The sequence below is a fragment of the Mesorhizobium sp. C277A genome (assembly GCF_040324395.1).
Classification (GTDB): Bacteria; Pseudomonadota; Alphaproteobacteria; order Rhizobiales; family Rhizobiaceae; genus Mesorhizobium.
Genome location: NZ_JAMYVW010000002.1, coordinates 626,753 through 684,423 on the forward strand (window position 1 = coordinate 626,753; position 57,671 = coordinate 684,423).

At 63.6% G+C, this 57,671-nt stretch carries 41 protein-coding genes, 1 tRNA gene and 2 pseudogenes (2 of these 44 running past the window's edge); 21 read left to right on the plus strand and 23 right to left on the minus strand.

Annotated elements, in window-relative coordinates; genetic code table 11:
* From NKK52_RS03050 to NKK52_RS03065, 4 genes are all read right to left on the minus strand, one after another.
* Positions 1–413, minus strand: partial view of a DegT/DnrJ/EryC1/StrS family aminotransferase gene (locus tag NKK52_RS03050; protein ID WP_023684583.1) — the 5' end (the start) only. 730 nt of this gene lie to the left of the window's left edge; only the first 413 of its 1,143 coding nucleotides appear in the window; it begins with the start codon at positions 411–413; the stop codon falls past the left edge of the window.
* A gap of 296 nt (positions 414–709) precedes the next feature.
* On the minus strand, positions 710–1,633 hold the full coding sequence (locus NKK52_RS03055) for a carbohydrate kinase family protein (RefSeq protein ID WP_023684582.1): 924 nt from the start codon (positions 1,631–1,633) through the stop codon (positions 710–712).
* Positions 1,630–2,076 carry an RbsD/FucU family protein gene (locus NKK52_RS03060; RefSeq protein ID WP_023684581.1) on the minus strand — a complete coding sequence of 149 codons (447 nt, stop codon included), beginning with the start codon at positions 2,074–2,076 and terminating at the stop codon, positions 1,630–1,632. The genes NKK52_RS03055 and NKK52_RS03060 overlap by 4 nt, the downstream gene beginning before the upstream one ends.
* Complete coding sequence (locus tag NKK52_RS03065; RefSeq protein WP_023684580.1) at positions 2,077–3,303, minus strand: ROK family transcriptional regulator; 1,227 nt, start codon at positions 3,301–3,303, stop codon at positions 2,077–2,079.
* 263 nt (positions 3,304–3,566) lie between these two features.
* Between NKK52_RS03065 and NKK52_RS03070 the strand changes: the two genes are divergently transcribed.
* From NKK52_RS03070 to NKK52_RS03135, 14 genes and pseudogenes are all read left to right on the plus strand, one after another.
* A complete protein-coding gene (locus NKK52_RS03070) occupies positions 3,567–4,544 on the plus strand; it encodes a sugar ABC transporter substrate-binding protein (protein WP_081725578.1) in 978 nt (325 codons plus the stop codon).
* Between the two features lie 150 nt (positions 4,545–4,694).
* The gene (locus tag NKK52_RS03075) at positions 4,695–5,756 is read left to right on the plus strand and encodes an ABC transporter permease (RefSeq protein WP_023670725.1); all 1,062 of its coding nucleotides are present in this window, start codon (positions 4,695–4,697) and stop codon (positions 5,754–5,756) included.
* On the plus strand, positions 5,753–6,535 hold the full coding sequence (locus NKK52_RS03080; protein ID WP_023670726.1) for an ATP-binding cassette domain-containing protein: 783 nt from the start codon (positions 5,753–5,755) through the stop codon (positions 6,533–6,535). Before NKK52_RS03075 ends, NKK52_RS03080 begins: the two co-directional genes overlap by 4 nt.
* Positions 6,536–6,675: 140 nt before the next feature.
* Positions 6,676–9,138 (plus strand): glycogen/starch/alpha-glucan phosphorylase, encoded by a 2,463-nt coding sequence (locus NKK52_RS03085; protein ID WP_023670727.1) that lies wholly within the window; start codon positions 6,676–6,678, stop codon positions 9,136–9,138.
* 70 nt (positions 9,139–9,208) lie between these two features.
* Positions 9,209–11,422 (plus strand): 1,4-alpha-glucan branching protein GlgB, encoded by a 2,214-nt coding sequence (glgB, locus tag NKK52_RS03090; RefSeq protein ID WP_023684579.1) that lies wholly within the window; start codon positions 9,209–9,211, stop codon positions 11,420–11,422.
* 83 nt (positions 11,423–11,505) lie between these two features.
* Positions 11,506–12,771 carry a glucose-1-phosphate adenylyltransferase gene (gene glgC / locus NKK52_RS03095; RefSeq protein WP_023684578.1) on the plus strand — a complete coding sequence of 422 codons (1,266 nt, stop codon included), beginning with the start codon at positions 11,506–11,508 and terminating at the stop codon, positions 12,769–12,771.
* A gap of 19 nt (positions 12,772–12,790) precedes the next feature.
* Positions 12,791–14,236, plus strand: a complete 1,446-nt coding sequence (gene glgA / locus NKK52_RS03100; protein WP_023684577.1) for a glycogen synthase GlgA — start codon at positions 12,791–12,793, stop codon at positions 14,234–14,236.
* A gap of 3 nt (positions 14,237–14,239) precedes the next feature.
* Positions 14,240–15,868 (plus strand): alpha-D-glucose phosphate-specific phosphoglucomutase, encoded by a 1,629-nt coding sequence (locus NKK52_RS03105; RefSeq protein WP_023684576.1) that lies wholly within the window; start codon positions 14,240–14,242, stop codon positions 15,866–15,868.
* Positions 15,869–16,025: 157 nt separating this feature from the next.
* On the plus strand, positions 16,026–18,026 hold the full coding sequence (gene glgX, locus NKK52_RS03110) for a glycogen debranching protein GlgX (RefSeq protein WP_286487645.1): 2,001 nt from the start codon (positions 16,026–16,028) through the stop codon (positions 18,024–18,026).
* Positions 18,026–19,675 carry a beta-galactosidase BglA gene (gene bglA, locus NKK52_RS03115; protein WP_023684575.1) on the plus strand — a complete coding sequence of 550 codons (1,650 nt, stop codon included), beginning with the start codon at positions 18,026–18,028 and terminating at the stop codon, positions 19,673–19,675. The genes glgX and bglA overlap by 1 nt, the downstream gene beginning before the upstream one ends.
* Positions 19,676–20,317: 642 nt before the next feature.
* Positions 20,318–21,463: pseudogene (locus tag NKK52_RS03120) on the plus strand (peptide ABC transporter substrate-binding protein); the annotation flags it as partial.
* 426 nt (positions 21,464–21,889) lie between these two features.
* Positions 21,890–22,813: an ABC transporter permease subunit gene (locus NKK52_RS03125; RefSeq protein ID WP_023684574.1), complete on the plus strand. Its 924-nt coding sequence runs from the start codon at positions 21,890–21,892 to the stop codon at positions 22,811–22,813.
* A gap of 9 nt (positions 22,814–22,822) precedes the next feature.
* The gene (locus NKK52_RS03130) at positions 22,823–23,950 is read left to right on the plus strand and encodes an ABC transporter permease (RefSeq protein ID WP_023670736.1); all 1,128 of its coding nucleotides are present in this window, start codon (positions 22,823–22,825) and stop codon (positions 23,948–23,950) included.
* Positions 23,951–23,982: 32 nt separating this feature from the next.
* Entirely contained in the window at positions 23,983–25,602 is a 1,620-nt protein-coding gene (locus NKK52_RS03135) for an ABC transporter ATP-binding protein (protein WP_023684573.1), read from the plus strand.
* Between the two features lie 41 nt (positions 25,603–25,643).
* On the opposite strand, the gene NKK52_RS03140 is transcribed toward NKK52_RS03135, so the two are convergent.
* Both NKK52_RS03140 and NKK52_RS03145 read right to left on the minus strand, forming a co-directional pair.
* On the minus strand, positions 25,644–25,982 hold the full coding sequence (locus NKK52_RS03140; RefSeq protein WP_023684572.1) for a hypothetical protein: 339 nt from the start codon (positions 25,980–25,982) through the stop codon (positions 25,644–25,646).
* A 168-nt stretch (positions 25,983–26,150) separates the two neighbouring features.
* Positions 26,151–26,227, minus strand: a tRNA-Pro gene (locus NKK52_RS03145).
* Positions 26,228–26,427: 200 nt separating this feature from the next.
* Between NKK52_RS03145 and NKK52_RS03150 the strand changes: the two genes are divergently transcribed.
* A complete protein-coding gene (locus tag NKK52_RS03150) occupies positions 26,428–27,948 on the plus strand; it encodes a phosphomannomutase/phosphoglucomutase (protein WP_023684571.1) in 1,521 nt (506 codons plus the stop codon).
* An 11-nt stretch (positions 27,949–27,959) separates the two neighbouring features.
* Positions 27,960–30,197: a mannose-1-phosphate guanylyltransferase/mannose-6-phosphate isomerase gene (locus NKK52_RS03155; RefSeq protein ID WP_023670740.1), complete on the plus strand. Its 2,238-nt coding sequence runs from the start codon at positions 27,960–27,962 to the stop codon at positions 30,195–30,197.
* Positions 30,198–30,384: 187 nt separating this feature from the next.
* Here the strand turns inward: NKK52_RS03155 and betB are convergent, their stop codons facing one another.
* The 5 genes from betB to betI are packed head-to-tail and all read right to left on the minus strand — an operon-like array spanning position 30,385 to position 36,668.
* Positions 30,385–31,848, minus strand: coding sequence for a betaine-aldehyde dehydrogenase (gene betB / locus NKK52_RS03160; protein WP_023670741.1), 1,464 nt, complete (start codon positions 31,846–31,848; stop codon positions 30,385–30,387).
* Between the two features lie 34 nt (positions 31,849–31,882).
* Entirely contained in the window at positions 31,883–33,535 is a 1,653-nt protein-coding gene (gene betA, locus NKK52_RS03165; RefSeq protein ID WP_023684570.1) for a choline dehydrogenase, read from the minus strand.
* 3 nt (positions 33,536–33,538) lie between these two features.
* Positions 33,539–34,543 carry a threonine/serine dehydratase family protein gene (locus NKK52_RS03170; RefSeq protein ID WP_023684569.1) on the minus strand — a complete coding sequence of 335 codons (1,005 nt, stop codon included), beginning with the start codon at positions 34,541–34,543 and terminating at the stop codon, positions 33,539–33,541.
* Positions 34,540–36,069, minus strand: a complete 1,530-nt coding sequence (gene betC, locus NKK52_RS03175; protein ID WP_023684568.1) for a choline-sulfatase — start codon at positions 36,067–36,069, stop codon at positions 34,540–34,542. The genes NKK52_RS03170 and betC overlap by 4 nt, the downstream gene beginning before the upstream one ends.
* A gap of 8 nt (positions 36,070–36,077) precedes the next feature.
* Positions 36,078–36,668 (minus strand): choline-binding transcriptional repressor BetI, encoded by a 591-nt coding sequence (gene betI, locus NKK52_RS03180; RefSeq protein WP_023670745.1) that lies wholly within the window; start codon positions 36,666–36,668, stop codon positions 36,078–36,080.
* Positions 36,669–36,858: 190 nt separating this feature from the next.
* Between betI and NKK52_RS03185 the strand changes: the two genes are divergently transcribed.
* Complete coding sequence (locus NKK52_RS03185; protein ID WP_023684567.1) at positions 36,859–38,025, plus strand: acetyl-CoA acetyltransferase; 1,167 nt, start codon at positions 36,859–36,861, stop codon at positions 38,023–38,025.
* Positions 38,026–38,053: 28 nt separating this feature from the next.
* Positions 38,054–39,058 (plus strand): asparaginase, encoded by a 1,005-nt coding sequence (locus NKK52_RS03190; RefSeq protein ID WP_023684566.1) that lies wholly within the window; start codon positions 38,054–38,056, stop codon positions 39,056–39,058.
* Here NKK52_RS03190 and NKK52_RS03195 read toward each other — a convergent pair.
* Positions 39,051–40,406 carry a TIGR03808 family TAT-translocated repetitive protein gene (locus tag NKK52_RS03195; RefSeq protein ID WP_352628234.1) on the minus strand — a complete coding sequence of 452 codons (1,356 nt, stop codon included), beginning with the start codon at positions 40,404–40,406 and terminating at the stop codon, positions 39,051–39,053. The two genes, NKK52_RS03190 and NKK52_RS03195, sit on opposite strands and share 8 nt — an antisense overlap.
* 139 nt (positions 40,407–40,545) lie before the next feature.
* Here NKK52_RS03195 and greA point away from each other — a divergent pair, with 139 nt between their 5' ends.
* Entirely contained in the window at positions 40,546–41,019 is a 474-nt protein-coding gene (gene greA / locus NKK52_RS03200; RefSeq protein ID WP_023670749.1) for a transcription elongation factor GreA, read from the plus strand.
* Between the two features lie 7 nt (positions 41,020–41,026).
* On the opposite strand, the gene NKK52_RS03205 is transcribed toward greA, so the two are convergent.
* The 3 genes from NKK52_RS03205 to NKK52_RS03215 all read right to left on the minus strand — a co-directional run bounded on the left by NKK52_RS03205 (position 41,027) and on the right by NKK52_RS03215 (position 44,887).
* The gene (locus NKK52_RS03205) at positions 41,027–41,263 is read right to left on the minus strand and encodes an AbrB/MazE/SpoVT family DNA-binding domain-containing protein (RefSeq protein ID WP_023670750.1); all 237 of its coding nucleotides are present in this window, start codon (positions 41,261–41,263) and stop codon (positions 41,027–41,029) included.
* 64 nt (positions 41,264–41,327) lie between these two features.
* Positions 41,328–43,448: a methylmalonyl-CoA mutase gene (scpA, locus tag NKK52_RS03210; protein ID WP_023684565.1), complete on the minus strand. Its 2,121-nt coding sequence runs from the start codon at positions 43,446–43,448 to the stop codon at positions 41,328–41,330.
* Complete coding sequence (locus NKK52_RS03215; protein WP_023684564.1) at positions 43,445–44,887, minus strand: methylmalonyl-CoA mutase subunit beta; 1,443 nt, start codon at positions 44,885–44,887, stop codon at positions 43,445–43,447. The genes scpA and NKK52_RS03215 overlap by 4 nt, the downstream gene beginning before the upstream one ends.
* A 349-nt stretch (positions 44,888–45,236) precedes the next feature.
* Between NKK52_RS03215 and NKK52_RS03220 the strand changes: the two genes are divergently transcribed.
* Positions 45,237–46,781 carry a helicase HerA-like C-terminal domain-containing protein gene (locus NKK52_RS03220; protein ID WP_023684563.1) on the plus strand — a complete coding sequence of 515 codons (1,545 nt, stop codon included), beginning with the start codon at positions 45,237–45,239 and terminating at the stop codon, positions 46,779–46,781.
* A 70-nt stretch (positions 46,782–46,851) separates the two neighbouring features.
* Positions 46,852–47,721 (plus strand): aldose 1-epimerase, encoded by an 870-nt coding sequence (locus NKK52_RS03225; RefSeq protein WP_023684562.1) that lies wholly within the window; start codon positions 46,852–46,854, stop codon positions 47,719–47,721.
* A 4-nt stretch (positions 47,722–47,725) separates the two neighbouring features.
* Here NKK52_RS03225 and NKK52_RS03230 read toward each other — a convergent pair whose 3' ends face one another.
* The 8 genes and pseudogenes from NKK52_RS03230 to NKK52_RS03265 form a co-directional block, all read right to left on the minus strand.
* Positions 47,726–48,202 carry a DUF4189 domain-containing protein gene (locus NKK52_RS03230; RefSeq protein ID WP_023684561.1) on the minus strand — a complete coding sequence of 159 codons (477 nt, stop codon included), beginning with the start codon at positions 48,200–48,202 and terminating at the stop codon, positions 47,726–47,728.
* The gene (locus NKK52_RS03235; RefSeq protein ID WP_033000437.1) at positions 48,199–48,771 is read right to left on the minus strand and encodes a hypothetical protein; all 573 of its coding nucleotides are present in this window, start codon (positions 48,769–48,771) and stop codon (positions 48,199–48,201) included. Before NKK52_RS03235 ends, NKK52_RS03230 begins: the two co-directional genes overlap by 4 nt.
* Positions 48,772–48,909: 138 nt before the next feature.
* Positions 48,910–49,485 carry an invasion associated locus B family protein gene (locus NKK52_RS03240; RefSeq protein WP_023684559.1) on the minus strand — a complete coding sequence of 192 codons (576 nt, stop codon included), beginning with the start codon at positions 49,483–49,485 and terminating at the stop codon, positions 48,910–48,912.
* 9 nt (positions 49,486–49,494) lie between these two features.
* Positions 49,495–54,064, minus strand: a pseudogene (locus NKK52_RS03245) (YadA-like family protein).
* 1 nt (position 54,065) lies between these two features.
* Entirely contained in the window at positions 54,066–54,485 is a 420-nt protein-coding gene (locus NKK52_RS03250) for a hypothetical protein (protein WP_023684558.1), read from the minus strand.
* A gap of 233 nt (positions 54,486–54,718) precedes the next feature.
* A complete protein-coding gene (locus NKK52_RS03255) occupies positions 54,719–55,654 on the minus strand; it encodes a helix-turn-helix domain-containing protein (RefSeq protein WP_348625726.1) in 936 nt (311 codons plus the stop codon).
* Positions 55,655–56,461: 807 nt separating this feature from the next.
* Positions 56,462–56,662 carry a hypothetical protein gene (locus NKK52_RS03260; RefSeq protein WP_023684556.1) on the minus strand — a complete coding sequence of 67 codons (201 nt, stop codon included), beginning with the start codon at positions 56,660–56,662 and terminating at the stop codon, positions 56,462–56,464.
* Positions 56,663–56,947: 285 nt separating this feature from the next.
* Positions 56,948–57,671, minus strand: the 3' portion of a protein-coding gene (locus NKK52_RS03265; protein ID WP_023684555.1) for a L,D-transpeptidase. Its footprint extends 86 nt past the window's final position; the window shows 724 of its 810 coding nt (coding positions 87–810); the start codon falls outside the window, past its right edge; its stop codon occupies positions 56,948–56,950.

The following is a 57,671-nucleotide window of genomic DNA, read 5'->3' on the forward strand; positions in this document are numbered from 1 at the left end:
AAGTCGACGGGAATGATCGCCTTCGGCTTCAGCCGGCCTTCCTTCTTGATCATGGCGATCGCCGCCTCGAGGCTGGCGATGTCGATGTTGTAGGTCTCGGCCTCGACATCGACGAACACTGGTTCGGCCTTGGCAAGCGCCACCACTTCCGCCGTCGCGGCAAAGGTGAAGCTCGGCACGAACACCGCGTCGCCGGGGCCGATACCGGCGGCAAACAGCGGCAACAGCAGCGCGTCGGTGCCGTTGGCGCAGGCCACGACATGCTTGGTGCCGATATAGGCTGCGAGCTTGTTTTCGAATTCGGTGACTTGCGGTCCGAGGATATAGCGGCCTTCCTCGACGACATTGTCGATCGCGGCCTTCAGCCGGTCGCGGATACGTTCGCGCTGCGCGCCAAGATCGATGAACTGCATGTCGGCCTCAAAACGGTGTGGTGCGGGCTGCCCCGGGGACAATGACACGCACAGAAACAACAACTTAACCGGGCCGCTGGTACCAGAGTTGGGCCGGTCTAGAAAGCCGGACCGGCCGCGGGACGGGTTGTCTAGGTGTCGCAGCCTGTTACTTCAGGCTTTCCCTGCATTGCCGCAAGATGCCGGAAATCCGGGCTTCGCCGCCTATTAATCCGGCTGATCAGTCCGTCTTTCCGGCTCGCGGAAACATAAAGTGATCGGCTGCTTGCAGCGGCTGGCGGCGGACTAAGCGTGGATCAGGCGATTTCGTGCCGCCAGGGCGGGTTGGCGCCGGCCCGCGACACGGTCACCGCCGCCGCTTTGGCGCCGAGCGCCAGCGCCTGACGGATGGCGTCCTCCGAAAGGCCGCCGATCCCGGCCTTGGTGAGCAGGCCTTGCTCGTGCAGCGAGGCCAGAATGCCGGCATTGAAAGTGTCGCCGGCGCCGACCGTGTCGACCACCTCCACCTTATGCGGCATCACCGTGACCTTGTGTTCCCTGCTGTAGCCGACGGCACCTTCGCTGCCGTGGGTAACGACGATCAGCTTCGGGCCGCGATCCAGCCAGTTGCGGATGACGTCCTCATGCGAGCCGGCCTCGCCGAACCAGTGCAGATCCTCATCCGATAGCTTCACGATGTCGGCCATCGCCATCATCGAGCGGATGCGCCGGAGGTGCTTGGCTTTGTCGGGGATGAAGTTCGGCCGGATGTTGGGGTCGAGCATCATGACGCGGCGTTCGTGCTCGCGTTTCATGAATTCTTCGTAGGCAGCACCCGCCGGGTCCGAAATCAGGCTGATGGCGCCAAACAGCATGGCTTCGATCTCGGCGCCCAGTTTCGGCAGATCCTCTGTCGTCAGCATGCGCCCGGCGGTGTTTTCGTCGTAGAAAGTGTAGGTCGCCTGGCCGTTGGTGAGCCGCACGAAGGCGAGCGTGGTCGGGCGAGGGGAGGTGTGCGCATAGGTGGAGCTGACCTTGCTTGCGCCGAGCGCCTCGCGGAACTGGCCGCCGAACAGATCCGACGACAGGCCGGAAAAGAAGCCGGCGGGCGCGCCGAGGCGGCCAAGCGCGATCGCCGTGTTGAACACCGCGCCGCCGACATAGGGCGCAAAGGCCGGCTCGCCCTGTGTCGTGGTGCGCGGCAGCATGTCGATCAGGGCTTCGCCGCAGCAGAGGATCATGATTTCTTGTTCTCCGGCGGATAGATCACGCCCTTGCGGATGATGATGTTGGCGTAGAGCCGGGGTTCGCTGGTCCCGACGATCGCATATGCCGACCGGACGCGTGCATAGAAGTCGGCGCCCGCCAGCGCAACCACCTTGCGGCCCGGCGCGCGCCTGGTGCAGATCGTTTCGATTTCATGGTGGACCGGATCGGCGACCGAGGGATCGCCTTTTACCGAGGCACGAAACAGCGCTTCCGGCACGAAGTCGTCCACCGGCAGCACGCTCAAAATGGCGTCAAGCACCGGTATGAGGTGAAGACCGTCGGCGCGGATCAGCCGGTTTGCCTGTTCTTCCGCCGGATAGTTGCCGTCGACGAGCGCGATCTCGTCGCCATGGCCCATGGCGCGCAATGTCGCCAGAAGCTCCGGACCGAGCAGCGACGGAATACCGATCAGCATTCAGATGCTCCTGGAAATCGTGGTCGAACCGATGAGGAAGCGTTCGGACAGCGGCAGGCTGGCGCCGCCCAGCGCGCGGGCATGGATGCCGACGGTGCCTTCGCGCACCACCGGAAGCTTCAGCCCTTCGCCATCGATCGTACCGATCGCCTGCCTGATCGCATCGACGAGCCGGCGCCGGACAGCGAGCGGTATCCAGCCGTCGATCACCGCGGCCTCGAAATCGATCACCGAGGACGCCGCGACAATGGCGTAGGCAAGCGCCTGCGAGGCGCTGGCGATCCAGTCGTCCAGATCGGCGCCGATCTCGCCCCATTCCTGCGGCGAGGTCCAGAGATAGGAGCCGTCAATGCCGCGTGCGTTAAGCGCCTTTTCCAGCATTGCGATCGAGGCGACGTCGATGAGCTGCGTCGGCTTGCCGTCTGGTCCCGGCACCGGCATCGAACCCAGCGCCCCGGCATTTCCGGTTGGCCCGCCGAACAGCCGGCCGTTGAGCACGATGCCGCCGCCGGCAAAGGCGCCGATATAGAAATAGACGAAGTCGCGCGCCCCGCCGGTCTGGCCGAACACCAGTTCGGCGCCGCAGGCGGAGGTGGCGTCATTCTGCAGATAGACCGGGAATTCGCACTGCGCCTGGATGTCGGCAGGGATGTCGCGATGGCGCCATTCGTCCATGATGTCGCGCGGCGCGCCGGCGGTGTCGGCCCAGTTCCACAGTTCGAACGGCATGGCGATGCCGAGCCCGGCAATGCGCTTGTCCTGCGCAGGTGTCAGTTCGGCGCGCATCGTCTTCATGCCTTCGGTGACGAACTCAACCGTCTCGCGCGGCGCCGGATAGCGGTAGGAGTGCTGCAGCATGGAACGCACAGTTCCGAGGAAATCGATCAGCACCAGTTCGGCGCTGCGGCGGCCGATCTTGAGGCCGATGAAGAAGGCGCCTTCGGGGTTCAGCGCCATCGGGATGGAGGGCTGGCCGATCTTGCCGCGCAACGGCGCCTGGCGCAGCAGCAGGCTGTCCTCCTCCAGTTCGCGCATGATGACCGAGACGGTCTGCGCTGAAAGCCCGGTCATGCGCGCAATGTCTGATTTGGCCAAGCTGCCATGCTGGCGAACCAACGACAGCACCAGCCGCTCATTGTGGTCGCGCATGCCGCTCTGGTTGGTGCCACGGTGGAGACGGCTGGCGGCCGCCTCGGGCGAACCGTGCCTCGCAATGCCGGTCTCCACCCTTGTTCCTCCCTTGGTTTATTCTTACTGCTTTTGCGGCAGAATGAGTGAACCACGCAAAGCTGTCAATAATAAATAAGAGTGATTTAATTATTGACAGGCGGCTCCCGCTGGTGTCATTTGAGGGCGCGTCCACACTGGGAGAACTTCAGTGGATGCGCTCGAGATGCCGGTTGGCGGCATCCGCATAGTTCCATGGGAGGAAGATCGTGACCAAAGCATTATTGAAGTCCACCGTGTTCGCCGCGGCGGGCCTCGGCCTGATGGCGTTTGCTTCGACAGCATCGGCCGCCGGCGTCGGCGCCTGCCTGATCACCAAGACCGACACCAACCCCTTCTTCGTCAAGATGAAGGAGGGCGCGACCGCCAAGGCCAAGGAACTTGGCGTCGACCTCAAGACCTATGCCGGCAAGATCGACGGCGACAGCGAGAGCCAGGTGGCGGCGATCGAAAGCTGCATCGCCGACGGCGCCAAGGGCATCCTGATCACCGCGTCCGACACCAAGGGCATCGTGCCGACGGTGAAGAAGGCGCGTGACGCCGGCCTGCTGGTGATCGCGCTCGATACCCCGCTGGACCCGATCGATGCCGCCGACGCGACCTTCGCGACGGACAATCTGGAAGCCGGCAAGCTGATCGGCGCCTGGGCAGCCGCGACCCTCGGCGACAAGGCCAAGGACGCCAAGATCGGTTTCCTCGACCTGACCCCCTCACAGCCGACCGTGGATGTGCTGCGCGACCAGGGCTTCATGATGGGCTTCGGCATCGACGTGAAGGATCCCAACAAGATCGGCGATGAGGACGATGCCCGCATCGTCGGCCACGACGTCACCAACGGCAATGAAGAAGGCGGCCGCAAGGCGATGGAAAACCTTCTGCAGAAGGACAACTCCATCACCGTCATCCACACCATCAACGAGCCCGCCGCTGTCGGCGCCTACCAGGCGCTCAAGGCGGTCGGTCTCGAAAGCCAGGTGCTGATCGTCTCGGTCGATGGCGGCTGCCCCGGCGTGAAGTCGGTGACCGAAGGCGTCATTGGCGCCACCTCGCAGCAATACCCGCTGCAGATGGCGGCACTCGGCATCGAGGCGATCGCCGCCTTCGCCAAGGACGGCGCCAAGCCGAAGCCGACCGAAGGCAAGAACTTCTTCGACACCGGCGTCAACCTCGTCACCGACAAGCCGGCCAATGGCGTGAAGTCGATCGACACCAAGGAAGGCCTCGCCAAGTGCTGGGGCTGATGGCTGCCTGACAGCCAGCGGCAAACTGACGGCCGGGGGCTTGATCCCCGGCCGCTTCGGGTGGACGATGCGTCACGCGAATAATCCCGGCAGCAGACCGGACAGGCGCGAGCGGGTATCGGCATGGAGCTGAAGCCCAGGGGAGGAAACATGGCTCAAGCACAGGAATTCGAGAAGGTTCTCTCGAGCAGCGACACAAGCGTTGCCGCCTTTGACGAGCACAAATCGGCCGTCAAGCGCATCCAGCATTTCCTGCACTCCACGCCGGCGGCGGTGCCGCTGATTGTGCTGGTCCTGTCGATCGTAATTTTCGGCATCGCCATTGGCGGGCGTTTCTTCTCATCCTATACGCTGACGCTGATCCTGCAGCAGATCGCCATCGTCGGCATCCTCGGTGCCGCGCAGACACTGGTCATCCTGACCGCCGGCATCGACCTGTCGATCGGCGTGATCATGGTGATTTCGGCCGTGATCATGGGCAATTGCGCGGTCAGCTACGGCATGCCGGCCGTGCTCGCAGTGCCCATCGGGCTTGCCGCCGGCGCAGCCTGCGGCCTGCTTAACGGTTTGCTGGTCGCCTACATGAAGCTGCCGCCGTTCATCGTCACGCTCGGCACCTGGAACATCGTCATGGCGACCAACTTCATCTATTCGGCCAACGAGACGATCCGCGATACCGACGTCGACGCCCAGGCGCCGCTGCTGCATCTCTTTGCCCTGAGTTTCAAGATCGGCACGGCGGTGCTGACACTGGGCGTCATCGCCACGGTCGTGCTCGTTTTGATCCTCTGGTACGTGCTCAATCACACCGCCTGGGGCCGCCACGTCTACGCCGTTGGTGATGATCAGGAGGCGGCGAAGCTGTCTGGCATCCAGACCAAGAAGGTGTTGATGACGGTCTACACCCTTGCCGGGTTGATCGCAGCTTTCGCTGCCTGGGTTTCCATCGGCCGCAACGGCTCGATCTCACCGTCAGCCGCCGTCACCGACTACAACCTGCAGGCGATAACTGCGACGGTGATCGGCGGCATTTCACTGTTCGGCGGGCGCGGCTCAATTCTGGGCACGCTTTTCGGCGCGATGATCGTCGGTGTCGTCTCGATGGGCCTCAACATGCTGGGCGCCGATCCGCAATGGAAGGTGCTGCTCACCGGTGTGCTGATCATCGGCGCCGTGGCGATCGACCAATGGATCAGAAAGGTTTCGGCATGACCGTGGAACCCATCCTCACCGCGCGCGGCTTGATCAAGCGCTATGGCCGTGTCACCGCCCTCGACAATGCCGACTTCGACCTCTACCCCGGCGAAATCCTGGCCGTCATCGGAGACAATGGCGCCGGCAAATCATCGCTGATCAAGGCGATTTCCGGCGCCGCCGTGCCCGACGAAGGCGAGATCCGTCTTGAAGGCAAGGCTGTCGCTTTTAAATCGCCCATGGAGGCGCGCGAGGCGGGCATCGAGACGGTCTACCAAAACCTGGCTTTGTCGCCGGCCCTGTCGATCGCCGACAACATGTTCCTCGGCCGCGAGATCCGCAAACCCGGCTTCCTCGGCGACTGGCTTCGCATGCTGGACCGGCCGGCAATGGAAAAGCGCGCCCGCGACAAGCTGACCGAGCTTGGCCTGATGACCATCCAGAACATCAGCCAGGCGGTGGAAACGCTGTCGGGCGGCCAGCGTCAGGGCGTGGCGGTGGCGCGCGCCGCCGCTTTCGGCAGCCGCGTGGTGATCATGGACGAGCCGACCGCGGCACTCGGCGTCAAGGAGAGCCGCCGCGTGCTGGAACTGATCCTCGACGTCAAGAAACGAGGCCTGCCGATCGTGCTGATCTCGCACAACATGCCGCATGTCTTCGAGGTCGCCGACCGTATCCATATTCATCGGCTGGGACGTCGCCTCTGCGTCATCGATCCCAAGCAATATACCATGTCCGACGCCGTCGCCTTCATGACGGGAGCGAAGGTTCCGCCGGAGGCTGCACTCGCTGCCTGATCCGCTCGACGGATAAATTGCCGCAGGGGGACTGGCGGCATGCTGGTCTAAATCGATTGAACGTATGTTGCGATGCACTAGGATAGGCTGGGACTGAGAGCGAAAGCCGGTATGATCGCAGCACGATCACGAGAGGCAGTATGACGCGAACAATGACAGCCAAAGCCCCCGATCTCGAAATACCCGATCCCAAGACGCTGGCCGACGAAGTCTTGCTGGCTCTCAAATACCGGGTCGGCAAAGGCACCTCCGTTGCCACGCAATATGATTGGCTGACAGCCTCGATCAAGGTCGTGCGCGACCGCATCGTCGATCACTGGATGCAGGCGACGCAGGAGGCCTACGCCCAGCAGGAAAAGCGCGTCTATTACCTGTCGCTCGAATTCCTCATCGGCCGGCTGATGCGCGATGCCTTCTCCAATCTCGGCCTGATGGACAATATGCGAGAAGCGCTCAAGTCGCTGGGCGTCGACCTCGACCTCATCGCCGGGCTCGAACCGGATGCAGCGCTCGGCAATGGCGGTCTTGGCCGGCTCGCCGCCTGCTTCATGGAAAGCATGGCGACCGTCGACATTCCCGCGCATGGCTACGGCATTCGCTACGCCAACGGCATGTTCCGCCAGGAGATCCATGACGGCTGGCAGGTCGAACTGCCCGAAACCTGGCTCGACCACGGCAACCCCTGGGAGTTCGAGCGGCGGGAGCGTGCCTTCGAGGTCGGCTTCGGCGGCTCGGTGGAATCGATCACCTCCAAGGATGGCCGGCTCGAGCGTCACGTCTGGAAGCCGACCGAGCATGTCCAGGCCGTCGCCTACGACACGCCGGTGGTCGGCTGGCGCGCCAACCGCGTCAACACGCTGCGGCTTTGGTCCGGCATGCCGGTCGATCCGATCCTGCTCGACAAGTTCAACGCCGGCGACCACATCGGCGCGCTGGCCGAAAGCAACAAGGCCGATGCCTTGTCGCGCGTGCTTTACCCCGCCGATTCCCACAAGGCCGGCCAGGAACTGCGGCTGCGGCAGGAATATTTCTTCTCCACCGCGTCGCTGCAGGACATCGTCCAGCGCCATCTCAGCCAGTATGGCGATCTCGCCTCGCTGCCCGACAAGGCGGCGATCCATCTCAACGACACCCATCCGGCGATCGCCGTGCCGGAGCTGATGCGCCTGCTGATGGACGTCCATGGCATGGATTTCGACCAGGCCTGGGATATTACCAAGCGCACCTTCGGCTACACCAACCACACGCTGCTACCGGAGGCGCTGGAAAGCTGGCCGGTGCCGCTGTTCGAACGGCTTTTGCCGCGCCATATGCAGATCGTCTACGCCATCAATGCGCAGGTTTTGCTTGAGGCCCGCGCCACCAACCAGTTTTCCAATGAGCAGATCAGCCGCATCTCGCTGATCCAGGAAAATGGCGACCGCCGCGTGCGCATGGGTAACCTGGCCTTTGTCGGCTCGCACTCGATCAATGGCGTGTCGGCGTTGCACACCGAGCTGATGAAGGAGACGGTGTTTGCCGATCTCCACAAGCTCTATCCCGATCGCATCAACAACAAGACCAACGGAATCACGCCACGCCGCTGGCTGATCCAGTGCAATCCAGGCCTCACCGCGCTCGCCCGCGCGGCGATCGGGGACCGTTTCCTCGACGACATCGACGCCATCAAGGGGCTCGAAGCCTTTGCCGGTGACGCCGCCTTCCGCGACAAGTTCGCCGCCGTCAAGCGCTCCAACAAGATCAAGCTCGCCAATCTGGTCGCCGACCGGCTCGGCATCAAGCTCGACCCGTCGGCGCTGTTCGACATCCAGGTCAAGCGCATCCACGAATACAAGCGCCAGCTGCTCAACATCCTGGAAGCGATCGCGCTCTACGACCAGATCCGCTCGCATCCCGAACAGGACTGGATGCCGCGCGTCAAATTCTTCGGCGGCAAAGCGGCGCCCAGCTACCACAATGCCAAGCTGATCATCAAACTGGCCAACGACGTTGCCAAGGTCATCAACAGCGACCCGTCGGTGCGCGGCCTGCTGAAAGTGGTGTTCGTGCCGAACTACAATGTCAGCCTGGCCGAGGTGATGATGCCGGCCGCCGACCTGTCCGAGCAGATTTCGACTGCCGGCATGGAGGCGTCGGGCACCGGCAACATGAAGTTCGCGCTGAACGGCGCCTTGACCATAGGCACGCTCGACGGCGCCAATGTCGAGATCAAGGAATGCGTCGGCGACGACAACATCTTCATCTTCGGCCTGAGCACGGCGGAAGTCGCCGAGCGGCGCAGCAATGGCTACAACCCGCGCGCCGTGATCGAGGGCTCCCCTGAATTGGCGCAGGCTGTTGCCGCAGTATCGTCGGGCGTGTTCTCGCCCGACCAGCCGGATCGCTACCGCGAGCTGGTCGACGGTCTCTACAACAGCGACTGGTTCATGGTGGCGGCGGATTTCGACGCCTATGCCGCCGCCCAGCGCGATGTCGACGCCGTCTGGCGCAACAGCCCCGATTGGTACGCGCGCGCTATCCGCAACGTTGCCCGCGTCGGCTGGTTCTCTTCCGATCGCACGATCCGCCAATATGCGAAAGAAATCTGGAACGTGCCCGCCTGATATGATTGCATGAGGCCACGACAATGGGTCTTGTGCACAAGAACTGGTTCCCAGGGAGGGACACCGCCTGATGAAGAAACCGCGCGCGACCGCGACGACGAGCGGGTCGGACGGGCTGGCGTCAGCCGGCGATGTCGCCGCAATTGTTGCAGGCACGCATGGCGATCCTTTTGCAATCCTGGGCGTGCATGATGCCGGCAAGAGCCTGGTTGCCCGCTGCTTCGTCCCCAATGCCGAGTTCGTCACCGCATACACGCTGGCCGGCAAGAACGCCGGCGAACTCACGCGGCGCGACGACGCCGGTTTCTTCGAAGGCAGACTGTCGATCAAGAAGCGTAAGCCGCTGCGCTATCACGCCAAAAATGCCGGCGGCGACTGGTGGCTGACCGATCCCTATTCCTTCGGCCCGGTGCTCGGCCCGATGGACGACTACTATATCGCGCAAGGGTCGCACCTCAGGCTGTTCGACAAGCTCGGCGCCCATCTCCTCGACCATGAAGGCGCGTCGGGCGTCCATTTCGCCGTCTGGGCGCCCAATGCAAGGCGCGTCTCCGTGGTCGGCGACTTCAACGAATGGGACGGCCGCCGGCACACGATGCGCGACCGCCGCGACACCGGCATCTGGGAGCTGTTCATTCCCGATATCGGCGCTGGCCACCCCTATAAATACGAGATCATTGCCCCCGACGGCGTGCGCCTGCCGCTCAAGGCCGATCCGTTCGCCTTCAAGTCTGAACTGCGCCCGGCCACAGCATCGGTAACGGCGGTGCCGCCGGCGCATGAATGGGGCGACGAGGCGCATCGCAATTACTGGCGAAAGGCCGATCCGCGGCGCGAAGCCATATCGATCTACGAGGTCCATGCCGGTTCGTGGCAGCAGCACGATGATGGCAGCTTCCTGTCATGGGACGAACTCGCCAACCAGCTCATCCCCTATGCTGTCGAGACCGGCTTCACCCACATCGAGTTCCTGCCGATCTCCGAACATCCCTATGACCCGTCATGGGGTTATCAGACAACCGGACTTTATGCCCCCTCGGCGCGCTTCGGCGACCCCGACGGCTTCGCCCGTTTCGTCGACGGTGCGCACCGCGCCGGCGTCGGCGTCATCCTCGACTGGGTGCCGGCGCATTTCCCGGTCGACGCGCATGGCCTGGCCAATTTCGACGGCACGGCGCTCTATGAGCATGCCGATCCGCGCAAGGGTTTTCATCCCGACTGGAACACCGCGATCTACAATTTCGGCCGCCGCGAGGTGGTGTCGTTCCTGGTCAACAATGCGCTGTTCTGGGCCGAGAAATACCATGTCGACGGTTTGCGCGTGGATGCGGTGGCCTCGATGCTCTACCTCGATTATTCGCGCAAGGCCGGCGAGTGGATCCCCAACGAGAAGGGCGGCCGCGAAAACCTCGAAGCAGTGTCCTTCCTGCAGAAGATGAACAAGGAGGTCTACGGCCACCATCCCGGCGTGATGACCATCGCCGAGGAATCGACTTCATGGCCGAAGGTCTCGGCGCCGGTGCATGAAGGCGGGCTGGGCTTCGGCTTCAAATGGAACATGGGCTTTATGCACGACACGCTGGAGTATTTCGCCAAGGAGCCGATCTTCCGCAAACATCACCACAATGACCTGACCTTCGGCCTGACCTACGCCTTCTCCGAGAATTTCGTGCTGCCGCTGTCCCATGACGAGGTCGTGCACGGCAAGGGCACGCTGCTCGGCAAGATGGCCGGCGACGACTGGCAGAAGTTCGCGACTTTGCGCGCCTTTTACGCCTTCATGTGGGGGTATCCCGGCAAGAAGCTGTTGTTCATGGGCCAGGAATTCGCCCAGCGCCGCGAGTGGAGCGAGGCGCGTGCGCTCGACTGGAACCTGCTCGACTTCCACCCGCATCGCGGCGTCTGGCAGACGGTGCGCGATCTCAACTATCTGTATCGCTCGCGCCCGGCGCTACATGCGCGCGACTGCGAGCCGGACGGCTTCTCCTGGCTGATCGTCGACGACAAGGAAAACTCGGTCTTCGCCTGGCTGCGCAACGCGCCCGGCGGCAACCCGATCGCCGTCATTTCCAACTTCACGCCAGTGCCGCGCGACAATTATCGCGTGCCATTGCCCAAGGTCGGCAAATGGCGCGAAATCATCAACACCGACGCTTCGGACTACGGTGGTTCGGGCAAGGGCAATGGCGGTGTGGTCGAAGCCAGGGCGGAAGGAGGAGGCATTTCGGCAACGATGCTTTTGCCGCCGCTGTCGACGATCATGCTTGAACTCGTTGCGGACTAGGTCCGTCAACTCGTTACGGATTAGGTCCGTCGACTCGTTGCGGACCGGGCGATGCTCCAGACTGGTAATTTGGGAGGGTAAAAATGGCAGACTTGAAGAGAACCCAGCCGCTGGCGCGCGATGCCATGGCCTATGTGCTGGCCGGCGGCCGCGGCAGCCGGCTCAAGGAATTGACCGACCGCCGCGCCAAGCCGGCTGTCTATTTCGGCGGCAAGACGCGCATCATCGATTTCGCGCTGTCCAATGCGCTGAATTCCGGCATCCGCCGCCTCGGTGTCGCCACCCAGTATAAGGCGCATTCGCTGATCCGCCACCTGCAGCGCGGCTGGAACTTCCTGCGGCCGGAGCGAAACGAAAGCTTCGACATCCTGCCGGCCTCCCAGCGTGTCTCGGAAACCCAGTGGTATGAAGGCACCGCCGACGCCGTCTACCAGAACATCGACATCATCGAGGCCTATGGCCCTGAATATATGGTGATCCTGGCCGGCGACCATATCTACAAGATGGACTACGAGCTGATGCTGCGCCAGCACGTCGATGCCAATGCCGACGTCACTGTCGGTTGCCTGGAAGTGCCGCGCTTGGAAGCGGCCGGCTTCGGTGTCATGCATGTCGACGGCAAGGACAACATCATCGCGTTCGTCGAAAAGCCCGCCGACCCGCCCGGCATTCCCGACAAGCCGGAATTCGCGCTGGCTTCGATGGGCATCTATGTCTTCAAGACCAAGTTCCTGATGGAGCAGCTGCGCCGCGATGCCGCCGAGCCGGGTTCAAGCCGCGACTTCGGCAAGGACATAATCCCCTACATCGTACAGCACGGTAAGGCGATCGCGCACCGTTTCGCCAAGTCCTGCGTGCGCTCGACGGCCGAGAACGAAGCCTATTGGCGCGATGTCGGCACGGTCGACGCCTACTGGGAAGCCAATATCGACCTGACCGACATCACTCCCGAACTCGACCTCTACGACCGCGACTGGCCGATCTGGACCTATGCCGAATTGAAGCCGCCGGCAAAGTTCGTGCATGACGAGGATGGCCGGCGCGGTTCGGCCGTCTCCTCGCTGGTCTCAGGCGATTGCATCGTCTCGGGTGCTTCGCTGAAGCGCAGCCTGATCTTCACCGGCGCGCGCATCAACTCCTATTCGACGCTGGAAGAGGTCGTCATGCTGCCCGACGTTCATGTCGGCCGGAACGCAAAGTTGAAGCGCGTCGTCATCGACCACGGTGTAAGGATACCGGAAGGGCTGGTGGTTGGCGAAGACCCTGTTCTCGACGCCAAGCGTTTCCGGGTTTCGGAAAAGGGCATCTGCCTGGTCACGCAGGACATGATCGACAAGCTGAAGCTGTAAGACGGGGTACCATAAACGCATGCAGGTTCTTTCGGTCACGCCCGAGATATTCCCGCTGATCAAGACCGGCGGACTTGCCGACGTGACCGGCGCATTGCCGATCGCGCTGGCCGCCAAGGGCGTGACCATGCGCACGCTCATCCCCGGCTTTCCCCAGGTGATGGACGCCTTCAAGAAAAAGAAGGCTGTCTACCAATACCCGCTGCTGCAGGGCGGCAAGGCTTCGGTCCATGCCGTCAAGATCGCCGGGCTCGACCTGTTCGTGCTCGACGCGCCGCATCTCTACGACCGTCCCGGCGGCCCTTACGGCAATGCGGCCGGCGCCGATTGGCCCGACAATTGGCGGCGTTTTGCTGCGCTGAGCCAGGTCGGTGGCGATATCGCCGGCGGCGCCATTTCCGGCTACCAGCCGGATCTCGTCCACGCCCATGACTGGCAGTCGGCGATGACGCTGGCCTATATGCGCTACGGCAAGGCGGTCGGCGTGCCGTCGCTGATCACGGTTCACAACCTTGCCTTCCAGGGTCAGTTCGGCGCCGGCATTTTTGGCGAGCTCGGCTTGCCGGCCGCGGCGATGGCGCTCGACGGCGTAGAATACTATGGCGGCGTCGGCTTCCTCAAGGCCGGCCTGCAGGCGGCCTGGGCGATCACCACGGTGAGCCCCACCTATGCCCAGGAAATCCGCTCGCCGGAATTCGGCATGGGCCTCGACGGCCTCATCAACATGCGCTCTTCCGACCTCTACGGCATCGTCAACGGCATCGACACCGACATCTGGAACCCGCAGACCGACAAGCATCTGGTGTCGGCCTACTCCGCCGCGACGCTGAAGGCTCGCCTTCCCAACCGGGCGGTTGTCGAGGACCGCTTCAGCCTCGAGCGCGACGACAGTCCGATCGTCTGCGTCGTCAGCCGGCTGACCTGGCAGAAGGGCATGGACATACTGGCGGCTGTGGTCGACGGCGTCGTCGCCACCGGCGCGCGGCTGGCGATCCTTGGCTCAGGCGACGCCGGCCTGGAAGGCGCGCTGCTGGCTGCAACCGCCCGCCATCGCGGCCGTGTCGGCGTCGTCGTCGGCTATGACGAGGGGCTTTCCCACACCATGCAGGGCGGCTGCGACGCCATCGTCATCCCATCGCGCTTCGAGCCTTGCGGGCTGACCCAGCTTTACGGCCTGCGCTATGGCTGCGTGCCGGTCGTCGCCCGCACCGGCGGCCTTGCCGACACCATTATCGACGCCAATGAAGCAGCGATCTCGGCAGGTGTCGCCACCGGGTTCCAGTTCGCGCCCAATAGTGGCGGCGCCATGCTGCACGCCATCCGCCGGCTGGTCGATGCGCATTCGAGCCCGGCCGTCTGGGAACAGATCCAGCGCCAGGGCATGAAGGCCGATGTCTCCTGGGACAAGAGCGCCGACAAATACGTTGAACTCTACCGCCTGCTGCTTTCGAAAAGGGTTGCCTGAAGCATGATCCGGACCGTCGCCACCAAGCCCTATCTCGACCAGAAACCCGGCACGTCCGGCCTGCGCAAGAAGGTGCCTGTCTTTCAGCAGGAGCACTATGCCGAGAACTTCATCCAGTCGATCTTCGACGCGCTGGAGGGCTTTGAGGGCAAGACGCTGGTGATCGGCGGCGACGGCCGCTTCTACAACCGCGAGGTCATCCAGAAGGCCATCGCCATGGCGGCGGCCAACGGCTTCGGCAAGGTGATGGTCGGGCAGGGCGGCATATTGTCGACGCCGGCGGCGTCGCATGTCATCCGCAAATACAAGACCTTCGGCGGCATCATCCTGTCGGCCAGTCACAATCCGGGCGGCCCGCACGAGGATTTCGGCATCAAGTACAATGCCGGCAATGGCGGCCCGGCGCCGGAAAAGCTGACCGACGCGATCTTCGAAAAGACCAAGACGATTTCGAGCTTCAAGACTGCCGACATCGACCAGATCGACATCGACAAGATCGGCACGGTGACCGCCGGCGGCATGGCGGTCGAGATTATCGACCCGGTCACCGACTATGCCGAATTGATGGAGAGCCTGTTCGACTTCGACGCCATCCGCGCCAATTTCAAATACGGCTTCCGCATGCGCTTCGACGCCATGCATGCGGTCACAGGCCCGTATGCCAAGGAAATCCTCGAGCGCCGGCTCGGCGCGGAGAATGGCACCTGCCGCAACTACAAGCCGCTGCCGGATTTTGGCGGCCATCACCCGGATCCGAACCTGGTCCACGCCAAGCATCTCTATGACGAGATGATGGGACCGGATGCGCCCGATTTCGGCGCCGCTTCCGACGGCGACGGTGACCGCAATCTCATCATCGGCAAGGGCATTTTCGTCACCCCGTCGGATTCGGTGGCCATGCTTGCCGCCAATGCGCAATTGGCGCCGGGCTACAAGGACGGCCTCAAAGGCATCGCCCGCTCGATGCCGACCAGCGGCGCTGCCGACCGCGTCGCCGAACAGCTCGGCATCGGCATCTACGAAACGCCGACCGGTTGGAAGTTCTTCGGCAATCTGCTCGATGCCGGCATGGCAACGATCTGCGGCGAGGAAAGCGCCGGAACCGGCTCGAACCATGTCCGTGAAAAGGACGGGCTGTGGGCGGTGCTGTTGTGGCTGAACATCCTGGCCGTGCGCGGCGAAAGCTGCAAGGACGTCGTCACCGAACATTGGGCGACCTACGGCCGCAATTACTATTCACGTCATGACTATGAGGAGGTCGAAACCGAGCGCGCCAACGCCCTGGTCGACGAGTTGCGCGCGAAGCTCGCTTCGCTGCCCGGCACCAGCGTGCGCGGCCTGAAGATCGCCAATGCTGACGACTTCGCCTATCACGATCCCGTCGACGGTTCGGTGAGCAAGAACCAGGGCATCCGCATCCTGTTCGAAGGCGGCTCGCGTGTCGTGTTTCGTTTGTCCGGCACCGGCACGTCGGGTGCTACGCTGCGCGTCTACATCGAGCGCTACGAGCCGGACAGAGCGCGGCATGATCTCGACACGCAAGAGGCGCTCGCTGACCTGATCGCGGCTGCCGATGATATCGCCGGGATCAAGAGCCACACCGGGCGCAACAAGCCGAGCGTGATTACTTGAGGGTGGTGACGTCTTTACCCTCCCCCTTGTGGGGAGGGTCGATCCGCGCAGCGGATCGGGTTGGGGGTGCTCGTAAAGCGCTTTCCCCGCGCCGACCCCCACCCCGCTCACTTCGTTCGCGACCCTCCCCACAAGGGGGAGAGTGGAGGATGCGCCGATGACCCAGCTCGGCGCAACCGTCACTCCCGAAGGCATCCGCTTCGCCGCCTGGTCGTCATCCGCGCGGCGCCTGTGGGTGTCGATCTTCGACGACACCGGCGCCCGTGAAATCGACCGGCTCGAACTTCAGCCGGAAAGCGAGGGCGTCCATGCGCTGTTCGTCGCCGGCCTTGCCGCGGGTACGCGCTACGGCTTTCGCGCCGACGGCGAATATGCGCCGGAGCGCGGGCTGTGGTTCGATCCCGACAAGCTGCTCACCGATCCCTACGCCGTCGAGATCGACCGGCCCTACCAGCATCATTGGCGGCTTGCCGCCCGGCGCAACGAAGGCACCGATACCGCGCCGCTGATGCCGAAGACCGTCGCCCGCGCGCTGCCCAAGCCGCTGCCGGCCAAGGCGCCTTTGTTCCAGCCGGGCGGTCTGATCTACGAACTCAATGTCCGTTCCTTCACCAGACTGCATCCGGACGTGCCCCAAGCGCAGCGCGGCACCATTGCGGCACTTGCGCATCCGGCCATCCTCGAACACCTCAGAAAGATCGGCGTCTCCGCCGTTGAGCTGATGCCCGTGACGGCATGGATCGATGAGCGCCATTTGCCGCCGCTCGGCCTCAGCAACGCATGGGGCTACAACCCAGTCACCTTCATGGCGCTCGACCCGCGCCTGGCGCCCGGCGGCCTCGCCGAGTTGCGCGATACTGTGAGGGTGCTGCGCAGGGCTGGCATTGGCACCATCCTCGATCTCGTCTTCAATCATACCGGCGAAAGTGACCGGCTCGGGCCGACGCTGTCGCTGCGCGGCCTCGACAATCAAGCCTACTACCGCAGCGAGCCGGACGGCAGGTTGGCCAACGATACCGGCACCGGCAATACCATTGCCTGCGACCATCCGGTCGTTCGCGACATGGTACTCGACACGCTGCGCCATTTCGTCCGCCATGCCGGCGTCGACGGTTTCCGCTTCGACCTGACGCCGGTCCTCGGCCGCGTCGCTGGCGTATTCGATCCGGCGGCCCCGTTGCTCGATACCATCGCTGGCGATCCTCTGCTTGCCGATAGGGTGCTGATCGCCGAGCCGTGGGACATCGGCCCGAATGGCTATCAGCTCGGCAATTTCCGGCCGCCATACCTGGAATGGAACGACCGCTACCGCGACGACGTCAGGCGCTTCTGGCGCGGCGATGCCGGCGCGGTCGGTGCGCTGGCGACAAGGCTCGCCGGCTCCTCCGATGTGTTCGGCAGGGAGGGCCAATCCGCCAGCCGCACGGTCAACTTCATCGCCGCGCACGATGGCATGACGCTGGCCGATATCGTCGCTTATGAAGCCAAGCACAACCAGGCCAATGGCGAGAAGAACCGCGACGGCCACAATGAGAACCTGTCCTGGAACAACGGCGTCGAGGGCGAAACCTCGGACAAGGCGATTGCCGAGGCCCGTTCCCATGATCGCTTCGCGCTGCTCGCCACTCTATTTGCCTCGCGCGGCACCATCATGCTGACGGCGGGCGATGAATTCGGCCGCACGCAAGGGGGCAACAACAACGCCTATGCGCAGGACAACGCCATCACCTGGCTCGACTGGGCCGGGCGCGACGTCGGGCTGGAAGCCCATGTGTCCGTGCTCGCAGCTCTGCGCGGCGCGGTGCCGGCGCTTTCCGATACGCGCTTCCTGACCGGAGAGCCGCCGGCCGGTTCTGAAACGCCCGACGTCGCCTGGCTGACCGAGACCGGCGCGCCGCTCAGCGAAGCCGACTGGAACGATGGCTCGCGCCATCGCCTCGTCATGCTGCTCGGCGATGGCGGGGAAGGCCGCCTGGCTGTGATCGTCAATGGCGATCGCCGCCAATGCGTCTTCACGCTGCCCGCGCGGCAAGGGTTTGAATGGCAGCCGGCTGTTGAAGCGCAAGCGGTCGACCTCGCGTGGCCGCTGCCCGGCCGCAGTGTCAGTTTCATGATCGAGCGCCGGACCGCAAAGGCCCGCGCCAGGAAGGGTCCGTGATGGCCGACGACAATGCCCAGCCGGGACCCGAACAGAGCGCCGACTGGTGGCGCGGCTGCGTCATCTACCAGATCTATCCTCGCTCCTTCCAGGACACCACCGGCGACGGCAGCGGCGACCTCTCAGGCATCACCTCACGGCTGGCGCACGTCGCCTCGCTCGGCGTCGACGCCGTCTGGCTGTCGCCCTTCTTCAAATCGCCAATGGCCGATATGGGCTACGACGTCTCCGACTATCAGGCGGTCGATCCGATGTTCGGCACGCTCGACGACTTTGACGCGCTGGTTGCCGAGGCGCACAGGCTCGGCCTGAAGGTGATCATCGATCAGGTGTTGTCGCACTCCTCCGACAAGCACGAATGGTTTGTAGAGAGCCGTGCCAGCAAGGATAATCCCAAGGCTGACTGGTATGTCTGGGCCGACACCAGGCCGGACGGCAACGCGCCCAACAACTGGCTGTCGGTCTTCGGCGGCCCGGCCTGGGAGTGGGACGCGACCCGCCGGCAATACTACATGCACAATTTCCTCGCCTCGCAGCCGGACCTCAACTTCCACAATCCTGAGGTTCAAGACGCGTTGTTGCAGACGGTGCGGTTCTGGCTCGAGCGCGGCGTCGACGGCTTCCGCCTGGATACGGTCAACTACTATGTCCACGACCGCTGGCTGCGCAGCAATCCGCCGCTGGCGTCGAGCGTCGCCGGCACCAATGGCGAAACCAACACCTATCTCTTCCAGGAGCATCTGTTCGACAAGACGCAACCGGAAAACCTCGGTTTCCTCAGGCGCTTCCGCGCTTTGCTCGACGAATATGACGGCCGCGCCAGTGTCGGCGAGGTCGGCGACGAAGGCCGTTCGCTGCAGACGCTGGCCGCCTACACATCCGGCGGCGACAAGCTCAACATGTGCTACACCTTCGACCTGCTCGGTCAGCAATTCTCAGCCGCCCATGTGCGCGGCTGCGTCGAGGCCTTCGAGGCAGCTGTCGCCGACGGCTGGGTCTGCTGGGCATTCTCCAACCACGATGTCGTGCGCCATGTCAGCCGCTGGACGCGGCCGGGCGGCGATCCAGATGCGGTGGCGACATTCGCTATCGCTTTGCTCTCCTGCCTGCGGGGCTCGATCTGTCTCTACCAAGGCGAAGAGCTTGGGCTGGAGGAGGCGGAACTGACCTTCGAGGATCTGCGCGATCCCGTCGGCATCCGTTTCTGGCCGGGGGTAAAGGGCAGGGACGGCTGCCGCACACCGATGGTCTGGGAAGCGGGCGCCGACAATGCCGGTTTTTCCTCGGGAAAACCCTGGCTGCCGGTGCCGGAAAGCCACCGCGCTCGGGCGGTCGATATCCAGAACGCCGACGACAAGTCCGTGCTCGCCGGCTACCGGACGATGCTCGCCTTGCGCAAGGCGCATCTGGCGCTGGTCAAGGGCCCGATCCGCTTTCTCGATACCGACGGCGATGTCCTTGCCTTCATCCGGCAGGGCGAGGACGAGATATTGCTCTGCGTCTTCAATTTCGCCGACAAGCCGGCCGACTGGCGGCTGCCGCCGGATCTCCAGCCTGTCGAGGCGATCGCTCTGGGTGGCGGTGCCGTCCTGCAGGAGGAGGGGCTGTTGCTGCCGGCCCTGGGCTGGTTTGTCGGCAAGGTTGGCTGATCTTTCAAGGACGCCGTCCGGCTTCAAAAGATCGAGTCCGCATGCAACCGTGCCGAGTGATCCGCGCAACGTCACCGGCGCCACGTTTTTCATTTTCGGGCTTCTTAGGTACTTTCGTTGAGCTTCGCCACGAACTGCATTCCTGGAATGTTTCCAGATGGTTGCGCTAATGACAACTGCTGAGGGCAAAATGCAAAATTGCAGGACAACCGCAAGCTGCACCCAATTGAACCTGGTAATATAGATTAGCTATGGCTGGTTTAGGGTGAGGATGCTCACTTAGCGTCAAGCAAGACTCGGTTGAAATAATATTTCCGTCTGTCTAGTCTCCTGCCACCAGCTGCCGGAACGGGAACCGGCGGCGCGCTCGAAGGGGCCAGAAATCGGTTCCGGGGCGTCAACACTCGTAAGGCGCAGCCGATGGGCAGCGCCACAGGGAGAGACTTCATGCTGAAAAATATGCTGAAGGCGACGCTTGTCGCCGCGACCATGACCTTTGCCGCAGGCACGTTCCTGACGCCGGCCCTTGCCGAGACCGTCTATAACAGAGGCAGCGCCGCCGAAGCGGAGACGGTCGATCCGCACAAGACCTCGACCGTCTACGAAGCCGATATCATACGCGACCTGTTCCAGGGACTGGTCATGCACGATCAGAAGACGAACCTCATCCCGGGCGCCGCCGAAAGCTGGACGGTATCGGATGACGGCACCGTCTACACCTTCAAGCTGCGCAAGGACGGCTTGTGGTCGGATGGCAGCCCGGTGACGGCTGACGATTTCGTCTATTCCTTCCGTAGGCTGGAGGATCCAGCGACCGCCGCCGAATACGCTTCCATGCTCTATCCCGTGAAGAACGCCGAGGAAGTCAACACCAAGAAAGGCAAGCCCGAGGACATGGGCGTCAAGGCGATCGACGCCAACACCCTGGAAGTGACGCTGAAGGCGCCGACGCCATACTTCCTGGAGATGCTGACCCACCAGGCTACCTACCCGGTCAACAAGGCCTCGATCGACAAGCTCGGCGCCGACTGGATCAAGGCGGGCAATCTCGTTTCGAACGGCGCCTATACATTGGCCGAGTGGATTCCCAACGACCACATGAAGCTGGTCAAGAATCCGAAATTCTGGGATGCCGCGACCGTCAAGATGGACGTCGTCAACTACATCCCGACCGAAGACCGCTCTTCGGCGATGAAGCGCTTCGAGGCAGGCGAACTCGACAGCTACGGCGACCTGCCGACCGAACAGCTCGCTGACCTCAAGACCAAGTTCGGCGATCAGGTCCGCGTCGGACCGTATCTCGGCACCTATTATTACGCGATCAAGACCGACAAGGCGCCCTGGGACAATGTCGAGCTGCGCAACGCCATCTCGATGGCGATCGACCGCGACTTCCTGGCCGAAAAGGTCTGGCAGAATTCCATGCTGCCTGGCTATTCGATGGTGCCTCCGGGCATCGCCGGCTACACGCCGGCAATGGCCAAATACGCCGACATGCCGCAGATCGACCGCGAGGACGCCGCCAAGAAGATCCTTGAGAAACTCGGCTATACTCCCGAGCATCCGCTGAAGATGGAGATCCGCTACAACACCTCGGAAAACCACAAGAACACCGCGGTTGCCATCCAGGAACAGTTGAAGCCGCTTGGCGTCGAGATCACGCTGCTCAACACCGATACCAAGACCCACTATTCCTTCCTCGAGCAGAAGGGCAACTACGACGTGGCGCGTGCCGCCTGGATCGCCGACTACAAGGATCCCGAGACCTTCCTCGGCATCACCCGCAAGGCCAGCGGCAACAACTATTCGAACTACGTCAGCCCGGCATATGAGGCGGCCATGGACAAGGCCGCGGCTGCCGGCGGCAAGCCGGAAGAGCGCATGAAGGACCTCACTGAGGCCGAGCGCATCCTTGTCGATGACGTCGGCAACATTCCGCTTCTCTACTACAGCTTCCACGATATCGTCTCCTCGAAGCTGCATGGCTTCGATGACAATGTGATGGACATCCATCCGTCCCGCTTCGTCTCCAAGGACTGATAATCATCCTTGACTGGACCGCCGCGCCCCATTTGGGCGCGGCGGACTGGTCGGTCATCGCACCGGTCCGAAAGTCGTGGTCGATTTTCGGCAAGCCCGGTGCGAAGATTTGGCGCCGGAGCGTGGCAATGCGTCCGCATGGACGTATGTCGCTCTGGCCGAAGCGGGGCGCCGATGCTGCGATACATCTTACGGCGGCTTCTGACCGCCATTCCGACGCTGTTCGTCATCGTGACCATGGCGTTCTTCCTGATACGCGTCGCACCGGGCGGCCCCTTCAATCAGGAGCGGGGCCTCAGTCCCGAGATCAGGGCCAATCTGGAAGCACAGTTCGGCCTCGACGATCCGCTCTGGCTGCAATATGCCCACTATCTCGGCAATCTTCTGCGCGGCAATTTCGGGCCGAGCTACAATTTGCCTGACTTCACCGTCACCGAACTGTTTGCCAAGGGGCTGCCGATATCGGTCCAGCTCGGCACCTCGGCGCTGATCCTGGCGCTGCTGCTTGGTTCGGTGCTCGGCACCATCGCCGCGCTCAACCAGAACAAGCTTGGCGACTATACGGTGATTGCGCTGGCGACCGCCGGCAGCACTATCCCCACCTTCGTCATCGCTCCTGTGATTCAGCTGGTGTTCGGATTGACCTGGAAGCTGTTGCCGATCGGCGGCTGGGGTGATGGCGCATTAATCAACAAGATCGGCCCGGTGCTGACGCTGGCCTTGCCGCAGATCGCCATCGTTGCCCGCCTGATGCGCGGGTCGATGATCGAGAGCTTGCGTTCGCATCATATCCGAACGGCGCGTGCGCTCGGCCTCTCCGACTGGTCGGTGGTGGTCAAGCACGCGCTGCGCGGCGCCATCCTGCCGATCGTTTCCTTCACCGGCCCCGCAGCCGCGGCGCTGCTCACCGGTTCGGTCATCGTCGAGACCATCTTCTCCATTCCCGGTGTCGGCCGCTATTTCGTCGATGCCGCGCTCAACCGCGACTACACGCTGGTGATGGGGACCGTGGTGGTGATCGCGCTCTTCACCATCGTCTTCAACCTGATCGTCGACGTCATGTACGCGGTCGTCGACCCGAGGGTACGCTATGACTGAGGGTGCGCTATGACTGACATCACAGCCGCCGCCGCTCCGCCGGCCGTCGTCGGCCGCTCGCTCTGGGGCGACGCATGGGCGCGCCTCAAAGCCAACCGCGCCGCCATGTTCAGCCTCTATTACCTGGCCTTCATTGGCGTCATCAGCATCTTCGGCCCCTGGTTCGTGCCGCATCAGTACACCACCATCTATGCCGACTATGTGCGCACGCCGCCAAGCTTTTCAGCCTATCCGAAGCCCGACATGATCGAGACGGCGCTCAAGGATGCCATCAAGCGCATGCGCGTCGACATCAAGGAGTGGAAACTGGACGGCAGTCGCGTCACCGTCACCGTCACCTCGACCAAACCGATCGACGACCGCAACATCCGCTATCTTGACCGCTCCGATGCCTTCGACGATACCAAGATAGAGAGCAAATCGGCCGACGGGCTCGAATTGACTATGACTGCGTCGGTCAAACAGCAGTACTTCCTGTTCGGCACCGACAACACCGGTCGCGATCTTCTCTCGCGAACGCTGATGGCAGGGCGCATCTCGCTGGCCATCGGCCTGCTTGCCGGCATTGTCGCGGTGGTCATCGGCGTCCTCTACGGGGCGGCGGCCGGCTTTTCCGGCGGCAAGATCGACGAGGTGATGATGCGCATCGTCGACGTGCTCTATTCCTTGCCCTTCATTTTCTTCGTCATCATGCTGGTGGTGTTCTTCGGCCGCAACTTCGTGCTGATGTTCCTGGCGGTGGGAGCGGTGCTGTGGCTCGACATGGCGCGCATCGTGCGCGGCCAGGCGCTGTCGATCCGGCGGCAGGAGTATGTCCAGGCGGCCGAAGCCATGGGCGTCGGCCAGCGCGGCATCCTGCTGCGCCATGTCATCCCCAATCTGCTCGGACCAGTGGTGATCTACATGACGCTGCTGGTGCCGCAGGTCATCATCCTGGAAAGCTTTCTGTCCTTCCTCGGCCTTGGCGTGCAGGAACCGATGACCAGCTGGGGCGTGCTCATCTCCGTCGGCGCCAAGAACATCGGCACCGCCAACTGGCTGCTTTTGTTCCCCGCCTTCTTCCTCGTGTCGACGCTGTTTGCGCTGAACTTCGTCGGCGACGGCCTGCGCGATGCGCTCGATCCGAGAGACCGATAATATGGGGACCAAATAAAATGGGGACCGTTGCGATGGAAACGCCCGAAACGATCCTCAGCGTCAAGGACCTTCGCGTCCGTTTCCGCACGCTCGACGGCGCGGTCGAAGCGGTCAAGGGCATCAACATCCACGTCAAGGCAGGGGAAACCGTTGCCGTGGTCGGCGAATCCGGATCCGGCAAGAGCCAGACCATGATGGCGGCGATGAGCCTGCTGGCGTCCAATGGCGAGGCGACGGGTCACGTCGATTATCGCGGCCGCAACCTTTTGACCATGAGCAAGCCCGACCTCAACAAGGTGCGCGGCGCCAAGATCAGCATGATCTTCCAGGAGCCGATGACCTCGCTCGATCCACTCTATTCGATCGGCAACCAGCTTATCGAACCGATCCGCAAGCACCGGGGGCTGAACGCAGCCGAGGCACGGAACGAGGCGCTCAAGTTGCTCAGGCTGGTGCATATCCCCGATCCCGAGCGGCGGATGAAATCCTATCCGCACGAAATGTCGGGTGGCCAGCGCCAGCGCGTCATGATCGCCATGGCATTGGCCAACGACCCCGACATCCTGATCGCCGACGAGCCGACGACGGCGCTCGACGTCACCATCCAGGCGCAGATCCTGGTGCTGCTCGCCGAATTGCAGCGCAAGCTCGGCATGGCCATCGTCTTTATCACCCACGATCTCGGCATCGTCCGGCGCTTTGCCGACCGCGTCTATGTCATGCGCTATGGCGAGGTGGTCGAGGAAGGCGAAGCGGAAGCACTTTTCGCCAACCCGCAGCATGCCTATACCAAAATGCTGCTGGCCGCCGAACCGACCGGCACCAAGGCGGCGCCGCCGCCCAGCGCTCCTGTGCTGCTGGAGGGCCGCAATGTCGAAGTGACCTTCAAGATCGGCGGCGGCTTCCTTGCCGGCGAACCGCTGCTGCTACGCGCCGTCGATCACATTTCGATCCGGCTGAAGCGCAACCAGACCATCGGTATCGTCGGCGAGTCCGGTTCGGGAAAATCGACGCTCGGCCGCGCACTTCTGCGCCTGTTGCCCAGCGACGGTGTCATCCGCTTCGGCGACCGCGACATCTCCACCGCCGACCGCCAGGCGATGCGGCCGCTGCGTCGTGAGATGCAACTCGTCTTCCAGGATCCGTTCGGCTCGCTGTCGCCGCGCATGACCGTCGGCCAGATCATCACCGAAGGGCTTCTGGTGCATGAGCCGAACCTGTCAGGCAAGCAACGCGATCAGCGCGCCGTCGAGGCCTTGCTCGAGGTCGGCCTCGATCCCAACGCACGCAACCGCTACCCGCACGAATTCTCCGGCGGCCAACGCCAGCGCATCGCCATCGCGCGTGCCGTGATCCTGAAGCCCAAACTGGTGGTGCTGGACGAGCCGACTTCGGCGCTCGACCGCTCGGTGCAGAAGCAGATCGTCGAATTGCTGCGCAAGCTGCAGGCCGACCACGAACTGTCCTACCTCTTCATCAGCCACGATCTCTCCGTGGTGCGCGCCATGGCCGACTACATCATCGTCATGAGGCAGGGCAAGATCGTCGAGGAAGGCCCGACCGAACAGATATTCAGCAACCCGCAGGCCGCCTACACCCAGACGCTGATGGCTGCGGCGATCGATGTCACGCGCTTCCGGCTGAGTGCTTAAGGCGTGACGTTGAGCAGATAGTCAGGGTAGGGCCAGTTCGCTTAGCCCGCTGACCTGGGACATCTGTTGGCTCTTGTCGCGACAATGGCCTCTTGCCGCTGCTTCAGCAGTTCGATTCTGGCCGTCTCACGCTTGGCCACTGCGCTCTTCACGCGCGTGCCGCCGAGCAGCCAGTTCGGCACGCTGGTGTTGGCGACCTTGCCGCGGGTGATGGCGGTTTGCGAGATGTCGCGCGCGGTATCGCCTACGGCGGTGTTGAGCTCGGCGCATGTCATGCTGTCGTATTTCGCCGGGTTCACCGCGCTGCCCAGCGATGAGCAGCCTGCCGCCAGGGACAAAGCGAGCAGCGCTGACAGCCGGCTTGAAATCAACAAATTCATCTTCCGCAAACCTCGTTCCGGCCGCTGTCTCGGCGGCATTCCTATTATCGAGGTAGCGCGGAAGGTTGTCGCGTCAAAACACCATGCTGACAGCGACGCCGACGCGGCCGGTTTGCATCAAGCTATCTTGTGGGTCGGGAGAACAAACACCTAAGTGTCTGTTTTTTCTGGTCGGAGTGGCAGGATTTGAACCTGCGACCCCCTCGTCCCGAACGAGGTGCGCTACCAGGCTGCGCTACACTCCGTGACCAGACCGCGGGCTTATAGCTGCCGCATACCGTTCCTGCAAGCGGCAATGGCAGCGCTTCTGTCGCATTTCGTTGGCTTTCGTCGGGCATTGCCGCAAAGCTTGGATTTCCCGCCCGGGATAAACCCCGCTTAAAGCCTTGTGTGCTAGGCAGCAGCCTCGATAAATCGTGTTTTCGCCATCTGGAGCTTTGCTGTCTTGCCCCTGAAAATCGTAGGCGACGCCCGGCCCAACAGCTTCGAATTCGAAACCGAAGCGCTGATCAAGGCGTCCGGCTTTCGCGAATACGACGCGCGCTGGTGGTTTGGCCATGCCGGCTCCACCCAACCGCCGGAGCTGAACCTGATCGGCGTCCAGGCGCTGGGCATGGGCCTGGGCACTTTGATCCGCCGTCTTGGCGCGGGTCCCGACATCGTCACCGGGCATGATTTCCGCTCCTATTCGCTTGCCATCAAGCTGGCGCTGGTTTCCGGCCTGATGGCTGCGGGCGCAAAGGTGAAAGACATTGGCCTGGCGCTGTCGCCCATGGCCTACTTCGCCCAGTTCGCGCTCGACGCGCCTTCCGTCGCCATGGTCACCGCATCGCACAACGAGAATGGCTGGACCGGAGTCAAGATGGGTGCGGCGAGGCCGCTCACCTTCGGACCGGAGGAGATGAGCGCCCTGAAACAGATCGTGCTGTCGGGCGATTTCGATCTTGCCGGCGGTGGCTCCTACGAATTCGTCTCCGGTTTTCGCGAGACCTATCTCGACGATCTGGTGAGCGACAAGCGCATCGCGCGAAAGCTGAAAGTCGTGGCCGCTTGCGGCAACGGCACTGCCGGCGCCTTCGCGCCACAGGCGCTGGAGCGCATCGGCTGCGAGGTGATCCCGCTCGATGTCGAGCTCGACCACAGTTTTCCGCGCTATAACCCGAACCCGGAAGACATGCAGATGCTGCATGCCATCAGGGACAAAGTGCTGGAAACAGGTGCTGATGTCGGGCTGGGCTTTGACGGCGACGGCGACCGTTGCGGCGTGGTCGACAATGAGGGCAACGAGATTTTTGCCGACAAGGTCGGCGTCATGCTCGCGCGGGACATATCAACCCAATACCCCGGCTCGACCTTCGTCGTCGATGTCAAGTCGACCGGCCTGTTCAACACCGACAGCGTCCTGCGCGCCAACGGCGCGAAGACAGATTACTGGAAGACCGGCCATTCCTACATCAAGCGCCGCGTCGCCGAGCTTGGCGCCGTCGCCGGCTTCGAGAAGTCGGGCCATTTCTTCTTCAATCCGCCGATCGGCCGCGGCTATGATGACGGTCTCATCACGGCAATAGCCATTTGTGAGATGCTCGTCCGCAACCCCATAAGTTCGATGGCCGATCTCTATCGCGCGCTGCCGCTGACCTTCGGCACGCCGACCATGTCGCCGCATTGCGCCGATGACGTGAAATACGGCGTGGTCGGTCGGGTGGTGGCGGACTTCCAGGCGATACAGCGCGCCGGCAAGGCTTTTGCCGGCCAGAAGATCGCCGAGCTGATCACCGTCAACGGCGTGCGCATCGTGGCCGAAGATGGCACCTGGGGCGTGGTACGGGCGTCGTCGAACAAGCCGGAGCTTGTCGTGGTTGTCGAAAGCCCGGTATCGTCCGACCGCCGCCGGCAGATGTTCGAGGCGGTCGACGCCGTGCTGCGCCGCAGCCCCGAAGTCGGCGCTTACAACCAGACGTTCTGATTGGACCTTTCATGACCGAGCGCATCGTCAGTTTTGTCATGAGCGGCGGTGTCGGTTCGCGGCTGTGGCCGCTGTCACGCGAGGACAACCCGAAACAGTTCCACGATCTTTCCGGCGACGGCTCGATGCTGGCCAAGACACTGCGCCGGCTGACGGCGCGGCCGGAGGGCGAAACGCCGATCTTCCTGATCGCCGCCGAGCGCCATGCCGAGCGCGTGCATGCCGACCTTGCCGGCCTCGACCTCGCCGGCGGTGGCCCGCTGTTCGAGCCGACCGGGCGCAACACGGCTGCCGCCGTGGCGCTGGCCGCGCTGCGCACATTGTCGGAGTTCGGCGACAGCCTGGTGCTGGTGGTGCCGTCAGACCACGAAATCGCCACGCCCAAGCAGTTCTGGCAGAGCGTCGAGGCGGGCAGCCAGGCAGCGCTTGCCGGCCGTCTGGTGGTGTTCGGCATCAAGCCGACGCAGCCCGAGACCGGCTATGGGTATATCGAAGTCGCAGCCGAAAGCGGCGGCGTCTTCGACGTGTCGCGCTTCGTCGAAAAGCCCGACCTCGCCACTGCGCAGAGCTATCTCAGTGCGGGCACCTTCTACTGGAACACCGGCATTTTCCTATTTCGCGCCGGCGCCATGCGCGACGCATTTGCGGCCTTCCAGCCCGACATCTGGCAGGCCACCGAAGCGGCCTACAAGGCAGCAACGAGCGACCTGTCCGGCCTCTATATGCCGCTCGACCTCTACGCCGCCATCCCGTCGAACTCGATCGACTACGCCATCATGGAACGGGCCAAGGACATCGCCATGGTGCCGGCCGGCTTCCGCTGGAACGACCTCGGCTCCTGGCAGTCGCTGCTTGATGTCGGCCCTGCCGACGCCAAGGGCAATGTCGTCGTCGGCGATGTCGTCGCCATCGATTGCGAGAACTCCTACATCCGCAGCGACGGCCGGCTTTTGTCGGCGATCGGCATGAAGGATGTCGCCATCGTCTCGACCGCGGACGCCACCTTCGTTGCCCCGGTCAGTCACAGCCAGCACGTCAAGAAGATCGTCGAGCAGCTGGAAAAGTCGGGCCGGCTGGAAACCAGGTTCACCCCGGCACACGACCGCGTCATCGAGAGCGGCGCCTGGCGTCGGCGCGTGCATCACTGGCTGTTCGAGGAGACCTTGCCGCTGTGGTCGACTTCAGGCGTCGATGAGCGTCATGGCGGTTTCCACGAGGCGCTCGGCTTCGACGGCGAGGCGCTGTTGAAGCCCAAGCGCATGCGCACGACGGCGAGGCAAGTCTACGCCTTCGCCGTTGCCAAGGCCCGCGGCTGGGACGGTCCAGCCGATCGCCTGATCTCCCATGGCATCGCCTTCATGGCCGGCAAGGGCCGCACGGACCGGGGCGGCTGGGTGCGCACGCTCAATGTCGACGGCTCCGTCGCCGACCCAACCGAGGATGCCTACGACCATTCCTGCGTGCTGCTGGCGCTGGCGCATGCGCATATGTGCGGCGATCCGGATGCGCTGCGGCTGGGCCAGGAGACCTTCGTGTTCCTCGACGCGCATCTCGAGGACAGCCGCATGACCGGCTTTCTCGAGACATCCGATGGCGAGGGCGAGCGGCGCTCCAACCCGCATATGCATCTGCTCGAGGCCTTCCTCGCCTGGTATAAGGCGACCGGCGACCGCACCTATCTGCGCCGCGCCGCGCGCATCATCGACCTTTTCCGCAGTCATTTCTTCGATGCCGAGAGCTGGACGCTGGGCGAATATTTCGACGCCGGGTGGAAGCCGGCCGCCGGCGAGAAGGGCACATGGACCGAGCCCGGCCATCATTTCGAATGGGCCTCGCTGCTCACCGATTTCGTCGCCCGCAGCGGCCAGGGCGAGTTGAGCAATTTTGCCCGCAAGCTCTACGCCTCGGCCATCGCCAACGGCCTCAACCGCGCCACCGGCCTTGCCTACGGTGCGGTCTCCCGGCAGGGCCTGCCGCTCGACCTCGTATCGCGCAGCTGGCCGCAGGCGGAAGCGATCAAGGCGGCGATTGCGCTGGATGGCTCGGGCGGTCCCGACCTCAAGCCCGAAATCGAGGCGCGCGTCGGCCGGCTATTCCGCTGGCACATCGACCCGGCGCCGCTCGGCCTGTGGATCGACCGCATCGACGAACGCGGCCGCTCCTTGGCATCGGACGTGCCGGCCAGCATCTTCTATCATCTGGTCTGCGCGCTGACGCAGTATCTGGACGGCACGGCGCAGAAGGGGTGAGGCGTTGGAGCTGCCAATCTCCCCCCTTGCGGGGGAGATGCCTGGCAAGGCAGAGGGGGTGCTGTCCCGCCGACGTCTCAGCTACTCGAAGATCAGACCAAAGGTGGCGATCCGTCACACCCCCCTCTGGCCTGCCGGCCATCTCCCCCGCAAGGGGGGAGATCAGCTGTCACTTCGCTTTCAACCCTCAATACGGGCTCGCTACATCCCCGGTCTCGACATACACCGCCTTCAGCTGCGAATAGAGCGCTAAAGCCGCCAGCGAGTTCTCGCGCCCAATGCCGGATTGCTTCACCCCGCCAAACGGAATTTCCACCGGCGTCAGATTGTAGGCGTTTATCCAGCAGGTGCCGGCCTGCAGTTCGGCGATCACCCTATGAGCGCGCTGCAGGTCGCGGGTGAAGACGCCGGCGGCGAGGCCGAATTCGGTGTCGTTGGCGCGGTCGATCACCTCGTCCTCGCCGTCGAACTTCAGCACGCTCATCACCGGCCCGAAAATCTCCTCGCGCGCAATGCGCATTGTGTCGGTGACACCGGTGAACACCGTCGGCTCGACAAAGAAGCCGCCATCGAACCCTTGCAGCGACGGCACGTTGCCACCGCAGGCGAGCGTTGCTCCATCCTGCCTGCCGGCCGCGATGTAGGAAACGACCTTCTCCTGCTGCGCCTTGTTGACCAGCGGCCCCATCTGCGTCTCAGGATCGAGCGGATCGCCGATGCGGATCTTTTTCGTCCGCTCGACAAGCCGGTCGACGAAGCGGTCATGGATGCCACTTTGTACGAAAACACGCGTGCCGTTGGAGCAGATCTGCCCGGTCGAATAGAAATTGCCGAGCATGGCGCCGCCGATGGCGTTTTCGAGATCGGCATCGTCGAACACGATCAGCGGCGACTTGCCGCCGAGTTCCATCGTCGCATGCTTCATCTTCGAGCCGGCGAGCGACAGCACCTTGCGGCCGGTCGGCACCGAGCCGGTCACCGAAACCTTGGCAACGACATCATGGCCGACCAGGCCGGCGCCGACATCGCCATAGCCTTGCACGACGTTGAACAGCCCGTCGGGCAGGCCCGCCTCTGAGTAGATCTCGGCCAGCGCCAGCGCCGACAGCGGCGTGTTCTCCGAGGGCTTGAACACCATGGCGTTGCCCATGGCGAGCGCGGGGGCGGATTTCCAGCCGGCGATCTGGATCGGATAGTTCCAGGCGCCGATGCCGACGCACACACCGAGCGCCTCGCGGCGCGTATAGGCAAAAGGTCCACCAAGATCGATCGCATCGCCGTTGAAGGCGGCAACCGCGCCGCCGAAATATTCGAGGCAGTCGGCTGCCGATAGTGCATCCGCCACCAGCGTCTCCTGGATCGCTTTGCCGGTGTCGAGCGTCTCGATCCGCGCCAGATCGGCGTTGCGCGCGCGCAAAATGTCGGCGGCGCGGCGCAGGATGCGGCCACGCTCGACCGGCTTCATCCGCGCCCAGGCCGGTTGTGCGGCCCGCGCGGCTTCGATGGCGAGCTCCAGCACGTTCGGAGTCGCCGAATGCAAAGTGGCGATGACCTCACCGGTCGCCGGATAGATCACCGGCAGCGGCGCGCCGCCTTCGTCCTCGATGTAGCGGCCGTTGACATAGTGCGATGCCGTTGGCTGGGCGCGCATATGAATTCTCCAATGGTCTTCGCCGGACAATGCCCTATCGATCCGCCACCTGCCAGCGCGGATTGATCCAGGGTTCCTGGTTGGAGGGCGCCAGCGGCGTGCGGCCGAGAATGTGGTCGGAGGCCTTTTCGCCGGTCATGATCGAGGGCGCGTTGAGATTGCCATTGGTGACGCGCGGAAAGATCGAGGAGTCGGCGACGCGCAGGCCGTCGACGCCGATGACGCGGCACTCCGGATCGACGACGCTCGTGATGTCATCGGCCCGACCCATCTTGCAGGTGCCGCACGGGTGATAGGCGCTCTCGGCATGATCGCGGATGAAGGCGTCGAGATCCTCGTCCGACTGGACATGCGAACCTGGCGAGATTTCCTTGCCGCGGAAGCCGTCAAAAGCCTTCTGGCCGAAGATCTCGCGAGTCAGCCTGATGCAGTGGCGGAACTCGGTCCAGTCGTCTGGATGCGACATGTAATTGAAGCGGATGACCGGCGTCGCTTTCGGGTCGGGAGAGCGCAGCGTCACCGAGCCGCGCGACTTCGACCGCATCGGCCCGACATGGGCCTGGAAGCCATGGGCCTTCGCCGCCGCCTTGCCGTCATAGCGCACCGCAGCCGGGATGAAGTGATACTGGATGTCGGGGTAGTCGACGCCGGCCTGCGAGCGCACGAAGGCCGCGGCCTCGAAATGGTTGGTGGCGCCGAGGCCGGTCTTGAAGAACAGCCACTGCGCCCCGATCAGCGCCTTGGAGAATGGGTTGAGAACCGAATTCAGCGTGATCGGCTGGGTCGATTCCTGCTGGATGTAGAGCTCCATATGATCCTGCAGATTGCGGCCGACACCGGGCCGGTCGGCCACGACCTGGATGCCGTTCTCCTTGAGATGCGCGGCCGGGCCGATACCGGACAGCATCAGGATCTTGGGCGAATTGATCGATGATGCGGCAACGATCACCTCACGTCGTGCCTTAACGACCTGAATCTGTTTGTGAGCTTCGATCTCGACTCCGACGGCACGCTGATTCTCGATGATCACCCGGCGGGCGAAGCCTCTGATCACGCTGACATTTTGCCGCTTGAGCGCCGGCTTCAGATAGGCTGACGCCGCCGACCAGCGGCGGCCGCCGCGAATGGTTTGCTCCATCGGTCCGAAGCCTTCCTGCTTCGAGCCATTGTAGTCGTCGGTCAGTTCGAACCCGGCTTGGCGGCCGGCCTCGACAAAGGCGCCGTAGAGCGGATTCTTGCGCGGGCCACGCTGGACGTGCAGCGGGCCGCCGTGGCCGCGCCAGCCGTCCTCGCCGCCGTCACTGTCCTCCATGCGCTTGAAATAGGGCAGCACGTCGGCGAAGCCCCAGCCGGCCGCCCCCTGTTCGGCCCAGTGGTCGAAGTCGCGTGCGTGGCCCCTGACATAGACCATGCCGTTGATCGAGGACGAGCCGCCGATCACCTTGCCGCGTGGCGTCGCCAGCACGCGGCCGCCGAGATGCGGCTCCGGTTCGCTGGCAAAGCCCCAGTCGTAAAGGCTCATGTTGAGCGGGATCGACAGCGCCGACGGCATCTGGATCAGCGGCCCGATATCGGTACCGCCGAACTCGATGACGATCACCGAATGCTTGCCGTCTTCCGACAGTCGGTAGGCCATGGCCGAGCCGGCCGAGCCGGAGCCGATGATGACGAAGTCTGCTTCAAGCATGGTTCACATGCGCCCATCGTTCATATGCGAAATAAAATCGGCGAGCGAGACATTGCCGCCGGTAGCCATGACCAGGACCGTTTTACCCGTCACATCCACCTTGCCGCCGAGGAGCGCCGCCAGAGAGGCGGCGCCCGATGGCTCGAGCACCAGCTTCATCCGTTCGAAGGCGATCTTCATTGCCCGCCGCACGGAGGCATCATCGACGGTGATGCCGCGCACGCCGGCGGTCTTGACCGCCGCGAACGGCGCGTCGCCCGGCCGCCGCGACATCAGCCCGTCGCAGATCGATTTCGGCGCGATCGGCATGGTCTCGATGGCGCCATGCGCTAGCGATGCACCCATGCCGTTGAAGCCTTCCGGCTCGACGCCGATGATCTCGGTTGCCGGCGACAGATAGTGGAAGGCGAGCGAGATGCCGCCGATCAGTCCGCCGCCGCCGACCGAGCAGAACAGAAGGTCGGCACTGGCGTCCTTTGCCTCGAATTGTTCGAGCGCTTCGAGCCCGGCGCCGGCCTGGCCGGCAACGATCTCCGGATCGTCGAATGGATGCAGCAACGCCAGCCCTTCGGTCTCGGCAATCTCGCAGGCCTTGGCGGCTGCGACCTCTTCACGGGCGCGCTCGCCATGATCGGTCAGCACGACGCGCGCGCCATAGCCTGTGGTCGCATCGCGCTTGGCGGCCGGCGCGTCGATCGGCATGACGATGGTGACGGGAATGCCGAGCGCCTGGCCGGCAGCCGCCAACCCTTGCGCGAAATTGCCGGAGGAGTAGGCGACGACGCCTTTTATGGCCTCATCCGGCGACAGCCGCTTCAACCGCCAATAGGCCCCGCGCACCTTGAACGAGCCGGCCCATTGCAGTGATTCCGGCTTGATAAAGACGCGGGCCGCACCCGTCTCCTTGGCCAAGGCTGTCGATTCCAGCAAAGGCGTGATCTGCGTCGCCTTCGACGTCACGGCATAGGCCTGTCTGAGGTGCTCGAGGGAGGGGACAATTGTCATCATTCGCCTCGCGGAAAGCGTTTCTGTTCCTCGAGATTGTCGAGGTTCATGTGGTTGCGCATGTAGCGTTCCGACGCCTTCTGCAGCGGTTGGAACTCCCAGGGGTAATGCGTGCCGTTGCGTAGCGCCGGATAGACCACCCAGCGCCGCGCCTGGCTGGTACGCACGGCGGCGTCGAAGGCGGCCATGTCCCAGCGCGCTCGTACGGCTCCCGTGAAGGCCGCCACCAGATCGGCATGCGTCGGATCGGTGGCAAGATTGGTGAGTTCTTGCGGATCGGCTTCGAGATCGAACAGAAGCGGCGGATCGATCTCGCAATGGATGAATTTATAGCGGCCGTCGCGGATCGCCACCAACGGCGCGTTGGAGCCTTCGGCGGCATATTCCATCAGCACCGGCGCGGTGCGCTGTCCGCCATCAAGCAACGGCAGCAGCGACTGGCCATCGGTCCACGGTGCGATCGCGGAGATGTCGATGCCGGCGAGATCGCACAGCGTCGGCGTCACGTCGAGGTTGGAGACCGGCGCCTCGATCAGCCCTGCAGGAATGCCTTTGCCGGCGATCATCAAAGGTACTCGCGCCGAGCCCTCGAAAAAATTCATCTTGAACCACAGGCCGCGCTCGCCAAGCATGTCGCCATGGTCGGAGCAGAACAGGATGATGGTGTCGTCCAGCATGCGCGTTCGCTCCAGCACTGACATCAACTCGCCGACCTTGTCGTCGAGATAGGAGATGTTGGCGTAGTAGCCGCGCCGCGAGCGGCGGATCTGCTCCGGCGTGATGTTGAAACTGTCGTAGTCGCTGGCCCGGTAAAGCCGTTGCGAATGCGGGTCCTGATGGGCATAGGGGATGAATCCCACCTCCGGCTCAAGCGCCGGACAGTCTTTATAGAATTCCCAATATTGCCGCCGTGCGACATAGGGGTCGTGCGGGTGGGTGAAGGAAACCGTCAGGCACCAGGGCCGGCTGGCCTCGTCCTCGGAGGTGCGGGCAAGATCGTAGAGTCTTTGCACCGCGTGGAAGGCGACCTCGTCGTCATACTCCATCTGGTTGGTGATCTCGGCAACGCCGGCGCCGGTGACCGAGCCCAGATTGTGATACCACCAGTCGATGCGCTCGCCGGGCTTGCGGTAATCCGGCGTCCAGCCGAAATCGGCGGGATAGATGTCGGTGGTCAGCCGCTCCTCGAAACCGTGCAACTGGTCCGGCCCGACGAAATGCATCTTGCCCGACAGGCAGGTGTAGTAGCCGGCGCTGCGCAGATGATGCGCATAGGTCGGGATCGAGGAAGCGAATTCGGCGGCGTTGTCATAGACCTGGGTGCGCGACGGCAATTGCCCGCTCATGAAAGCGGCGCGGCCCGGCGCGCAAAGCGGCGAGGCCGTGTAGTTGTTGCCGAAGCGCGCCGAGCGTGCGGCCAGCGCCTTGAGATGCGGCACATGCAGGAAGTCCGCCGGCCCGTCCGCAAACAGCGTGCCGTTGAGCTGATCGACCATGACGATCAGGATGTTGGGTCGCCTTGATATCACTGAGGCTGTCACTGTGTCTGTCGCCCGCCGAGTTTGATTTCGAGATAATCTTCGACCAGCGCGATCGCGGTTTGAGCATCCGGCACGCCGTCCTTCAGCGCGCGCCTGATGTACAGCCCGTCGATCATCGCCGCGACCGCTTCCGCCGCGCGGTCGGCTTCGTTGCGCGGCAGTATGCCGATTAGTCCGCTCATCAGGTTGGAATGCAGCCGCCGCGCATAGACCCTGAGCAGCCGGCGTAGGGCCGATGATTTCTGTGCCTCGACATAAAAGGCGAGCCAGGCCGCGATGGTTTCCGGCCGGAACTGGATGTCGGAGAAGTTGACGGCGACCACCGCCGAAACGCGTTCGCGCGGCGAGCCGGCGGATTGCAGGGCGCGCCGCATGTCGATGGTCAGCTCGGCCAGTATGTGCCGCATCGTCGCCAGAAGGAGCTCGTCCTTGGCGCCGAAATAGTGGTGGGCAAGGGCCGACGACACGCCCGCCCGTCCGGCGATCTCCGACATGGTCACATCAAGCGAGCCGCGCTCGCCGATCGCCGAGATCGTCGCGTCGATGAGCGCCTTGCGGCGCAACGGTTCCATTCCGACTTTCGGCATTGGGGAGATCCAGATTAAAACCGAAGATTATTTTTTATTGACGGATCAATCAATAAAAAACTCGCGCTCGGATCAATCGATCATGTCGCTCTGGCCCATCCTTTGGACTGGAAAACAGTTCACTGTTGAACAATATTAGAGGCTGATGCCGCGCTATGACATGTTAGGCTTGCGGCAAACGGAGGTTGCCATGACCGCATGCATCGTCGGATGGGCGCATTCGCGCTTCGGCAAGCTGGAAGGCGAGACGCTGGAAGGCCTGATCACCAAGGTCGCGGTCGACGCGCTCGACCATGCCGGCATCGGTCCGGACGAGGTCGACGAGATCGTGCTCGGCCACTTCAATGCCGGCTTTTCCCCACAGGATTTTACCGCCAGCCTCGTGTTGCAGGCCGACGACCGACTGCGCTTCAAGCCGGCGACGCGGGTCGAGAACGCCTGCGCCACGGGTTCGGCAGCGGTCCGCCAAGGCATCCGCGCCATCGACGCCAATGCCGCCCGCATCGTGCTGGTGGTCGGTGCCGAGCAGATGACGACGACCCCCGGCCCCGAGATCGGCAAGAACCTGCTCAAGGCTTCCTATCTGCCGGAGGAGGGCGACACGCCGGCCGGTTTCGCTGGCGTCTTCGGCAAGATCGCGCAGGCCTATTTCCAGCGTTATGGCGACCAGTCCGACGCGCTGGCGATGATCGCCGCCAAGAACCACAAGAACGGCGTCAACAATCCGTATGCGCAGATGCGCAAGGATTTCGGCTACGAGTTCTGCCGCCAGGAAAGCGAGAAAAACCCGTTCGTGGCCGGTCCGCTGAAGCGCACGGACTGTTCGCTGGTCTCCGACGGTGCTGCCGCCCTTGTGCTGACCGACACCTCGACGGCGTTGATGATGCGCCGCGCCGTCGCCTTCCGCGCCAACGAGCATGTCCAGGATTTCCTGCCGATGTCGAAGCGCGACATCCTGTCTTTCGAAGGCTGCGAGCAGGCCTGGAACCAGGCTTTGAAGAAGGCCGGCGTGACGCTCGACGACCTCTCCTTCGTCGAGACGCATGACTGCTTCACCATTGCCGAACTGATCGAATATGAGGCGATGGGCCTGGCCAAGCCGGGCGAGGGCGCCAGGCTGGCGCTAGACGGCACGACGGCAAAGGACGGCAGGCTGCCGGTCAATCCTTCGGGCGGGCTGAAGGCCAAGGGCCATCCGATCGGCGCCACCGGTGTGTCGATGCATGTGCTGACCGCCATGCAGTTGACCGGCGAGGCAGGCGGCATCCAGGTGCCGGGGGCAACGCTCGGCGGCATCTTCAACATGGGTGGCGCTGCCGTTGCCAACTACGTTTCAATCCTCGACCGGATCAGGTAGAAGCGGCCCGTATTTTTGGGGCGTGGTGATGACAAATCCGGTTCTGGTCGAGGTCTTGCGCGGCGCGATCGTCGAGAGCGCCCATCGCGGCGCTGTCGCAATCTTCGACGGTGACGGCAAGCCTGTCCTGGAGATCGGCCATACGGCGCGGCCGGTGTTTCCGCGCTCGGCGGTCAAGGCGATCCAGGCGCTGCCGCTGGTTGAAACGGGTGCTGCCGATGCGTACGGCTTCGGCGACCGCGAACTGGCGCTGGCCTGCGCTTCGCATTCGGGCGAACCCGCGCATGTCGAACTGGCGCAGGCGATGCTGGCCAAGGCCGGGCTCGACAAGTCGGCGCTGGAATGCGGCGCGCATTGGCCGTCGAGCCACGACGCGACGATCGCACTGGCCCGCACAGGCGTCTCGCCGAACGCACTGCACAACAATTGCTCGGGCAAGCATTCCGGATTTCTCTGCACCTGCGTGCACTCGGGGATTGCCCACCAAGGCTACGTCAAGGCAGGCCATGGTTTGCAGGAGATGGTGCGCGACGCCATGCAGGCGGTGACCGGCGCTGCCCACGATGCGGATCACCGGGCAACCGATGGCTGCTCGATCCCCACCTATGCCGTGCCGCTGAAAAGTTTTGCCCTTGGCTTTGCCCGCATGGCGACGGGCACGAGCTTTGGCCCTGAGCGTGCCAAGGCGGCCAAACGCCTGCTGTCTGCCTGCATGGCCGAGCCTTTCCTGGTCGCCGGCACCGGCAAGGCCGATGTGGCGCTGATGCAGGCCGCGCCCGGCCGCATATTCGTCAAGACGGGCGCCGAGGGTGTCTATTGCGCCGCCGTTCCGGAGCTTGGCCTCGGCATCGCGCTAAAATGTGATGACGGCGCCGGCCGCGCCGCCGAGGTGATGATTGCCGCTGTGCTGGCAAAACTTCTCAGCGCCGACGGCGCACTGGCGGCGAACCTTCTGGAGCGGGCCAATCCGCCGATCGAAAGCCGCATCGGCGCCAAGGTCGGCTCGCTGCGGCCGACGACGGCGCTCAGCTGACCCTGTTTCGCTCGACCGTCAGATGCGCATAGCCGCTTACGCTTGACCGCGCGAGGTCGCCGGTCGCCGGTTCGGCCCAGCGCTGGCCGATGATGGCGCCGTTCTTGGCGCCGTCGATGACGTTGTCGGAAATGATGGCGTTTCCAGCGCCTTCTACCACAGTGACGGCGATGCCGGTTCCGGCCTGACGGATGATGTTTCCCGTCGCCACAACATTGCGCATATAAGCGCCCCAGCCGATCTGCATGCCGTAGAGCGGCGCGTTCTCGATGACATTGCCCGAGACGGTGGTGTCGGCCTCGACGCTGATACCGACGCCGAAGCCCGGCGCGTCGGCGGGGTAGGGGCCGGTGGTCGAGAGGTTGCGCACGATGTTGTTCGAGCAGACACCCATACGGCCGCCGTCGTTGAAATTGACGATCGAGATGCCGTTAGCGGCACCATCGACGATGTTGTTGCCGATGATGGCGCCTTCGAAGGAGAATTCGGAATAGAGCGCCGTTTCGCCCGACCGCGAGCAGGTGTTGCCGGTCATCTGCAGATTGCTGGAACTGTTGGCGCGGATCGCCGAGAAGGCGCAGTCAGAGACGATGTTGCCGGTGACGGAGACATTGCCGGCACGGAATGCGTTGATGCCATTGCCGTTCTGCCCGGTGCCGCCGCTGCGCGCGCCGATCCGCTGCACGCGGTTGCCGCTGACGATCGTGCCGTCCTCGGCCTGCTGCCAGCGATGCACAAGAATGCCGCCATTGCCACAGTCAGATACGGTGTTGTCGGATATCGCCAGGCCAGCGGCCTCGACGGAGTAGATGCCGGCGTCCGCAGCCCCCGAAATCTCGGAGCGCTCGACGCGGCCCGACGCATGCTCCAGCGCCAGCCCATGCTTGCCGCTGCCGGTGATCGTGCAATTGTCGATGACGAGATGGGCGACGCGGCGCAGGTCGAGCAGGCCTTGCGCATCGTCGGCCAACCCGACGTTGGCGCCGTCGAAGACCAATGCGGTGAACTCTATATGCTCGGCCTGTTCGGCCGTCAGCAAATGGCCATTGCCGCCATAGAGGATGCGCGAGGCGCCCGGCACGCCCGAAAGCCTGACGCGGGCGGGCAGGGTCAGGTTGGACACGACATAGGTGCCCGGCGGCAGGAACACCGGCGCATTGCGCTGGCTTGCCTCGGCTAGCATCCTGGCAAAGGCCTTGCTCTGGTCGTCCGGTGCGTCCGGCTCCACGCCGACCTCGGCGGCGTTGATCGAGCCAAGCGCTGCCGTCTTCGCCAAGGCGTTGTCCAGCGAAACGCCGAGCACCGCAAAGCCGACAGTCCCCTTGAGAAGCGTTCGTCTGTTCAACATCGGCACAGATCCCTGCGATGAAATGGTTCTTCGCAGGAATTGGGCCAGCCGCATAGGTCTCCGCTCGGCGATAGTCCGGCCAATGACCGGGTCCGGCAAGTGGCTTGTACAGTCGCCGAAGCGGGCCTAAGTTTATCCGATGAGCAGGGCTTTTACCCGCGAGGAAGACAGCGAAAACGCCATTGCCGGCATCGGCGAGCGGCCGATCAGCCAACACCGCAATCTGGTGACGGAGCGCGGCCTGGCGATGATCGAGGACAATCTGGCCGATCTGCGCGACATCTTGGCGAAAGCCGAGCGAAAAGCCGATCGCGAGCGCATTGCCGTCGTCTCGCGCGACCTGCGCTACTGGACAGCGCGCCGCGAAAGCGCCGAGCTTTCCGTGCCGGAACCGGGCAGCGACCAGGTGCGCTTCGGCATGGGTGTCACGCTGGAAAGCGATGACGGCAAGAAAGTGCACTGGAAGATCGTCGGCGAGGACGAGGCCGACCCCTCAAAGGGCAGCATCTCACACGTCTCGCCAATGGCCGTGGCGCTGTTCGGCAAGAAGGTCGGCGACGTCGCAAGCGTCAACGGCAAGGAATGGGAAATCGTCAAGCTGTCGGACGCCTGACGCCAGCTCACCCTATTTGCACAGCCAGCTTTCGCAACGCGGGCTCATACTTGTCCATGACATCGCGAGCAGCACGCATTTGCCGTTCGACGTCGTCACACGGCACCGGCCTTAGGATGATGCCGTCGTCGGTTTCGATGATCTGGAGTTCATCGCCCACCTGCAGGCCCAAGCTGTCGAGCGTTTCCCGCGGCAGGATTACAACGCCCGATCCGTCCTCAAGTCCGTGAATGATGGTGTTCATAGCTATACCATAGGTTGCGCCCGATATTGCAACGCAACTTTGATAAGCAGTGCAACTGTTTCAATCAGCCCGCCAGCAGCCGGTCCAGCAACCGATCCGCAGCCTCCGGGATAACCGTCCCTGGCGGGAAGATTTCCGCGGCACCCGCTTCCAGCACTGCGCCGTAATCCTGCGGCGGGATGACGCCGCCGGCGACGATCAGCATGTCGCTGCGGCCGAGCTTCTTCAGCGCGTCGCGTAGTTCGGGGATCAGCGTCAGGTGCCCCGCCGCCAGCGATGAGGCGCCGATGACATGGACGTCCTGCGCCACCGCCAGCCTGGCGATCTCGTCGGGTGTCTGGAACATCGCGCCGACCGTCACGTCGAAGCCGAGATCGGCGAAGGCCGTGGCGATCACCTTCTGGCCACGGTCGTGGCCGTCCTGTCCCATCTTTGCGACCAGGATGCGCGGCTTGCCGCCGGACTTCTTCTCGAAAGCTTCGAGCTTCTCCAGCAATCGGTCGACCGTCAGATTGTCGCCAAGCGCATTGCGATAAACGCCGGAGATCGTTTGCACCGAGGCGACGTGACGGCCAAAGACCTTTTCGAGCGCCAGCGAGATCTCGCCGACCGTGGCATTGGCGCGCGCGGCGCGGATGGCAAATTCCAGCAGGTTTTCGTTACCCTGCGCAGCGCGGGTCAGCGCATCGAGCGCGCTCTCGACCGCGCCGACATTGCGCGTGCCTTTCAGGTTCTGCAGCTTCGACAATTGCCGGGCCTTGACCTCGGCATTGTCGATCTTCAGCACGTCGACGTCGATTTCGTTCTCGGGGCGATGCGCGTTTACGCCAACCAGTATCTGCTCGCCGGAATCGATACGCGCCTGCGTGCGCGCCGCCGCTTCCTCGATGCGAAGTTTTGGAATGCCCTGTTCGGTTGCTGCCGCCATGCCGCCAAGCGCCTCGACCTCTTCGATATGGGCGAGCGCACGCGCCGCCAGATCGTGCGTCAGCCGTTCGATATAGGCCGAGCCGCCCCACGGATCGATGATGCAGGTGGTGCCGGATTCCTTCTGCAGGATCAACTGCGTGTTGCGGGCGATGCGCGCCGAGTGGTCGGTCGGCAGCGCCATCGCCTCGTCGAAGGAGTTGGTGTGCAGCGACTGGGTATGTCCCTGCGTCGCCGCCATCGCCTCGATCATGGTGCGGGTGATGTTGTTGTAGGGGTCCTGCGCCGTCAGCGACCAGCCGGAGGTCTGGCAATGGGTGCGCAGCGACAGCGAGCGTTCGTCGTTCGGTGCAAAATTCTTCTGCATCAGGGTCGCCCACAACAGGCGCGCCGCGCGGAGCTTGGCGATCTCCATGAAGAAGTTCATGCCGATCGCCCAGAAGAAGGAAAGCCGCGGGGCGAAACGGTCGATGTCGAGCCCGGCGGCGACGCCGGCGCGGGCATATTCGATGCCGTCGGCGATGGTGTAGGCGAGCTCCAGGTCCGCGGTCGCGCCGGCCTCCTGCATGTGATAGCCGGAGATCGAGATCGAATTGAACTTCGGCATGTGCTGGGAGGTATAGGAGAAGATGTCAGACACGATCCGCATCGAGGGCTTCGGCGGATAGATGTAGGTGTTGCGGACCATGAACTCCTTCAGAATGTCGTTCTGAATGGTGCCGGCGAGATCCTTCTGAGCAACGCCCTGTTCTTCGGCCGCAACGATATAGAGCGCCATGATCGGCAGCACCGCGCCGTTCATGGTCATCGACACCGTCATCTCGCCCAGCGGAATGCCGTCGAACAATTGCCGCATGTCGAGGATGGAATCGATGGCCACGCCCGCCATGCCGACATCGCCGGCAACGCGCGGATGGTCGCTGTCATAGCCGCGATGGGTGGGCAGATCGAAAGCGACCGAAAGGCCCTTTTGGCCGGCGGCGAGATTGCGCCGGTAGAAGGCGTTGGATTCCTCGGCCGTCGAGAAGCCGGCATATTGCCGGATCGTCCACGGCTGCTGGACATACATGGTCGGGTAGGGACCGCGCACGAAGGGCGGCATTCCCGGATAGGTGTCGAGATGCGGCAGCCCCTTGAGATCGCCCTGGCTGTAGAGATGCTTGACGGCAATACCTTCCGGCGTCAGCCGCTGGCCCTTGACCTCGACCGGCGCGCGCCGTGGCGCCGACCAGCCAATGTGGCTGAAATCCGGGATCACTGTGCGGCTCCGATTGCCTGGTCGATGCGGACCGGAAACAGCGCCTCGCACACCGCCACGCCCTCTGTGAAAGGCGGCCGCCGCTCAGCCGCCAGCGTCTCGACCGGGGCATCGTTTTTCAGCGGGTAAAGCGTGGTGCCGATGATTGCCCGTTCACCCGACCGGTAGGCCTCGGCGCGGCGCTCGGATGCTGCCTTGACGCGCTTCTGGATATGCCCTTGCTGCAGGCTTGCCAGAACGCCGCCTTCCGCTTCGATCCGCTGGAACTCTTCCCACGCCGCTTCGCACAGGCCCAGGGTCAGCGCCTCGACTGCGCCCGACCCAAATGCTGGGTCGGCGACATGGTCGATATGGCTTTCATTGGCCATGATCAACTGCGCATTGCGGGCGATGCGGCGGGCAAAGCCGGCCGGCAGCCCGAGGGCGATGGTGTGTGGCAGGATGGAGATCGAGTCCGCGCCGCCTGCTGCCGCTGCAAAGCTGGCGATGGTGGTGCGCAGGATGTTGGTTTCGGGATCCGCCGCCGTCATCATGCGGAACGACGTCTCGGCATGGATGTTGGCTGTCGATGCCGGGATGGAACAGGTTTCCTGGATGCGCGCCCACAGCCTGCGCAAGGCCCGGACCTTGGCCATCGACAGGAACTGGTCCTGGTCGACGCTCAGCGCAAAGCCGATATGGGGAGCGGCATAGACAAGCGGCTGGCGCGCATCCTCGAACATCCTGAGGTATGACACGGCGGAAGCGAGCATGGTGCCGAGTTCCTGCGCTTCCGTGGCGCCGGCATTGTGGAACACCCGCCCGTCGGCCTCCAGCAGCACACCCGGCACGCCCAGCGAGAAGAAATGCGCCAGCGATTGCGGCATCGATGCCTGCAACGCCTCGATCGACATGCGCAGCCGGCCGGTTCCGGCAAAGATTGCCGCCGGGTCGATGCCGAAGGAGAGGTTCAGCTTTGCCGGGTCGGAGCGGCGCTTGCTCAGGAACGCCACCAGCCAGTCGGCGACGGCACGGCTCCAGGGATGGGCGTCGATGCGGATCTGCGTGCGGTTGAGCGGTACGCCATCCAGCACCGTTTCCAGCGCCTGCGCCGTCCTTGGCAGGCCATAGCCGAACGCATTCGGAGCACCCTCGAAGACAAGCGACAATCCCGTCGCGCCTTGTGCCACATCGTCCAGGGCCTGCGCCTTGGCGCGGCCGATATCGGGATCGTCAATGCGCTGGCTGACGATCCAGGGCAATTTGGGGTTGGCGCGCACAAGCGGCTCGGCGCCGGCGGCGCGATCGTAGAGCGGTTCGATGCGAATCTGATCGTCGGTATGCGAGACCAGTTTTTCCTCGAAGGAGGCGCCGGCGAGCGCCTTTTCGGCCAAGGCCAGCCAACGCTGGCGCTCGACGTCAGCGGGTTCGATGCTCCTGGTCAAGGCTCCGGCGCCCATCCATGTTCCTCGTTTTTATGCGGCCGCACCAGCGTCAGCCGTCCAGTCTACGGTTCCCTGCCAGATATCGCAATGCAATGCGCTTGCGCGGTTGGGATTCGCTTCCCTGACATAGGGCAGCCTGCGTGGACGAACCATGGAACGATTGCCAAACAGCGGCAAAATCCGCAAGTTCCAAAAACCGATTTGGAGGATTGGTTCAATTTAGACGATTGGCCCAATCTGGATGAATAGCCAACTGGATGGATAGCCCAATTGGAGAATAGCATTGTCGCTGCGCAATGGCCTGACTATACCCTGCGGCACGGCCACAGGCTTTTAACACATCAGTTTGCGGAGACATGGTCATATGGCTGACGACACCAGCATTTTCCTCGGCGCCAGCCGCAAGCCCGACGACAGCTATCAGCGCGCCGAACAGCTCTTGCTGCAATATGGGAACCGCCATGGCCTGATCACCGGCGCCACCGGCACCGGCAAGACAGTCAGCCTGCAGATCCTGGCCGAGGGGTTTTCCAATGCCGGCGTGCCTGTGTTCTGCGCCGATATCAAGGGCGACCTGTCCGGCATTGCCATGATGGGCAAGGCGCAGGATTTCCTGGTCAAGCGGGCCGAGCAGGTCAAGCTCGACCCTTACGACTTCCAGGAATTCCCGGTCATCTTCTGGGACCTGTTCGGCGAGCAGGGCCATCCGATCCGCGCCACCGTCTCGGAAATGGGGCCGCTGCTTCTGTCGCGGCTGATGAACCTCTCCGAAGCGCAGGAAGGCATCATGAACATCGCCTTCCGCATCGCCGATGAGGATGGCCTGCTGCTGCTCGACATGAAGGATCTGCAAGCACTGCTGGCCAACATCGCAGCGCGCGCCGACGAGATCAGCTCGCGCTACGGCAATGTCACCAAGCCGTCGGTCGGCGCAATCCAGCGCACGCTTCTGGTGCTGGAACAGCAGGGCGCGGCGCATTTCTTCGGCGAACCGGCTTTGCGCATCGCCGACATCATGCGCACCACCCGCGACGGCCGCGGCGCCATCAGCGTGCTCGCTGCCGACAGGCTGATGATGAACCCCAGGCTCTACGCCACCTTCCTGCTCTGGCTGATGTCGGAACTGTTCGAGCAATTGCCCGAGGTCGGCGATCCCGAAAAGCCGAAGCTGGTGTTCTTCTTCGACGAGGCGCATCTGCTTTTCGACGAGGCGCCGAAGGTGCTGATCGACCGCGTCGAACAGGTGGTTCGCTTGATCCGCTCCAAGGGCGTCGGCGTCTATTTCGTCACGCAGAACCCTTTGGACATCCCTGAAAAGGTTCTCGCCCAGCTCGGCAACCGTGTGCAGCACGCGCTGCGCGCCTATACGCCGCGTGAGCAGCAGGCGGTCAAGACCGCCGCCGACACCTTCCGGCCCAATCCCGATTTCGACTGCGCCACCGCCATCACCCAGCTCGGCACCGGCGAGGCGCTGGTCTCGACGCTGGAGGTCAAGGGCGTGCCGTCCATGGTGCAGCGGACATTGATCCGGCCGCCGTCGTCCAGGCTTGGCCCGATCACGGCGGACGAGCGCCGCAAGCTGATCGACCAGAGCCCGGTCGCCGGCCAGTACGACCAGACCATCGACCGCGAATCGGCCTTCGAGATGCTGCAGAAGAAAGCCAGGGATGCGCAGGACGAGCAGGCGCAGCAGGCCGACAGCGGGCGCTCGCGCTGGACCATTCCGGGCTTCGGCAATGACGATCCGCCGCCGCCGCAATCAGGCGGTCGCCGCGCCCCGGCGCCGCGCCCGTCCAACCGCCAGACGGTGGCCGAAGCCGCGATCAAAGCGGTGGTGCGCTCGGTCGGCTCGTCGGTCGGCCGCGCGATCGTGCGCGGGATTCTGGGCAGCCTGTCCAGGGGGCGGTAAAAGTGTCGGCCAGCCCACCTCGGACATGATCAGCGGCCAGAACATCGCCATCGACGGCGGTTGGTAAGGGATGGCCGGCCTCCTGGAACTGCGCGACGACCGCGCCCGTCTGGTCCTGGCGCCGCAAAAGGGCGCGGCGATCGCCCGCTTCGACGCACTGGTCTGCGGCGCAACGGTGCCGCTGCTCCGCCCCGACGATGGCACCGGCGCCTCCGGCTGCCAGCTTCTGGTTCCCTGGTCGAACCGCATCTCAGGCGGCGGTTTCGCCTTCGACGGCCGCTTCCATGCGGTCGAGCCGAACGTGCCGGGGGAGGCCTTTCCAATCCATGGCGACGGCTTCCAGAGGGAGTGGCGGATTGCCAGCCATAGCGCCACCGAGGCTGAACTGGTCCTCGACGCCGGTGAAATCGGCCCCTACCGATATACGGCGCGGGTCGCCTATGCGCTGCATGACGGAGCCCTGGATGCCACGCTCACCGTGGAGAATCGCACCGGCATTCGCCTGCCTTACGGACTCGGTTTTCATCCCTGGTTCCCGCGCAGCGCCGGAACGACGCTCGAGGCGAAGGCGGCGCGGGTCTGGCTGGAGGACAAGCATCATCTGCCGGTCGGCCTGGCGCCGGTGGCCGATTACCCCGCGTGGAATTTCTCGAACGCCTCCCTGCTGCCGCGAAGCTGGGTCAACAACGCCTTCGACGGCTGGGACCGCCGCGCCAGGATCACCCGGCCCGAGGACAGGATCGCCATCTCGCTCACGGCCTCGCCGCCGCTCGACGTCTTTATCCTCTATTCGCCGTCGATTGATGCGGATTTCTTCTGCTTCGAGCCGGTGTCGCATACCGTCGATGCGCATCACGGCGAAGGGCTGACCCCGCTTGAGCACGGCGCTACGCTGAGTGCAAACATGCGCCTCGATTGGCGTTCCGCTGCTTCGCTCTGATGCGTCATGTGCACACCCACTCGCGGATCTTGCATTTTTGTCCGTTCCGCTCGCACGCCTGCAGTGTCAGGTCTTCGGCATCCCGGCGTGTTTGCGCCGTCTCGGCGCCCCAACTGGTCAGCCGCCCTTCCGGCTTCTCGCCTACGGCGAGGGCGCCGCAATGCTTGTAGGGAAAGCCGGTATTGTCGTCATCGTCCCAATGGCGATGATTGCGGAATACGCTGACCACGGCGCAGCTGCCGCCGCCGGCGTTCTGGCAATGCTTCAGCGCGATGTCCATCGCCTCCTGCCGCTTGTCGGCGCCCCAAAAGAAGCCGTGCTTCTCGTCGGGGCTCGAATAGGCGATCGCCGCCCAGATGCCTCTCTCCTCCTGGGCCGGCGGCTCGGGCACGTCCGCCGCCGGGGCTAGGTCCGCCGCGCCCAGCCGCCCGGCGCAAAGCAACAGCATGCCGACCGCCGCAATGGCGGAATTAACCCTCATTGTACGCCTCCTTGTTTTCCTGCTGCCGAGGCCACGGAAATGACGACGCAGCTGTTGCCGGTTGGCAGCAGCATCGCGTTGCCCCCTCCATTGGCAAGTTCGTAGACGCTGATTTGTCCAAGATTGTTGGCAAGCTTGCTGTCTTTCGGAAGCAGGGCCGGAACATCGGCGCAATTGGCCGCGAATGGCGCCACCCTGACCATCGTACCTTCGCAAACGGATGCCGTGGGTGCCGCGAACACCAGGCCTGCCGCCGGGCCGCTGTAGCCCTGTGTGGCGTAGTTCATGCCGACCAGGGCTTCCACGAGGTGTTTGTCGGGGGCCTCGTTGTTCCAGATCGACTGGACGCTGTACGTCGTGCCGGTTGTCAGCATCTGCCCAAGGGCCGGGAAAATGTTGGAACAAGACTGCAAGCCTGCCTCTTTGGCGTGTTGCAGAAATGGCGTCTCGGCCAGGGCCGGATTGGGCTGGTTGGTCTCCGCGACCGCCGGCTGCGGCAATAAATTGTGGAGCAGGCCGTAGCGCATGGCCGCGAAGCCGGCCGTGGCGACGACGGCAATGGCGAGCAACGAGAAGACAGCGGTCTTCGCCCGGTTTCGTTGCGGTCTGCTCCGGTCTTCGATGCCGACCCCCGGACAGCACCCTTTCCCTGGTTGCGGGCCATTATCCGGTCATGGATCGATTGCTGGTTCATCGCGATTGCCTCGTCAATTGATCGCCGCAACGGCCGCGGCCAAGCCCTTGAGGGTCGCGGTTACGTTGATCGTCCTGCCATCCGTGGTCGGGAAGGAGATGACGGATGCCGCGGCCTTCGAAATCTGTTCGCGCATGATCGGACCAACCGGCAGCATGCCGACGCAGACGGCCTGATTGCATCCGTCGAGTTGAATTTTTATCGGCTCCTTGCGCCCCTCGAATGTCAGCGAGACAGGAGCGTCGCTCTTGGCGATCGGCGGGGCGCGCAAGATCATGTAGGGGTTGCCTTCCTTGGTGGCGGCAAGCGACCAGCTGAACGCAACCTGTCCTGCCTGGTCCTCGATGATCTGGGTGACATTGCAGACCTTTTGGCGCGCCTTCAGGTTCTCGTCGCAGATCAGCGTCCAGTTCTCGAACGGACGGGTGGTCCGTTGATATTCGCCAAGCTTCGCATCCGCAGGGATCGCTACGTCGGAAGGTTTTACCCTGTAGTCGGAAGGGATCGCTTCCTGCCCGGCCGCTAACGAGCCGGACAGGAGCATTGACGTCATGGATATCGCGACAGCAAGGACTGCCTGCCTGATCATGGCCGGGCTCTAGTTCAGCGTAAGGCTGACGCCCGCGCCGACGCCCCAGTGCCCGCCTGCCGTTGTGCCGGACAGGTTCGCTCGAACACGTCCCTCCTCGCTCGTGTAGCCGGCGCCGAAGGCCAGGGCGCCTTCACCGCGCCAATAGCCTCCGCCGGCGGCCACGCTCAGCTTGCCGGGACGATCGTCGTAGCGCAGCGAGCCGGCCGCCAAGCCGATTGCCGCAGCCTGGCGCGCCTCGCCCCTGACCTCTCCCATGTCCATGTTGAGCTGGCTGAGTTTGGAGTCCGCATACGCATTGGCTTGCTGCAGCGTGGTGGCCGCCACCTGGTTGGTGTAGTTCTTCGAATTGTCCAGGTTGAGTGCTAACCCGCTGTTGAACTGCTGAACATTGACCGCATCGGTGTTGGCAACGCCCGGCCCGACATTGTGGATGACCACCGGCGTGTTCGGGTCGCCGCCGGCAAGGGTAATCGAGTTGGACTTGTTGCCGTTCCCGTCCTTGTCGTACTGGACGGCGAACTGATTCAGGTCGCCGACGCTACCCTGCATGGCTTCGACCGCCTGGTTGGTGGCGAAGAGCTGGCTGCCGTTGATGGCATCGGTGGAGGTGCCGCTGATCCGGCCCGCCGCGACATTGGTGACGGTGCGCTCGTTGCCGACGGTGCCGACGCTGACCGTGCTCGTCGGAGCTGTTCCGGCGAAGGTATAGGCAACGCCGTTGATCGTGGTGCCGGTGGTGGCGACCGCCGCCGCCGTCGTCGAGCCCGCGCCGAGCGCGACGCTGCCCGGCTCGTTGGCCTTTGCGCCGGCGCCGAGCGCCACGGCCTGCGCTCCGTTGGTGGTTGCGTTGGTGCCGAGGGCGATGCTGTCGGCCTGGTTGACCGTCGAATTCTGGCCGATCGCGATGCCTCCCGGCGCCGTCTGCTGCACGATGGCGCCATTGCCGATGCCGATGCCGTTGTCGCCATTGACGGTGGTGCGCGGACCGACCGCAACCGAATCGACGCCGACCGCAAGCGAATCCGCGGCCGTCGAATTGGCGTGGAAGTACAGGCTCCCCGTCACCGCGAACGAGCTCAGCGCGCCCTTCAACTGGCGAAGCGTGACCGCGTCCTGGTCCTGCGTGCCGTCGGCCACGTTGATGATCTGGCGATAGGAGGTGGAGGTGCCGACCGAGACGGCGCCGAGCAGGCTCATGTCCGCGGTGTTGTAGGGAATGAGGCCGGTGCCGGAGAGGATCGATCCCGATACGGGTGCGACCGCCCGATCCGAAACCGAGCCGGCGCCGAGCGCCACGCCGCCGATGACGCTGGCCTGGGTGTCGCGGCCGAGCGCCAGCGCATTGTCGGCGCTCGCGGTCGCCTGGTAGCCGAGGGCGGACGAGCCGATCCCTTGCGCGAAGGAGTCGGCGACGGCGAGCGTCCGGTCGTTGGTGCGCACATAGCGTATGCCGTCGCCATTGGCGTCGGTGTAGGCCAGCGAGGTGTCGCCGGTAATGTTGCTGATCGAATTGCCGAGATTGGTTATGTCAGCCGTGTTGGCGGCAATGTCGGTCGTGTTCTGCGTCACCTGCTGGTTGGTCGCAAACAGCTGCGAACCATTGACCGCATCGGTCGAGGAGCCGCTCAACTGCCCGGCCGCGACGTTCTGGATCTGGCGTTCGGCGCCCACCGAGCCGACCGAGAATGCACCCGCGGGCGTTGCGCCGGCGAAGGTGTAGGCAACGCCGCCGATCGTGGTGCCGCCGACAGCCGTCGTCACGGTCGACACCGCATTCGCGCCGATCGCCACGTCGCCGGCATTGTTGGCGACCGCGTTCGGGCCGATGGCAACGGAATCCGTCCCCAGCGCCTGCGAATCCGCCAGCGTCGAATTGGCGTGGAAATACTTGATGCCGCCGCCCGTGCTGATGCTGTTGATCGTGTTGCCGAGACTGGTGATGTCGGCGGTGTTGGCGGCGATGTCGGTCGTATTCTGCGTCACCTGCTGGTTGGTGGCGAAGAGCTGCGAGCCGTTGATCGCGTCGGTCGACGAATTGCTGAGCCGGCCCGCCGCGACATTGGTGATGGTGCGTTCCGCGCCGACCGAAGCCGACGCTGACGGTGCTTGCCGGCGTCGTGCCGGCGAAGTTGTAGGCGACGCCGCCGATCGTCGTGCCGGCGGTGCCGACCGCCGCGGCGGTTACCGAGCCCGAGCCGAGCGCCACGTCGCCGGCGTTGCTGGCGTTGGCGAGGGCGCCCAGCGCGATTGCATTCTGGGCGCCGGCATTCGCTCCTACGCCGAGAGCGGTCGCTTGAAAGGCGGTTGCAAACGCGTTCTGGCCGATCGCGGTGCTGGACGTGGCTGTGGCATTGGCGTTGGCGCCGACGGCGGTGCTGTATTGGCCCGAGGCCTTGGAGATGTATCCCATCGCCGTTGCGTCAAGCGCCGATGCGACGGCGCCGCTGCCGAAGGCCGAGGCGTTGGCGTCGGAGGCGCTCGAATTGGTGCCGGCCGCGATGGCGTTTGTCCCCGTCGCGGTCGCGACTGGTCCGATAGCAACGGAGTCCGTGCCCGTTGCGGACGAGTCCGCCGCCGTCGAATTGGCGTGGAAATACTTGATGCCGCCACCGGTGCTGATGCTGTTGATCGTGTTGCCGAGATTGGTGATGTCGGCGGTGTTGGCGGCGATCGCCGTCGTGTTCTGCGTCACCTGCTGGTTGGTCGCAAACAGCTGCGAGCCATTGATGGCGTCGGTCGACGAATTGCTGAGCCGGCCCGCCGCGACATTGGTGATTGTCCGCTCCGCGCCGAGCGCGCCGACGCTGACAGTGCTCGTCGGCGTCGTGCCGGCGAAGCTGTAGGCCGTGCCGCCGATCGTCGCGCCGCTGGTGCCGACCGCCGTCGCGGTCACCGAGCCCGAACCGAGCGCTACGTCGCCGGAGCTTGCCGTCGCCGTCGCGCCGTTGCCCAGCGCGACATTGCCGGCAAGGCCGGCTGCACCCGCCGTCGAGCCATTGCCCAGCGCCACGGAGCCTTGCCCGACGGCCTTGTTGTTGTTGCCGATGGCAACCGCGCCTGCGGCTTGGTTTGCGGCGGTGGCGGTTGCCGTGCCGTCGCTGTTGGCGATGTTGTTGGCGCCGCCGGTGAAGGCGCCGGTGCCGCTGGCATAGCTGGGATCGCCGATGGAGACCGCGCCGTTGCCAAAGGCTGTGTTGCCGGCGCCGATGGCGACAGCCTTGCCGCCCGTCGCCGTTGCATTCGTGCCCACTGCAACAGCGTCGGCGGAATTGGCGACCGCCGCATTACCGATCGCCACGGCGTTGGTGGCGCTGGCCTTGGAGCCGATGCCGAGCGCGGTGCTGGCAATCCCGCTGGCGGCGGCGCTGACACCGGCGGCAAGAGAATTGTCTCCCGTCGCATTCGCGCCGGAACCGAACGAGGAGGCGTTTGCGCCGCTGGCAACGGCGGTGTTGCCAATAGCAGTGCTGGCGGAGCCACTCGCAACCGAGGTAGCGCCCATCGCGGTGGCGAAAGCGCCCGAAGACAGCGAATTGGTGCCGATGGCAATGCTGTTGGGCAAGGCAGTGTTGGCCTGAACGCCTGCCTGCGCGCCGACGCCGAATGCGATGGATTGGTTGCCCCATGCACTGGCGGTGTTGCCCATCGCCGTTGCGCCCGTTCCGGTCGCTTTGGTCAGGACGCCGATGGAGACCGTGTTCTGTTGAGATGCCAGCACATCCGTACCAAGGGCGATGGCGCCCTGCGACAGCGCGCCTGTTCCCACGACGGTGCGCCCGCCAATGTTGATGGAGTTGATGCTGGTCGCGGTCGCCTGGAAACCGATGGCGACGGCATTCTGGTTGCTGGCGACGGCGCTGTTACCTTGCGCAATCGAATCCACGCCGGATGCTGTTGCCCCAAACCCGAGCGCGGTGGCGCGCAGCCCGGTCGCCCGGGTAACATAGCCGATCGCCGTCGAGTTCAGTCCGTCGGCACGCGCATTCAGGCCAAAGGCGGCCGCGCCTGTGGTTGCAACCGAATTGACGCCAATCGCGCTTGCTGCGTCCCCGTTGGCCTTGGCGTTCCCGCCCACGGCGAGGGCATTGACGCCGGTTGCGCCTGCGAAGACACCTATGCCTATGGCATTGAGGCCATTGACACCCATCGCATAGCCGATGGCGATCGTGCCGTCGCCCGTTGCACTGTTGGAACTGCCCAACGCCACGCTGTTGTTGCCATTCGTCGCGGTGCCGTTACCGATGGCAACGGCGTTGCCGCCGGTCGCCGAACCACCGCCAGCCTGGTATTGTGCCTGGGCCGGTGTGGCGATGCCGATCGCGGCGATTGCGGCCAAGCCTCCGATCATGCTGGCCGGGCTCACGCCGCAGGCCAATGCCGAACGCACGCTGGTGCCGACGCCCAACGTCCCCAACCCCAAACCCTTGCGGCGCATTCCAAGCGTACGATGCGCCATGCGCAGGACCGCCATCAGGCGGCGACGAACCGAGCGACTGTCGGCCGCACCCGCGATCCAGTTTCCGACAAATCCAGGAAGAAATTCGATCCTTGCTTGCCCCTCGACGCGTCTGGTCATGCTAGTTTTTCCTCGCAATTGCCGAGGCGCCCTGATGTGCCGCACCATTCGCCTCGGTGGCCAAAAAATCTTCGAAATTGCGCGTCTTCTCCCGCAACGAGAGACCAACCTTCGCGCCTTGTTTTTCAATCAGCTGATAGGCGCTCGCGACCCATGGCTGCGTCGGTTCTGGAACCGTATGCAGTGCAGCCTCCGTCCGTTCCGGCGGCAGGCTTACCGCCACCAGCGCGCGGCAGAGATCGAAATGAAATCCCGGATCGCCTTCACCACAAGCCGGAGAGGTCAGTCCAAGCACGAAACAGGCCAGGAGATGGTCGAGTTCCGCAGCGCTGATCCGGCTGGCGTATTGGCGTTGCAGTGCAGCCCAGGCCGCTTCGGCCTTAGGCGCGAAGACCTCGATTTCCGCGAATTGAATGTCCATGGGACAATCCGACATGCTGTATCATCTGGTTGCTCCCCCGCCCCAAATGACTTCCATCGCGACCATGAGCACATTCGCGGTGCAGGTATTTTGGAATAATCCGGAATCTTTGTAGGAAAATCCGGTATTTGGTCCCTGCGCGACAACTGTGACTGCTCTGCCACACAACCTTCGACTATACTGAAGATCAATCGAGGTATCGCCGCGGACAATCATGCGCGCCGCAACAGTCGTTAACGTTGCAGCTTCACCTGCCTGGGGGTTCTGTTCCGGTATCTGGACATGGTGACTGTCAAGTGGCTCTGGTCCGAGAATCCACTGAGATGAGCGACTTCCGCAATCGACAGGTCGCTCTCGATGAGAAGTTTTTCGGCGAAATCGAGACGCAGCCGCAGCAGGTATTTGTGCGGCGGCTCGCCAAAGGTCTTGGTGAATGCCAGGATGAAATGGCTCGGCGAAAGGCCACAGAGTGCGGCCAGCTCGGCCACCGCGATCTTGCTGGAAAAATTTACCTCCAGGAATTCGCGCACCCGCCGGGCGCTGCGGTTCGACAGACCGCCCTTTGGGGCTTGTGGCAACTTTCGCGCTCCTGCGTAGTTCCGAAGCAAATGGACGCCGAACATGGTGACCAACGAATCCACATAGAACTCGTTTGGAGTTTCCCGATCCGTCAGTTCCGCCTTCAGCAACTGCGCGAGTTGCAGCGCCTGAAAGTCGACGGTCCCGAACGGCGGCGGTTGAAGCTCGGCATGGCCGGTGTCGAATTCACGCGTTGCCAGCTCGAAGAGACTCTCGGGGGTGAGCGCCACGATTACGCTCTCCGTAGTGGATGACCGGGTCACCTTGCCGCCGAGGTCGGCTGGGACGATCATGATCATACCGACGTCGCCGTCGTATTCGTGGACTTTGTCGCTGCCCAGCGATGCCGCTATCCCTGGTGAGGGTGCAAGCAGAACCGAAGCGAAATGTTCCGCCGCTTTGAATGTGTGTGATCCCGGCCGATGAACGACATGAGCCGCGCCGCCTCGAAACGTGACCAGGTAGCGCCCCGCGCTTTCCGGTATTCCGTCGAAGATGCGACGATCCGCGCGCCGCCGCTCTGTCCCGGCGCTTTCCTGGACGTTGCCTCTATGTTGCATCTTCGTCTCTGCCACTGCTGCGCCGATCAATCCAATCCTGTGCTGTATCGAGGCGCCCAGAATTGACGTTTGCTCCTGGGCGTTCCTTCGAATCCTACAGATGCTGCTTTATATTTCAAAGAAGAATTTGAGCTCAAATGAAAATTTTACCAGGATTTTGACTATAAATTTACAGGTTTGAATTTTAGCCAAGGCTACCTGACTATTTTCCGATCTTATCTTACCATTTTTGCCTAGTTATTGTGCATAGTGTGGCGTCACAATCCAGAGTTGTATTCCGAATATAGATCGCGCGGCCATTGACAGAGCTGGTCGACTATCTGTGATTGCCACGGACGATCCAGCAGCAGTTATCGCCCGAACCATGGCTTCTTTCCCTTGTGCTTCTTCATGGCGGTGGCCAAATGGCCTTGATCCGAAAATCCCCGAGGTAAGCGACTTCGGCGATGGCGACCCTCCGGGAGCGATCCAAGGGCTGCGGACAGAGCATATCCCGCTCCCCCGCATGGTTGCTCTTCTGGGATTGGCATTTTCGGGGATTGTGTCGAGGGCGTGCCGATCGACCCGATCGGCGCTTGCGCTGCGTTCCTGAACCTCGCCCGCATTTTTCACTCAGCCTTGCCTCAGCCGCTTTGCCAGCGCATCGAAATTCCGTGCCGTGCAACAGCCAACCCGGAAATCCGGACGGTAATTTGTATCCCCCATAGTCCTGCCCAAAGGCAGCGTAGCGCATCCCGCGGATAGAAAAAACATTGTAAGTGAAGAAAAAAGTTCGCGCGAGAAAAACATGGCCTGGCTTGGCCGGCGCTACCGAACTATCCGGCTCACGCAGGCCTGCTAAAGATCGCCTCGGCGTTTCTCGTACAGATCCCAGGACAGCTCGACCATGGCCAGAAGAACGTCTTCCTGGCTCCACCCGGCGGCAACCGCCGCCTCGACAATTCCGCGGACGAGCGGCAGCAATTGGCGCTCGCATTCGGCCGACAGGTTGGCCTCGGCGCCGTCGGCAGGCGGACTATCGAAATCAAATCCCACCATCGGCGTTCCCCCGCCATCAATGATCTAATGAAATGTATGTCTCTGCAATCATACTCCCGTCTAATATACATCAATCGGAAACGAAACACAGCAGCGTCGAGATTGGGCATGGCCGCCCCGATTGCAGCGGCTCCATGGTTTGTCTGGACGTCTTTTTTGGCCTCCTGTTGCCGGCATTGCATATCTTGGATGCGAACCCCAGGCATTCGCGTGAAGCTATCGGGATCCTGACGAGCTTTGCCGCATGGAGCGGAACCTGCCGCTTTATGGCATAGATGAAGTCGATCAGGTCACCGGGCCGAGCAGGACCGAGCCATCCGGCACCCCGCCATCGATCGGGATGGCTCTGCGGTTTCCGCTCGCCGCCATCGGCTGGCCTATGTCGGACGTCACGATGACCGGGCTCTTCGACGGCACGCGGTCGTAGAGGTCGATGATGTCCTGATTTATCAGGCGCACGCAGCCTGACGAGACGGATTTGCCGATCGAGTTCCATTCCGGCGAGCCATGCAGGCGGTAGAGCGTGTCGACGTTGTCGTGGAACAGGTAGAGCGCGCGGGCGCCGAGCGGGTTCTTGAGGCCGCCGGGCATGCCGCCGTTCTTGGCGCTGTATTCTTCCAGTTCAGGCTGGCGGGCGACCATCTCATCGGGCGGCGTCCATTTCGGCCATTTCTGCTTCCACTGGACGACGGCGTCTCCCGACCATTCGAAGCCGGCGCGACCGAGGCCGACGCCGTAACGGATCGCTTGGCCGCCTTCGCGCACCAGATAGAGGAAATGGTTGGTCGTATCGACGATGATGGTGCCTGGCCGCTGGCCGGTCGGATCGGGAACAATCTGGCGTAGGAACTGCGGGTCCATCTTCTTGATCGGGATCGCTGGGAGCTCGAACCCGCTGTCGGAAATCGGGCCGTACATCGTCGCATAGTCGCCGAGCGGCGGCTCGTCATAGGTCGGCGGTGGCGGTTCGACCGGCGCCGGTGCCGGTCCGGTGGTGGTGCAGGCGGAG

Excerpts from the sequence above, each read along its gene's own strand:
- NKK52_RS03055 (WP_023684582.1), bottom strand. The coding sequence starts at position 1,633 with ATGATCCTCTGCTGCGGCGAAGCCCTGATCGACATGCTGCCGCGCACC.
- NKK52_RS03060 (WP_023684581.1), bottom strand. The coding sequence starts at position 2,076 with ATGCTGATCGGTATTCCGTCGCTGCTCGGTCCGGAGCTTCTGGCGACA.
- NKK52_RS03070 (WP_081725578.1), top strand. The coding sequence starts at position 3,567 with ATGGCGTTTGCTTCGACAGCATCGGCCGCCGGCGTCGGCGCCTGCCTG.
- NKK52_RS03075 (WP_023670725.1), top strand. The coding sequence starts at position 4,695 with ATGGCTCAAGCACAGGAATTCGAGAAGGTTCTCTCGAGCAGCGACACA.
- NKK52_RS03080 (WP_023670726.1), top strand. The coding sequence starts at position 5,753 with ATGACCGTGGAACCCATCCTCACCGCGCGCGGCTTGATCAAGCGCTAT.
- NKK52_RS03085 (WP_023670727.1), top strand. The coding sequence starts at position 6,676 with ATGACGCGAACAATGACAGCCAAAGCCCCCGATCTCGAAATACCCGAT.
- glgB (WP_023684579.1), top strand. The coding sequence starts at position 9,209 with ATGAAGAAACCGCGCGCGACCGCGACGACGAGCGGGTCGGACGGGCTG.
- glgC (WP_023684578.1), top strand. The coding sequence starts at position 11,506 with ATGGCAGACTTGAAGAGAACCCAGCCGCTGGCGCGCGATGCCATGGCC.
- glgA (WP_023684577.1), top strand. The coding sequence starts at position 12,791 with ATGCAGGTTCTTTCGGTCACGCCCGAGATATTCCCGCTGATCAAGACC.
- NKK52_RS03105 (WP_023684576.1), top strand. The coding sequence starts at position 14,240 with ATGATCCGGACCGTCGCCACCAAGCCCTATCTCGACCAGAAACCCGGC.
- glgX (WP_286487645.1), top strand. The coding sequence starts at position 16,026 with ATGACCCAGCTCGGCGCAACCGTCACTCCCGAAGGCATCCGCTTCGCC.
- bglA (WP_023684575.1), top strand. The coding sequence starts at position 18,026 with ATGGCCGACGACAATGCCCAGCCGGGACCCGAACAGAGCGCCGACTGG.
- NKK52_RS03125 (WP_023684574.1), top strand. The coding sequence starts at position 21,890 with ATGCTGCGATACATCTTACGGCGGCTTCTGACCGCCATTCCGACGCTG.
- NKK52_RS03130 (WP_023670736.1), top strand. The coding sequence starts at position 22,823 with ATGACTGACATCACAGCCGCCGCCGCTCCGCCGGCCGTCGTCGGCCGC.
- NKK52_RS03135 (WP_023684573.1), top strand. The coding sequence starts at position 23,983 with ATGGAAACGCCCGAAACGATCCTCAGCGTCAAGGACCTTCGCGTCCGT.
- NKK52_RS03140 (WP_023684572.1), bottom strand. The coding sequence starts at position 25,982 with ATGAATTTGTTGATTTCAAGCCGGCTGTCAGCGCTGCTCGCTTTGTCC.
- NKK52_RS03155 (WP_023670740.1), top strand. The coding sequence starts at position 27,960 with ATGACCGAGCGCATCGTCAGTTTTGTCATGAGCGGCGGTGTCGGTTCG.
- betB (WP_023670741.1), bottom strand. The coding sequence starts at position 31,848 with ATGCGCGCCCAGCCAACGGCATCGCACTATGTCAACGGCCGCTACATC.
- betA (WP_023684570.1), bottom strand. The coding sequence starts at position 33,535 with ATGCTTGAAGCAGACTTCGTCATCATCGGCTCCGGCTCGGCCGGCTCG.
- NKK52_RS03170 (WP_023684569.1), bottom strand. The coding sequence starts at position 34,543 with ATGATGACAATTGTCCCCTCCCTCGAGCACCTCAGACAGGCCTATGCC.
- betI (WP_023670745.1), bottom strand. The coding sequence starts at position 36,668 with ATGCCGAAAGTCGGAATGGAACCGTTGCGCCGCAAGGCGCTCATCGAC.
- NKK52_RS03185 (WP_023684567.1), top strand. The coding sequence starts at position 36,859 with ATGACCGCATGCATCGTCGGATGGGCGCATTCGCGCTTCGGCAAGCTG.
- NKK52_RS03190 (WP_023684566.1), top strand. The coding sequence starts at position 38,054 with ATGACAAATCCGGTTCTGGTCGAGGTCTTGCGCGGCGCGATCGTCGAG.
- NKK52_RS03195 (WP_352628234.1), bottom strand. The coding sequence starts at position 40,406 with ATGTTGAACAGACGAACGCTTCTCAAGGGGACTGTCGGCTTTGCGGTG.
- greA (WP_023670749.1), top strand. The coding sequence starts at position 40,546 with ATGAGCAGGGCTTTTACCCGCGAGGAAGACAGCGAAAACGCCATTGCC.
- NKK52_RS03205 (WP_023670750.1), bottom strand. The coding sequence starts at position 41,263 with ATGAACACCATCATTCACGGACTTGAGGACGGATCGGGCGTTGTAATC.
- NKK52_RS03215 (WP_023684564.1), bottom strand. The coding sequence starts at position 44,887 with ATGGGCGCCGGAGCCTTGACCAGGAGCATCGAACCCGCTGACGTCGAG.
- NKK52_RS03220 (WP_023684563.1), top strand. The coding sequence starts at position 45,237 with ATGGCTGACGACACCAGCATTTTCCTCGGCGCCAGCCGCAAGCCCGAC.
- NKK52_RS03225 (WP_023684562.1), top strand. The coding sequence starts at position 46,852 with ATGGCCGGCCTCCTGGAACTGCGCGACGACCGCGCCCGTCTGGTCCTG.
- NKK52_RS03230 (WP_023684561.1), bottom strand. The coding sequence starts at position 48,202 with ATGAGGGTTAATTCCGCCATTGCGGCGGTCGGCATGCTGTTGCTTTGC.
- NKK52_RS03240 (WP_023684559.1), bottom strand. The coding sequence starts at position 49,485 with ATGATCAGGCAGGCAGTCCTTGCTGTCGCGATATCCATGACGTCAATG.
- NKK52_RS03250 (WP_023684558.1), bottom strand. The coding sequence starts at position 54,485 with ATGGACATTCAATTCGCGGAAATCGAGGTCTTCGCGCCTAAGGCCGAA.
- NKK52_RS03260 (WP_023684556.1), bottom strand. The coding sequence starts at position 56,662 with ATGGTGGGATTTGATTTCGATAGTCCGCCTGCCGACGGCGCCGAGGCC.